A 56,912-nucleotide genomic window follows, 5' to 3' on the forward strand; every position below is an offset into this window, starting at 1 on the left:
GCCTGCGCCGGGGCGACGTTTTCGCGAAGGAAGCAGGCCCTAGAAGAAGCGCTCGATCACGCTGCGCGCCAGTCGCGCCGGCCGGTGGGTTTCGGCATCGAGGCAGCACCAGCTCGACTTCACCTCGGCCAGCACCTCCTCGCCGCGGCGGATCACCGTCTCGTAAAAGGCGCGCGCGCCCTGCACCTTCTCGAGGATCACCGTCGCGATCACCTCGTCGTCGAGAAAGGCGGGCTTGCGATAGGTGATCTCGTGGCGCAGCGCGACCCACAGATGCTGGGCCACCGCCTCGGCCGGAGCGAGCTTCTGCCAGTGGCTGATCACGGCCTCTTGGACCCACTTCAGATAACTGGCGTTGTTCACATGGCCCATGAAATCGATGTCATCTGCATCGACGGCGATGGGAAAGGCGTGCGGTACGGCCGGCATGGTCGATCGCATAGCATGAAAGGGGGTCTGTGCTAACATCAATGTCAGCGAAGTGCCGCTCGCGCGTGCCGGGTGCATAGGATCGGCCGCGCGCGTTGCGCGGTCATCGGCGCGATCCTGCTGGCCGGCTGCAACCGGCACCAGTCCGCGCTCGCCCCCTTCGGCGTCGAGGCGGACCAGGTCCGCACTCTCACCATCGTCCTGCTGATCGGCGCAGTCATCATCGCTGGCGGCGTCGCGCTGCTGATGCAGCATGCGATCCGCACGCCGGGCGGTCGGCTGACTCTGCCGCAGGGCATGCGGCTGGTGCTGTGGCTCGGCGCGATCGGCCCGACGATCCTGCTCTTCACCCTGCTCGCCGCGTCGCTGCCGCTGATGCGCCCCGCCCCGGTCGGCGCGGCCGACCTGCGCATCGGGGTGGAGGGCGAGCAATTCTGGTGGCGCGTTACCTACCGCCCGCCCGGCCAGCCGCCGGTGGTCACCGCCAACGAGATCCGCGTGCCGGTCGGCCGCACCGTCGAGTTCAAGCTGTCGGGCGGCGACATCGTCCACAGCTTCTGGATCCCCGGCCTCGCGGGCAAGATGGACATGATCCCCGGCCGCACCAACACGCTGGTCGCCCGGCCCGAAAAGCCGGGGCGCTATCGCGGCGTCTGCACCGAGTTCTGCGGGCTGAGCCATGCGCTGATGGCGTTCGACGTGGTCGCGATGGAGCCGGCCGCCTTCGACGCCTGGCTCGCCGGCCAGCGCCGCCCCGCGCCTGCGCCCGCCACCGGGCCGGCCAGGCGCGGCGCGCAGCTGTTCGCCGCCAATGGCTGCACCGGTTGCCATGCGATCGCCGGCACCGATGCCGCCAGCATGATCGGGCCCGATCTCAGCCATATCGGCAGCCGCACCGCGATCGGCGCCGGCACGCTGCCGATGACCCGCGCGGCGCTCACCCGCTTCATCCGCAACGCGCCCGGCGTGAAGCCCGGGGTGCGGATGCCCGCCTATACCCATCTGTCCGACGCCGACGCGCAGGCGATCGCCGCCTATCTGGAAGGCCTGAAATGATCCCGCCCGCCGCCCTGCCCGCCGGTCCCGCGGCCGAGGATCGCACCGACCAGAACGATCCCGCCGTCCGCGCCGCGCAGGAGGACCGGCTGCGCGCGGTGTGGCAGCCGCCCTCGGGGCTGTTCCTGCGCTGGACCGATGTGAACAACAACCGGGTCGGCGTGTGGTACACGCTGACCGCCTTCGGCTTCGTGCTGTTCGCGGGCGTGCTGGCGCTCATCATGCGCACCCAGCTGGCGGTGCCGGAGAACGACCTCGTCTCCGCCAACAGCTTCAACCAGCTGTTCACGCTCCACGGCTCGATGATGATGTTCCTCTTCGCCGTGCCGATGTTCGAGGCGGTGTCGATCATCCTCCTGCCGCAGCTGCTCGGCGCGCGCGACCTGCCCTTTCCGCGCCTGTCGGCCTTCGGCTACTGGTCGTTCCTGATCGGCGGGGTGTTCGTTTCCGGCTCGATCTTCTTCGACGCCGCGCCCGATGGCGGCTGGTTCATGTACCCGCCGCTGACCACCCGCACCGACCTGTCGGGGCTGGGCGCGGACATTTGGATGCTCGGCCTGTCCTTCATCGAGGTGTCGTCGGTCGCCGCCGCGGTCGAGCTGATCGTCGGCGTGCTCAAATGCCGCCCGCCGGGGATGCGGCTCAACCTGATGCCGCTCTATGCCTGGTACATATTGGTCGTGGCGGTGATGATCCTCTTCGCCTTCCCGCCGCTGATCGCGGGCGACCTGTTGTTCGAGATGGAGCGGCTGCTCGGCTGGCCCTTCTTCGACGCGGCCAAGGGCGGCGATCCGCTCCTCTGGCAGCACCTGTTCTGGATCTTCGGCCACCCGGAAGTCTATATCGTCTTCCTGCCCTCGATCGCGCTGTTCGCGATGCTGATCCCCACCTTCGCGCAGCGCCACCTGCTCGGCTATCCGTGGATCGTGCTGGCTGCGGTCGGCACCGCCTTCCTGTCGTTCGGCCTGTGGGTCCACCACATGTTCGCGACCGGCCTGCCCAAGATCAGCCTCGCCTTCTTCTCCGCCGCCTCCGAAGCCGTCGCCATCCCCACCGGCGTGCAGGTCTTCGCCTTCATCGCGACGCTCTGGGCGGGCAAGGTGAAATGGTCGACCCCGCTTCTCTACGCGGTCGGCAGCCTCGCCATCTTCACCATCGGCGGGCTGACCGGGGTGATGGTCGCGGTCGCGCCGTTCGACTGGCAGGCGCACGACACCTATTTCATCGTCGCGCATCTGCATTACGTGCTGATCGGCGGCACGCTGCTGCCGCTGTTCGGCGGTCTCTACTATTACTGGCCGCTCATCACCGGCAAGCGCCTGTCCGACCGGCTCGGCCGCACCGCCTTCTGGATCCTGTTCACCGGCGCCAACCTCGCCTTCTTCCCGATGCACTTCTCGGGACTGGACGGGATGCCGCGTCGCGTCTTCACCTATCCGGCGGAGCTCGGCATCGGCGGGCTCAACCTCGCCTCAACGATCGGCGCCTATCTGTTCGCGAGCGGCGTGGCGCTGATCTGCTTGGACCTCGCCCGCTCGCCCTGGCGGCAGAAGGCGCCGCGCAACCCGTGGAATGCCGGCACGCTCGAATGGCTCGCCCATCCGGAGGACGAGAACTGGGGCATCCGCTCGGTTCCCCTCATCGAATCGCGCTATCCGATCTGGGATCAGCCCGGCTTCGTCGAAAAGGTCGACCAAGGTCGCTTCTTCCTCCCCGATGCCGAGGAGGGCCGGCGCGAGACGATCATCACCTCGGTGATCGACGCCCGGCCGATCGCGGTCGCGCGGCTCGGCACGCCCAGCGTCGTGCCGATGATCACCGCCGTCGCGCTCGGCAGCGTCTTCATCCTCACCACCTATCACCTCTACACCGTCGCGCTGGTCGGCGCGGTGGCGACGCTCGCCTGCGTCCTCTACTGGCTGTGGACCGGCACCGCCGAGATCCCCGAAAAGCGCGAGAAGCCGATCGGCCACGGGCTGACGGTGCCGCTCTATCTGTCGGGTCCCTCGGCGCCGGGCTGGTGGGCGATGTTCATCACCATGCTCGCGGACGCGACCGCCTTTTCGGGCCTCGTCTTCGGCTATTACTTCTTCTGGACCGTTCATCCGGAGTTCCCGCCCGCGGCCCTGCCCGACCCGGGAGTGCAATGGCCGATGATCGCGCTGGGGCTGACCGCGGTCAGCTGGGCGCTGACGATCGGCGCGCGGGAGGTACATGCGCGCGGACAGGTCGCCGCGACCCGGCTGATGCTCGCGCTGGGCATCGCCGCGACGCTCGCCAGCATCCCCGCCGGTCTGGCCGGACCGTGGCTGGCGGGCATGGACCCGGCCCAGCACTCCTATCCGGCGATCGTCTGGACGCTGGCGATCTGGACGGTCGCCCATGCGGGCGTCGGCGCGATCTGTCAGTCCTACACGCTCGCGCGCAGCCTGGCGGGCCGGATGACCCCCGAATATGACGCCGAGATCCGGAACATCTCCGTCTTCCTGCACTTCCTCCTGTTCACCGCCCTCGTCACCTATGCGACGATCGGCCTGTTTCCGGAGGCATCGGCATGAAGGAGAGGCTGACCGAGCGCATCCGCTCGCTGCGCGTCTCGCTCTGGACGCTGATCGTCCCGCCCTCGGTCTGGGCGGCGCATTTCCTCTTCTCCTATCTCTGGGCGGCGCTCAACTGCGCCAAGGTCGGGCAGTTCGCCCGCTTCCCCACGCTGTTCGCGGTGGGCACGGTGCTGGCGCTGCTCGTCATCCTCGCCGCCGGCGCGATCGCCTATGTCCAGCAGGCGACGCCGGGCGACGAGCCGCCGCACGAGTCGGGCACCCGCGTCGACCGGCTGCGCTTCATCGCCAAATCGACTCTGCTGCTGGCGGGCCTCAGCTTCGTCGGCGTGATCTTCACCGCGACCCCGGTCGTGTTCCTGACGGACTGCCGATGAAGCGCCCCGCGCTCCTCGCCGGCCTCGCCCTCTTCCCCGCCGGCTGGGCGGCGGCGGCGATGGGCGGGATGACCGGGCATATGGCCGGGCACATGCTCGCCGTCGCGGTCGCCGCGCCGCTCGTCGCCTGGGGGCTGGAAGGCGGTGCGCTCGACCCCGCCCGCCGCCTGCCCCGGCTCGCCCGGCCGATGCCCGCGATGCTGGTCGAGCTGGCGGTGGTGTGGGGCTGGCACCTTCCCGCCGCCCGCGCGCTCGCCGATGCCGGCGGCGCGTGGCTGGTGGTGGAGCAGGCGATGTTCCTCGCCGCCGGCCTCCTCCTGTGGTCCTCGGTCCTCGCCACGGGACCCGACAGGCGCGCGAGCGGGGTGGGCGCGCTGCTCCTTACCTCGATGCACATGACCCTGCTCGGCGCGCTGATCGGCCTCGCGCCCAGACCGCTCTATGCGCACGGCCATGGCATGGAGGACCAGCAACTGGGCGGCGTGGTGATGCTGATGGTCGGCGCAGCGAGCTATCTGATCGGCGGCCTCGCGATGCTCGCGACGCTGCTTCGCGACGGGGAGGCGCGCGCATGACGATCCGCATCACCTGGAAACGTGCGATCCTGACCCTGTTCGGCCTGTTCGCCGCGGGCATGCTCTATGCCTGGTCGGGACTGTTCAATGTCGCCGCCTCCAGCGGCCACTGGCCGATCACCGACTGGTTCCTCCACTGGGTCATGCGCAACTCGGTCAAGACGCGCAGCGCCTTCGATTCGCCCAAGGACGCGCGCGCCGATCAGGACCTGGTCAGCGCCGCCGGCCATTTCGCCGGCGCCTGCGCCGCCTGCCACGGCACGCCCGGCCGCCGCCCCTCGCCGGTGATGCAGGCCGCGACCCCGCCCGCGCCCGATCTCGCGGTCAACGCGAAACAATGGACCGATCGCCAGCTCTACTGGATCCTCGACCATGGCGTGAAGTTCAGCGGCATGCCCGCCTGGCCCGCGCGCGACCGGCCCGACGAGATCCGCCGCATGGTCGCCTTCGTCCGCGCGTTGCCGACCATGTCGGTCGCGCGCTATGACGCGCTGGTCGGCGCGGCGGCGGGCGCGGGCACCACCGGCCCGCGCGGGGTGCAGGACGGCGTGCTGGCGGGCTGCGCCGGCTGCCACGGCGCCGACGGACAGGGTCGCGGCCAGCCCGACATCCCGATCCTCGGCGGCCAGCGCCCCGCCTATCTGCTCGCCAGCCTGCAGGGCTATGCCACCGGCCGCCGCCACAGCGCGGTGATGGGCAATGCCGCCGCCGCGCTCCGCCCCGAGGAGATGCGCCGCCTCGCCGCGCACTTCGCGGCGATGCCCGGTCTCGGCAGTACCGCTCCCGCCAATATCCCCGCCGCCCGCCTGATCGTCGAGCGCGGCCTGCCCGACCGGCAGCTGCCCGCCTGCGCCAGCTGCCACACCTCGTCCAAGCCCTATCCGGTCCTCGCCGGCCAGCGCGCCAGCTACATCGCCCAGCGCCTGCGCCAGTGGCGGGGGGAGAAGGAGGTGGTCGACGCGCGCAAGGATCAGGCGGTGATGCCCGTCATCGCCCGCCGCATCCCGGAGGAGATGATCGACCCGCTCGCCCGCTATCTCGCTGGCACGCGCTAGCGCGGGTCGGTCATCGGCCCTATCTCCCCCCGATGGAGAGAAGGATATGAGCGTCGCCTTCCGCCGCGAGAGCGACGAGGAACATCGGGAACCGCGGTTCGAGCTGCCGATCCCGCCCGGCCCCAATCTGGTCACCGCCGCCGGCCCCGCGCTAATCGCCGCCCGCGTCGCGGAGCTGGAGGCGGCGGTCGACGCTGCGCCGGAGGCGGAGCGCGAGGCGCTCGCCCGCCAGCTGCGCTACTGGCACACCCGCGCCGCTACCGCAGAGGTCGTGGCGCTGCCGCAGGACCCGGACGAGGTCGGCATCGGCAGCCGCGTCACCTTCCGCCTCGGCGGCACCGAGCGAACCATCACCATCACCGGCCATGACGAGGCGGATGCGGAGGCCCGCATCGACTATGCCGCCCCGCTCGCCCGCGCGCTGATCGGCACCGGCCCCGGCGACACTGCCGACTTCCAGGGCCGCGCCGACGCGATCACCGTCCTTTCCGTGGAGAATCGCTGATGGCCGAGAAGTTCGAACGCCACCGCCAGCCCTGGAAGCCCGACGAGATCCAGAAGCTGCACCAGCTCGCCAGGAAGGGCATGGCGCTCAAGGCGATCGCCAAGGTCCTGACCCGCAGCGAGGAATCGGTGAAGCAGCGGGCCAAGGAAGACGGCCTGTCGATCGCCAAGCTCCACTAAAAGATCCTCCCCGCTCCGCGGGGAGGGGGACCATGGCCGAAGGCCATGGTGGAGAGGCGGCGCCCCGGGCGTGACGGCCGTTACCGTCATGCCGGGCTCGTCCCGGCATCCAACGCTCCACAAATGCTTCCGCCGGACACCGCAATTCTGTCCACCCCGGCGAAGGCCGGGGTCCAGTTGGGCAACAGGAATTGCAGCTCGCGACACTCCACCCACCTGGACCCCGGCCTTCGCCGGGGTGGACGGTAAAGGGAGGCTGCGGCTCGTCTTATACCGTGGAAAGCATTCAGCTTTGCCAATGTCCGTTCGCCCTGAGCCCAGTCGAAGGGCAGCTCTCCACAAGGTGCTTCGACTGCGCGCAGCACGAACGGGGTGTCAGAGCTGATCGAAACCAGTCCCAGGTCGGTCGTCCCTGTCCTCTCCACAGGATTTCGCGTACCCCGCCCCGAACCATGACCCACGACGCGATCATCCTCGGCGCAGGCGCCGCCGGCCTGATGTGCGCGGGCGTCGCGGGGCAGCGCGGCCGGCGCGTGCTGTTGGTCGACCATAATCCGCATCCGGGCGCGAAGATCGTCATCTCGGGCGGCGGCCGCTGCAACTTCACCAATACTCACACCGCGCCCGACCGCTACATATCCGCCAACCCGCATTTCGCCCGCTCGGCCCTCGGTCGCTTCACTCCCGCCGACTTCCTCGCCCTGGTCGAGGCCTATGGCATCGCCTGGCACGAGAAGACGCTCGGCCAGCTCTTCTGCGACGGCAGCGCGCGGCAGATCGTCGCGATGCTGATGGCGGAGTGCGAGAAGGGCGCGGTCGACCTCGCCTTCGGTGCGGGCGGCGAGGTGGAGCATGACGGCACCGCCTTCACCCTCGCAGTGCCCGGCCGCACCGTCCGCGCGCCCCGCCTCGTCCTCGCCACCGGCGGCCCGTCCATCCCCAAGCTCGGCGCGACCGACTATGCCTTCCGCCTCGCCCGCCGCTTCGGCCTCAAGCTGGTCGAGCCGCGCCCCGCGCTCGTCCCCTTGACGCTCGGCCCCGACGAGGCGCTGTTCCGCGAACTGTCGGGCGTCGCGACCGAGGTGATCGCGCACCCGCCCGCCGGCCCCGGCTTCCGCGAGGCGGCGCTCTTCACCCATCGCGGCCTGTCCGGCCCCGCCATCCTTCAGGCCTCCTCCTACTGGCGGCATGGCGACGCGGTGGCGATCGACTTCGCCCCCGGCCGCGGCGCCGACTGGCTGCTCGCCGCCAAGCGCGCCCAGCCGCGCGCGACACTGCGCCGCGTCCTCGACCTGCCCGATCGCCTTGCCGAGGCGCTGGCGGCGCGACTCGGCCTGTCGGGCGATCTCGGCAACCTGCCCGACAAGGCGCTGCGGACGGCGCAGGAGCGGCTGTCCCGCTGGTCCTTCCGCCCCAGCGGCACCGAGGGCCATGCCAAGGCGGAGGTGACGGTCGGCGGCGTCAGCACGGCCGAACTGTCCCAGAAGACCTTCGAAGCGCGGAAAGTTCCGGGCCTCCACGTCATCGGCGAGGCGGTCGACGTGACCGGCTGGCTGGGCGGATACAATTTCCAGTGGGCCTGGGCGAGCGGTTGGGCTACGGGGCAGGCAATCTGACATAAGCCGCCCGCTCTGCCGCCCCGACTGGCGGCGGGCCCGCGCCGTTCCCATTTAGGTTTCTCCATGCTGCCCGACACGCTTCCTCCTTCGCTCGCCGAGGCGCTCGCCGCCCGCGGTTACGACACGCTCACTCCCGTCCAGTCCTCGGTCATCGCCGAGGAGGCGGTGGGCCGCGACCTGCTCGTCTCCGCCCAGACCGGCTCGGGCAAGACGGTGGCGTTCGGCCTTGCCATGGCCGACCAGCTGCTTGCCGACGGCAGGCTGCCCGCCCCCGGCAAGCCGCTCGCGCTGGTGATCGCGCCCACGCGCGAGCTGGCGCTCCAGGTCAGCCGCGAGCTCGCCTGGCTCTATGCCGGCGCGCGCGTGACGACCTGTGTCGGCGGCATGGATGCGGTGCGCGAGCGGCGCGCGCTCCATTCGGGCGCGCACATCGTCGTCGGCACGCCGGGCCGCCTCCGCGACCATCTCGAACGCGGCGCGCTCGACCTCTCCGCGCTCGCCGTCGCCGTGCTCGACGAGGCGGACGAGATGCTCGACATGGGCTTCCGCGAGGATCTGGAGCAGCTGCTCGACGCGACCGCCGACGGTCGCCGCACGCTCCTATTCTCAGCCACCCTGCCCCGCCCGATCGTCGCGCTCGCCAAGGCCTATCAGCGCGACGCGCTCCGCATCTCCACGGTCAGCGAGACGCGCGGCCATGGCGACATCGACTATCAGGCGGTCGCCGTCTCGCCCTCCGACATCGAGCATGCGGTGGTGAACCTCCTCCGCTTCCACGAGGCGGAGACCGCGATCCTGTTCTGCGCGACGCGCGACAATGTCCGCCACCTCCACGCGAGCCTCGTCGAGCGCGGCTTCGCCGCCGTCGCCCTGTCGGGCGAACATTCGCAGTCGGAGCGCAACCATGCGCTCCAGGCGCTGCGCGACGGCCGCGCCCGGGTCTGCGTCGCGACCGACGTCGCCGCGCGCGGCATCGACCTGCCGGGCCTCAGCCTCGTCGTCCATGTCGAGCTGCCGCGCGATGCGGAGACGCTCCAGCACCGCTCGGGTCGTACCGGTCGCGCCGGGCGCAAGGGCACGGCGGTGCTCGTCGTTCCCTATCCGCGCCGCCGCCGCGTCGAATCGATGCTCCGCATGGCCCGGATCGCGGTCGAGTGGCGGCCGGTCCCCTCCGCCGAGGAGATCCGCACTGCCGATCGCGAGCGGCTGCTCGCCCGCATCAACGAGCCGGTCGAGCTCGACGAGGACGATCGCGCGCTCGGCGCCCGCCTGCTCGAGACGAAGGAGCCGGCCGAGATCGCCGCCTTGCTCGTCCGCGCCATGCGCGCCGGCATGCCCGCGCCCGAGGAGCTGAGCGAGGCCGAACCCGCGCGCCGCGAGCCGGTCCGCCGCGACGGATTCGACGATGTCGTCTGGTTCCGCCTCGACATCGGTCGCCGCCAGAATGCCGATCCGCGCTGGCTGCTGCCGCTGATCTGCCGCCGCGGCCATGTGACCCGCGACGAGATCGGGGCGATCCGCATCGGTCCGGCCGAGACCTTCGTCCAGATCCCGCGCGCCGTCGCCGGCAAATTCGCCTCCGCCGTGCAGCGCACCGCCGCGGCCGAGAATGACGAGAGCGGCGTGACCATCACCCCCTCCAACGGCCCGCCGGCCCAGGATGCCGGCCGCGGCGCGCCCCGCCGGGCCCATGGCGGTGGTGGCGGCGGGGGTCGGCCGAGCGGCCGTCCCAACGCCCCGCGCGCCAGCTACAGTGCCCGCCCGACCAAGCCCCGCCGCCCGTCCTGACGGGCGCATGGGCGGTGGACGTCATTGTCCTTGCCGCCCGGTACGGATAGGCGAAGCGCGGCATCAGGAGGGGTTGGCGGATGGCATCGGGCGATACGTCGGGAATTTCGGGGGGACACGGGCTGATCGTCGGCATCGGCGGCACCACCCTGCCCGGCTCCTCGACCGAGCGCGCACTCGCCGCGGTGCTCGGCGCGGTTGCGGGCCATGGCTATGCCACCCGCCTGTTCGACGGCGCCGCACTCGCCCGCCTGCCACTCTACGTGCCCGGCGCGCATGACCGCACGCCCGAAGAGGCCGAGTTCGTCGCCGCCATCCGCGCCGCCCGCGCCGTAGTGATCGCCTCGCCCGGCTATCACGGCTCGATCTCCGGCCTCGTCAAGAACGCGCTCGATCTGATCGAGGAGACCGCGCGCGACCAGCGGCCCTATCTGTCCGGCATGCCGGTCGGGCTGATCGCCACCGCCTATGGCTGGCAGGCGACCGGCAGCACCATCGCCGCCCTTCGCTCGATCGCCCACGCGCTGCGCGGCTGGCCCACCCCCTTCGCCGCCGCGATCAACAGCCGCTCCACCCGCTTCGAGGCGGACGGCAGCTGCGACGACGCGGCGGTGACCCACCAGCTCGCGATCATCGCCGACCAGATCGTCGGCTTCCTCCAGCCGGGCACCACCGCCGTCCGTTGACCGCCGGCCACAGCTGTGGCATCGCCCCCGCACACCGTCGCGCGGGTGTAGCTCAATGGTAGAGCAGAAGCTTCCCAAGCTTACGACGAGGGTTCGATTCCCTTCACCCGCTCCACATTCGCGCCGAACCCACAGAAATCCGCCATCGCGTGCGTCCGGCCGCGCCTGCGAGGCACCGGGCTGTAGCACCAAGCGGTGCACCAGCCTATGAACGTCCCCTCGCATCACAGGCTCGCGTCGGCACGCCGCCGGGGATCGAGTGTGGCAACGACCAGCTATTTGTGCCGACGCGGGGCGCGGTATCACTACCGCCGCAGGGTTTACCTCCGGAATCTGGTTAGCCGTCCTATAACCATCGCATTGGGGACCGCTGACCCTGCCGAGGCACGTCGCCTCGCCGCATGTTTGTCGGTCCGGTGGGAGACGACGAGCGTGATGATCCAGCAGATGGAGCGCGGCTACATGACCGCGAGCGAGGCGGTGGCGGTATTCCGACACGGCCTCAACGATGAGCTCGGCGTAGCGGCCGCGGCGCGATACGACGCGCAAGCCGGCGTGGATCACCGCACCAGCCGCATCTTTGCGGCCACGTATCGTATCGCCGCGCGTCTGGCCGCAGGTGCCGACGACCTTCCCGTCGCGCTGCTCGAAGAGCATACACCGGACTTCTCCGAGCAGGATCGGCGCGCCGTCGTTCTGATGTTGAAGTCCTGCGCTCCCCACCGGGTGAGCGGCAAAATGGCGCACGACGTACTGAGGAACCTTGGCGCGCCGCTTAGCGACAGGGTCGTCGGTGACGCAGGTGTGCAGCTGCTGTTGGGGCGGGCCGAAGCACAGGCGCGCATGGCGCTGAGCGACCACCCGGAGGTGGTAGCCGGCGGTGATCCTGTGTCGGCGCTGCTGGACGACACGCTGGTCACCCGCATCCGCACGGCGGCGAGCTCGCCGGCGCGCGACGTGTCGGAAATCACGACACCGTTTCTCATGACCGACACCCGCCGTCTGACCGACGTCGTCGACGATACGATCGCCGACATCCAGGCGTCCGGCGACTGGAACGAGGATGTCGCGCAGCGCGGTCGTGTGATCCGCGGCTTCGCGTGGATCACCGGAAACAAGCGCCTGTGCGACTACGGTCCCGGGGATGCGCGGCTGTTCGCGGCGACGCTGCGGAAGCTGCCGACCGAATTCCGCTGGGGCACCTTCGAGAAGGGCAACATGAGCCGCCCCTTCGACGAGGTTATGGCGGAGGTGGAGAAGAAGGGCGGCACCAGGCGCGACGACCGCACGGTCAACCGCGATCTGACGACGCTCAGCCGCTTCGGTCGCGAGCTGATGAAGACGGCGTGGAAGCCGCGCTACGGCAAGGACCCGGTGGTCGACTTCGCTGGGTTCGCCAGTGCCACGCCGGTCGACAATCCCGACGATCCGGACCGCATGCCCTGGACCGACGCGCACCTGCGTGCTTTGTTCTCATCGACGATCTACACCGGCGGTGGCGGATGCGGGCGCCGGCTCAAGCCCGATCCCGATCCCGTTCGTCTGGCACGATGCGGCCTATTGGGTGCCGCTGCTGCTGTCCTACGGCATCCTTTCGCGCGAAGAAGCATGCGGGGTCGAGTGCGAGGACTTCGTGTTCGACGTGGAAACCCCGTTCGTGGCAATCGTGGAGAACATGACCAAGAGCAAGGACGGCACCCGCCCGTCCGGCCTGAAGCGTCCGTCGCGACGGCGCATGGTGCCGCTGCATCCCGAGCTTCTTCGCCTCAACCTGCGCGGCTATATCGAGGCGGTGGAGGCGGCGGGACACGTCGGAGCCTTCCCCGAACTCTATCAGGAAGGCCTGACCAACGTCGGCGGCAAGCGCTTCTACGCGTCCGCAGGACGATATCAGCTCGACCACGTGGACGGGGTTCTTCCTCTGCCCCGCACGTCGGATGGCAAGCGTGCCGACCTCCACTCGCTCCGGACAACGGGCGGCAGCGCACTGGAGGCGTCGGAGACGAAGCAGCTCGTCGTCGACGACATCATGGGGCACGCACGGGAGGGGACCGGCCCGCGCAAATACTCCAAGGCCTGGTTCATGAAGGGGGGCGCTGCCATCCTCGCCCGGCGACTGGAAGTCATGGTCGCGGCACTGACGGTCGTCACCGACCACCTGCAGCCCGCACCTGTCCGCCTGCTCGCGGTATCGGAGCGGTCGCGCACCGGCTCTGCCGTGGGTTGTGCATCAAGGAAGAAGGCCTGATGCCAATGCGCCTGGTCACTACGGTCGAAGAAGTTGAAAGGTTGTTTGGCGAGAGACGGCCTCGCTCCTATACTAAACCCCGTGACCGATAATCCCGCCTTGTCCGACGAGGAGGCTGCCGCGATGGCGGCCATTGAAGGTATCTCGGTCTGGGAGATGATCGGCGAACTGCTCGCGGTGGCGGCATGCTCTGTCGAGTGGCAGATCCGGCGCCGTCTTGGCGGCCCGGGTGCGATCCGGCGCTTGGCGTCGGTGGTCGCCGCGTTCCTCGCGGTTATCGTCGCGCTGGTGGTGCGGCAATGCGCCGTCTCCACGCGAAGCTTGGCGACCGTCACGGGATCGCGAACCCTCCGGCACCTTCGCCGCCCGCCGCAGGGCTGGGCCGCACCGTAACCGCCTTCGTTGGCTAACCGCACCCGGCCGCCGCATGGCGACCGCGCGCTGACGACGATGAGCGGCCGGATACCATCCGCAACACCATGAACCTTCGACACCTGCGATATCGCAGGTGTCGAAGGTCTCGCAGGATGGCCCGGCTCGCGAGCAGCGAGTTCGGCAACATGAAGAAGAGCAGTGACTGGGTCCGGCAGCCGGGCCTCGACAAGAAGCTCGACCATCTGGTCGAGGAGCGCGGGTGCACGCCCGCGGAACTGGTCCCCTACGATGCCGCGAAGGCGCTCGACATCAAGCCCAGCGGCGAGTTCTACAGGAAGGTGCGCGACTGGAAGCAGCGGCGTGCCGCTGAGAACGACGCGCCGGTCATGGAGGTGCCGCCGCACGTCCAGGCGGAGTTCCGGGAGACGGTCGATCGTTTCGCGGCCGAAGCCATGAGCAGCTTCCTGCGCGCGGTGCGCGGCGTCGGCGGCGATCTCAATCGCGTAGCGACGCTCCGCATCACCGACGCCGAGCACCGCGCCGATGAGGCGCAGGCCGAGGTCAACGGCCTGCTCGACCACTGGACGGCCGCGGAAGCGCAGCGCGACGCGGCGCTGGCCAGGATCGCGGAACTCGAGCAGGCGCTGGCCGACGCGCGGCGCCGCGAGGAAGTCGCCACCGTGCGGCTGGAGGAGCGAGATGCGCTGCTCAGGGCGCTGAGGCCGGGGACGTCGGACAACGGTTCGGCGGCGATCATGCCGTCTGTGCCAGTTGCGGACCGTGCGTCCGTTGGCGACGACGACAACCGTCAGGTCGGCGATGTCGCTATCGACGCCAGCAGCGCGTCGGCAGGCCAGTCGGTCGCCGATGTCGACGCCGATGGTCCGGAGCAGCCGCCGGTCATCTACACCGACCACCCTGAAGGAGGTCAGGTGGAGATGCCGCTCGTTACGAACGACGACGCCGGTCAGGCGGACGTCGGCGGTGACAGCCGCGGCTGATCCGCAAAACCCGCCCCGTCGTCGCTATGGCGGCGGGGCGGTTTTCCGCTGCCCTTCTTTCCCTTCGACTTTCCCGCGGACGGGAAAGCCACGGCCCGCAGCGTTTCAGCGCAGGGCCGTTTCGGGGGTTCAGGGGTGCTCCCCTGACATGCCTTTTTTCGAGCATCGAAAAAAGAAGAGCATGTTCTTCTTTTTCTGCCGCGCGTGGGTGCGGCCCTCTGAGGAACCATGAAAAACGAAGTGGCCGGCGTCGCCGGTGCCGCCCGAATCAAAAACGTTGACCGCGCCGGATTGGCCCGGGCCGAGAAACACGGCAAGCGTCTCGACCAGACGGGTCAGTCCCGCGCCGTGAACGACGAGCCCCCCAATACCACGACCGGGCTGAATCTGCGGGCGCTGTTCGACCGACACATCGAGGGGGCGTTCGTCCCCAAGGCGAAGTCGTCGGCGATGCACCTGCTGATCCAGTTTCCGGTCGATCTGGTGGATGGTGCCGATGCCGATTACATGCTGCATCATGCGCGCGCCTTCCGGCAAGACGCTCGTCGCGAACCTAGCGATCATCAAGGAGCTGCTGCTCCGCGAGCCGGCGAACCTGCTCGGCCCACTCGCCCTCTATATCGTGCCGTCCCGCGCGCTCGCCGGCGAAGTCGAGGCGAAGCTCTCCGCGGAGCTGCGCGGACATGCGATCGTCACGGGACTCTATGGCGGATCCGACTGGGGGATCACCGACTACTGGCTCACCAGCGAGCAGCCTGTGGTCCTGATCGTGACCGTCGAGAAGGCGGACGCGCTCCTGCGATACTTGGGGCCGCTCGTCACAGGGCGCATGGCGCTGCTCGTCGTGGACGAGGCGCACCAGGTCGTTCCCGAAGCTGGCGAGTCGACCAACGTGAGCTTCTCCGAGCACAGCAACCGGGCGTTACGGCTGGAAGCGCTGGTATCCCGGATCCTGTCGGAGCGTCCCGAGGTAGTGCGTATTGCGCTGACAGCGGTCGCCGGTGGGGCGGCGGGCCCGGTAGCTAAGTGGATCGAGGGACGCCGCGGGGCGGAGGCGGTCGGCGTCCGCTACCGCAGCACCCGACAGGTGATCGGGGTCCTGGAGGCGTCGCCCGGCAGCTCAGGGCGCATCCTGCTGGACCTCATGAACGGACGGCCGCTCTATCTCCGCGGCGAGGAGGATCCCGTCTTCCTGCCACTGCGCTACGCGCCCATGCCCGACCTCAGAGCGACGTGGCGCGACAGCCTGAACCGTTTCAACTGCCTCAACGTCCTATGGACCGCGCTGCACCTCGCCGAGGAGGACCAGCGGATCCTCATCTCGGTCGCGCAGGAACCCGAGCGGACCATGCGCTGGTATAAGGAGGCACTCGAGCTGCCCGCCTGGAGCGCGGTCGTCGGTTTCGAAGCTCCGGATGGCCATCTGGGCGAGCGCTTCGAAGAGGCGCGTGCCGCCTGCCGCGACTATTGCGGCGACGACTCCTTCGAACTCTTCCTCTTGGAGCGAGGCATAGCGACCAACCATGGCCAGATGCCGCAGAGGCTTCGGCGGCTAATGGTCGAGATGATCGAGCGGCGGATCTGCCCGATCACGGTCGCCACCGCGACGCTGACGGAGGGAGTCAACCTCCCGTTCGACCTCATCTTTCTGACGTCGTTGAAGCGTCGCTCGTGGGACCCCGTAGCCGAGGCGCCGATCGTCGCGCCGTTCTCGTCGGCCGAGTTCCGCAACCTCGCCGGCCGTGCGGGCCGCCCCGGCGCGTCTCGCGGCATCGAGGGCATGACGCTCATCGCCCTTCCAACCGCGGTCGCGACTAGGGCAGCCGGAAAGCTGCGCGAGCAGAACCGCCAGATGCGCGACCGCGCGCGCGACTACGACGACATGCGGCAGACGCTGATCAGAGAGGAGCGCGACGCGGACGCCGTCGACGGGCCGCTGGCGCTGCTGCTCGAACGGATCTGGGATCAGGCGAGCCGGCTCCTGGGCATCCAGCCGGACGCATTCATCGATTGGCTCGAGCGAACCGCGCCCGCCGAGGTCAGCGACAGGGCGGGGACCGGCGCGAGCGATGGGCGGGCGAGGCTCGGCGACGCCATGGACGAACTCGACGGTGTGCTGCTGACGGCTATCGAGGAGGCGGCGCGGATCGCGGAGGCCGCTATGACCCGGGCCCAGGCCGAGGAGCTGCTCGCCGGCCTCTGGTCCCGCAGCTTCACCAGCGTCGCGGCCGAGCGGGAGGCCTGGCTGGAGGCCGCCTTCGTCCGTCGCGGCGCGGGTGTGGTCGACCACCTCTATCCCGATTCAAACGAGCGACGTCGACTCTACCACTACGGCTTCACTCCGCTGATCGGCAGGCGCTTCGAGGCCGTCGCCGGACGGATACGCGAGCTGATCGAGGCGGCGGCAGGCTACGGGGACGCGGATGCGCAGGCGCGCATCGACGTTTTTGAGGAGATCGGCTCGCTGCTCCAAGGGGACCGCGGTTTCGGCTTCCGGGTTCGGCAGACGGCGGGTGATCAGGCGCTGCTCGACGATTGGGCCGATGTGCTCGCATGGTGGATGAACGAACCACACGTCCGGGCGCCTGCACCCGAGGACCTGCGCTCCTGGCAACGCTTTGTGGGTGACAACCTTGATTTCCGCCTCGGCGTGGCGATTGGCGCCGTGGTCGCGCAGGCCTGGTCGGACGGCGCGGCTGACGCCTACGCCATCCCGAGCCTGGCCGAATGGAAGGCGACCACCGGGTTGCCGTGGTTCGGCTTCTGGGCGCGCGAGCTGCTCCGGATCGGCACACATGACCCATTCGTCGCCTTCTGCATCGCGCAAGGCCTCGCGCCGACGCGCGAATCGGCCACTGCCCGACGCGCCGAGTTCGACGCGTGGCTGGCGGATGAGCTGGACGCGCCTGACGCCGAGAGCAGGATCGATCCACAGCTATTCCTAGCCTGGCAGCAGAGCCTGCCGCGCGCGGCGCGCGCAGAACCGGCACCGCGTGTTGTCGCAGCGAGACTCACCGGCACCGATGGCCGGCGGGGGCGCTACTCGGTCATACCCGTAGTGAGCCAGGGTGAGACCCGTTGGCTCGATCCGGCAGGCTTCGAGCTCGCCGTCACGCCGGAACGCGAGCGGGGGCACTCGAACCGCGCACGGAGCCACTTCGAGTTGCAGGTCGCCGAGGGCGCCTCGACTGTCCAGCGCGTATTCAAACCGACATGATAGTAGGCGACAAGGGTCTCGATGGACGGCGACCAACCCTCGCATACTATTCAAACGTGAGCCATCTAAGCCTCAAAAGCGGTCGTGCCGCATCCTGCCAGACCTCGCCATTACCATCGATGCGTGCACTTGATCGTGTCACCCAGGTGTAGCACACCTTGAATTGGACGAACCAAGAACCGCGGTTTTCTGCGGGTATCAGTGCGCCCGAAATGTGGAGCAGATTCCCTTCACCCGCTCCAGCGGCCACCACGTCCCGACATCACCCATCGCAGGCCCGGCGCCTTTCGGCACCGGACGGCGCCCCCGTCTACCAGCGCTTGGAGAGATTGACCGCCACGATCCGCCCGAGCGCGCTCGAATAGGTGGGGTCGTAGCCGTTGGTCAGGTCCGCATAGGGCGGGTCGCGGTCGAACAGGTTGCGGACGTTGACGCCGATGCGCAGATCGCGCGAAAAGCTGCCGACCTCGCCGGCGAAGGTATAGCTGAGGTCAAGGTCGATCGTGTCATAGGCGCCGATCCGGTCCACCAGCGTGCTGTTGATGTTCCGATAGGCGCCGACATGGTTCCAGTTGACGAAGGCCGCCGCCCCGTCCTGCCGCCAGCCCAGGCTGCCACGCAGCTGGAACTCGACCGGAAAGCCGAGCTGGTTCTTGCTCTCCAGCAGCACGCCGCCCGCCTCGCCGGTCTTGTAGGTGAGGAAATAGGTGCCGTTCGCGCCGAGGGTGAAGGTGCCGAGCCGGGCCGTCTCCAGCGCATAGCTTGCCTGCAGGTCGATGCCCTCGGCCTGGACGACGCCGACATTGGTGCGCCGGGCATCGACCAGCGCCAGGGCGGGATTGGAGAAGTCCAGCGCCGGCGCGGCGGTGAAGCCGCTGTTCTGGAAGGTCTGGCGCAGCGTCTGGAAGGCGGCGGTACCCGCCAGGCCGACAAAGGCCGAATAGCGGGCCGGATTGTTCAGATAGAGGAACAGCCGCCCGAACCCGTCGACGATCTGGTTGCGATAGTCGATGTTGAAATAGGTCCCGCTCACCCGCAGCCCGGGCAGGCCGCGCGGCGCGAGGTCGGCCCCCGCGCTCCACGTCGTCGCGGTCTCGGGCTTGAGCCCCGGATTGCCCCCGGCGAGCAGCGCGGCATAGACCAGCGTGCCGTTCGCCAGCGGCGCCGGGAACTGGTAGATGCCCGCCCCGCTCGACAGCGCGTCGTTCTCCGACAGGCCGGGCGCGCGGAACGATTTGCCGTAGCTGCCGCGGACCGTCAGCCCGGCGACCGGGCTCCAGTTGGCGCCGAACTTGGGGTTGGTGGTCGAGCCGAAGTCGCTGTACTTCTCGTAGCGGACCGCGCCGGTCAGCTCGAGCCGGTAGAGACCCGGCAGGGCGTTGGCCGCGCCGAACACCGGCACCACCAGCTCGCCATAGACCGCCTTCACCGTGCGGCTGTTGCTCGACCCGGACTGGACCGGCTGGCCGTTGACCGGGCTGCTGCTGATGAAGGTGCCGTCGAGCCGCTCCTCGCGATATTCGCCGCCCGCCGCGATCCGCACGTCGCCGCCCGGCAACGTGAAGAGCGGGCCGTCGACCGTGCCCTCGATCGTCTTGAGCGTGCTCTCCCCGGTCACGGTGAAACGGCCGCTCGTCACCAGCCCGATCGTCGCCGCATTGTTGGCGCCGGTGCCGGAGAAGAGGTTGAGCGCGGTCTGCGGAGTGGTATCGGCCAGCGTCTGGTTGAGATAGAAGTTGTTGACCTGCTGCCGGTCGGTCAGGTCGCGGCCCTGGCCGTAGGAGCCCGACAGCTGTGCGCGGAACCGGCCGATCCGCGCCTCGCCGCCGACGATCCCCTGATAGGTCTGCGTCTCGATCGTCGTCCGTCCGAACGGTCGATCCTGGAGGATGCCGGAAAAGGCCACCGCGGTCCCCGCGGCGATGCCGGTGGGCCGGAAGGGATTGGTCGCGGGGATGGCGACCGCGTTGAAGGTGAAGGGTTCGAACTGTTCCGAATTGCGGGCGCTGTAGAAGGCCTGGGCGAAGAGCTTCACCCCCTCGCCGAAGCGCTGCTCGGCATAGCCGAACAGGCTGGTCCGCTCGCTCTCGGGCAGCAGATAGGCGAGCTTGGCGCTGTCGCAGACATTCTGGCCGGCGCTCAGCCCGCCCAGCGTCAGCCCCGTGCCGCTGCCCGCGGGCACGCGATAGTCGGTGCCGCCGATGGTCAGCGTGCCCGGCGCGGCGCAGTTGGTCGTCAGGCCGTTGGCGCCGCCGAAGCGGCGACGGTCGCTCGACACGAAGTCCCGGTCCGCTCCGGTCAGCGCCGCATTCCACAGATGGTCGACCGCGAACACGGCATGGCCGCTGCTCCAGCCGCCCCCCACGGCGGCGCCCGCCTGATAGTCCCAATAGCTGTTCGCCGCGCCGACGCGGAAGCTCACTTCCGCACCGCGCAGCGTCTTGCGCGGGATCAGGTTGACCACCCCGGCGACCGCGTCGGATCCGTAGATCGCCGAGGCGCCGTCCGCCACCACCTCGATCCGCTCGATCGCCAACGGCGGCAGGAAGGACGGGTCGACGAGCTGGCCCTGCGTGCCCTGGGTCGGCACGCGGTGCCCGTCGACGATGGTCAGCGTCGCCGTCGGGCCGATGCCGCGCAAATTGGGCGCGCTCGCCCGGCTGATGTTCGACGGTGCGGCGGCGCCCGACGCGCCCTCGGCATTGATCCCGATCGCCGCGATCTGCGGAACCTGGCGCAACAGGTCGGCGGTCGTCGTCGCGCCCGAGGCCTGGATGTCGGCGCGGGTCACCGCGATCACGCTCGATCCGACCGGGGCGGTGCCGCGGATGCGCGAGCCGGTGACGACGATGTCGGCCGTCTCGCCGTCGCCCGCGGCGGGATCGGCGGCGGCGTCCGCCGGCGGGGCCGGGCCGGTGACGGGCTCGGCCACCTGCGCCGCGGCGGGCAGCGCCATGGCGAGAGCGAGCACGCCGCTCGCCACACGGGTGGCGAGCATCGTCTTGGCAGGCAGGTTCCGGTCGGCCACGGTCATTCTCCCATTGTGGGCCTGCGCGTCTTGTGCGCGCTGGCGAAGCGGTACGATTGTCGTTCGATGGACAGGTCGGTCAGTCGGGGGCCGGGGCGGCCGGCCGGGCGCGGCGCGCCGCCTGCCAGCGCGGCGCCAGCGAGAGCAGCACGATCGATCCGATCAGCAGCGCCGCCCCGAACAGATCGGCCCCGCTCGGCGGCCGCATGCCCCAGCCGGCGGCCAGGATCAGCGATGCGGCGACGCCCGCCACCAGGCTCGACGCGCGCTCGAGCGGCACGCAATAGGCATTCTCGCGCGGGTCGAGCAGGATGATCACCGAGAAGACCGAGACGATCGTCATGGTCAGCGCGACGAACACCAGCCAGACCATGCTCGGATCGGTCCAGATGCCGACGAAGCCGAAGCGCAGCTCGTCCGCCTGGTCCCCCAGCCCCGCCGCCGACAGCGCCGCGAGGATGGCGATCGAGAGCGGCAGCGCGAAGATCTTCTCCTCGACGAAATAGCGCCGCACGTCCGCCGGATCGCCGGTCTTGCCGACCGCCGTCATCACCGACAGGCGGATGAAGTAGCCGAGCGTGTAGAGGATCACCGCCAGCATCGCGAGCGGCGGCAGCGCGAAGCCGCCGCGGCTGTAGAGCGTGGTGGTCAGCGCCAGCCCGACGATCCCGATCGCCGCCCAGCTCCACCACCGCACCCGCCGCCCGAACAGCAGGTCGATCAGCGGCGCGATCAGCAGCACGTCGCCGCGCATCAGCAGCTGGATGAAGGGAATGCTTACCCCTTCGAACGTGTAGGACAGCGGCACGGTGAAGATGATGAAGGCCGTGCCGATCCCCGACAGCAGGGTGAAGCGCGTCGGCACGGGGATCCGCCGGCCGAGCAGCCGCACGCCATGCGCCTCGCGATGCCAGCCCGACCACCAGATGAAGACATAGGTCATGACGAGGTTGAGGATCAGCGTCGCCGGCAGCGTCTCCAGCCCGGTCATCGGCCGGCCCAGCGCGGGATTGGGCAGCCGCGTAAGCAGCGCGGTGACCACGATGTTCGGCAGATAGGCAAGGAAATAGAGGAGGATGTACCCCTCGATCGGCATCCGGCGGCTGCCCATCGTCACGCGTCCTGCTCGAAGCGGATCGGCACGCTGAGCGCGCCGATTTCGGGAAACCGCGTCGGCAGGGGCTCGCCGGAGAGGGCGAAGCCCGGCGCCGCCGAGAGGAGCTCGTCGAGGGCGACGGTGAGCTCCAGCCGCGCCAGCCCGGCGCCGACGCACATGTGCGGCCCCCGCCCGAAGGCGAGCGACGCGGCCATGTTGGGCCGGTCGAGCCGGAACTCGTCGGGCCGCTCGAACACCGCCTCGTCGCGGTTGGCGGACGCATAGACCAGCGCGATCGGCTCGCCCGCCGGGATGTCGCGCCCGCCGATGCACACGTCGCTCAGCGCGGTGCGGGCGAAGCCGCGATAGGGCGTGTAGAGACGCAGGAACTCGTCCACCGCCGCCGGCACCAGGCTGCGGTCGGCGCGCAGCCGCGACTGCAGCGCGCGGTCGCGCGACAGGTGCACCGCCATCGCGCCGATCACGACGCTGGGCGCGATGAGACCGACCACCAGCACCTGGCGGATCGTGCCGACGATCATCTCCTCGGGCAGCGGCGCGCCGTCGACGCGGACGGCGAGCAGCGCGCTCGTCGCGTCCGTCTCGGGTGCGAGCGGATCGGCGCGGCGGGCGCGGACCACGTCGCACGCCACCTCGTAGAGCGCGGCGCTGGCCACGCGCGTGCCTTCGACGTCGTTCGACTGGACGGCGATATTGTAGCGGCGCCCCACCTCGGCGAGGTCGACGACCGCCGCCTCGGACAGGTTCATCCAGTGGCCGAACACCGCGACCGGCATGTGCGCCGAGAAGTCCGCGCACACGTCGCCGCCGCCCCGCGCCCGCATCGTCGCGAGCAGGTCGCGGCAGATCCGGCGGATGACGGGCTCCAGCGCCGCGACGCGGCGGTCCGACAGCAGCGGCGCCAGCGCCCGGCGATAGGGCGTGTGTTCGGGCGGATCGAGGTGCAGCGGCGGCCGCCGCCCGGTGAACGCCACCTTGGGCACGACATTCTGCCGCGAGGTGACGAAGTTCTGCCAGTCGGTGGCGACCGCGGCGACGTCGGCATGCTTCATCAGCGCCCAGAAGCCGCCCCAGGCATCGCTGTGCGCGACCGGACATTCGGCGCGCAGGCGGCGATACTCGTCATGCGGGCTGTCGAAGGTTTCCGGCATGAGGGGATCGAAATCGCTGGACATGGGAGCTATGATATCCAGCATGAAAACGCTTGCAAGCGTGATTTTTGCTGACGACACAGGATGATGATGAGCAAGCGCCAGCCCAGGATCGAGGAAGTCAGCAGAATTGCTGGGGTTTCTGCGTCCACCGTCTCCCGCTTTTTCAACAATCCGGGCGTCGTCGCCGATGAAACCGCACGCAGGATCCGCGAGGCGATCGACCAGGTCGGTTACGTGCCCAACCTCAATGCCGGATCCCTGGCCTCGAGCCGGTCGCGAATCATCGCGGTGCTGGTCCCCGACATCGCCCAGTCGATCTTCAACGACACCGTCGAGGCGATGATCGAGGAGCTGACCGCGCACGGCAACAGCGTGATGATCTCGCTGACCGGGTCGGACAACAGCCTGCTCGACCGCCAGATCGATGCCGCCCTCTCGCGCCGGGTCGACGCGATCATCCTGACCGGCGTCGTCACCGACGCCGCGACGCGGGCGCGGCTCAAGAACCATGCCACCGCCGTCATCGAGACCTGGGCCTTGCCGGACGATCCGATCCAGATCGCGATCGGCTTCTCGCATTTCGCCGTGGGCGAGGCCACGGCGCGCTTCGTGCGGGAGCGCGGCTATCGTCGCCCGCACCTCGTCGTCCCGCAATCGTCGCGCGCGATCGAACGTGCCAACGGTTTCACGGCCGCCTGGACCGCCCGGGGCGACGAGGCGCCGACGGCGCAGCCCGTCTCCAGCCCGAGCCATTTCGGCCAGGGCCGCCTCGCCTTTCGCGGGCTCGCGGACATGGACCCGCGCCCCGACGTCGTCGTCTGCGGCTCGGACTGGATCGCCCAGGGGCTGATCGTCGAGGCGAATGCGGCGGGAATCCGCGTCCCGGATACGCTTGCCGTCATGGGCTTCGGCAATCTGCGCCTGGCCGGAGACATGCGCCCGACCATCACCTCGATCGACATCGACGGCCATCAGATCGCGCGCGAGACGATCCGGGCGCTCCAGCGCAAGGCCGCGGGCGAGGTGCTGCCGCCGCGATTGCCGGTCGACTTCCGCATCATCGCCCGCGAAAGCGCCTGAGCCGGCTTATGAAAGCGCTTGCATGACCCGGGAGGTCGTGGCACCCCGCTGCCAACGATAAGGGAGGCTGCCATGAAGACTCGTTCGGCCGTATTGAGCGCGGCCCTGCTGTGCGCCGTCGCCGGGGCGCAGACCGCACCGCCGCCGGGCAACCCGCCGCCTCCGACCGAGAATCCGGCCGCGATGTTCGAGGCGTTCAGCAAGGTGCCCGACACCGCCGGATCCGGGCCCTATCCCGCGATCAAGGCCGAGGATCCGGCCTTTCCGGGCCATACCGTCTACCGGCCCCGCGACATCGCCGCGCTGAAGGGGCGCAAGCTGCCGGTCCTGCTCTGGGGCAATGGCGGCTGCTCGAACGACGGCGCCTCGGCGCGGCTCTTCCTGTCGGAGATCGCCTCGCACGGCTATCTGGTCGTCGCCGCGGGCACGATCCGCAGCGGCCCCGGCATTCCCTATCGCCCCGAGCCGCAGGTCGCGCCGCCGCCGGGCAAGGTGATCCCGCAGATCAAGACCCAGGCGCAGGAGGTCGCGCAGGGCCTCGACCTCGCGATCCGCGCGGGTCGCGATCGTCGCCATCCGCTCTACGGCCATGTCGATGCCGCCCGCGTCGCGGTGTCGGGGCATAGCTGCGGTGGGCTTCAGGCGCTGCAGGTCGCCGGCGACCCGCGGATCAGGACCGTCATCGTCCAGAACAGCGGCATCTTCGCCGACGGCACCAACCCGATCGCCGGCATGACGGTGGACAAGAGCCTGCTGAAGACGCTCCACACGCCGATCCTCTACATCCTCGGCGGACCCCAGGACGTGGCGCATCCCAACGGCACCGACGATTTCGCCCGCATCGATACGGTGCCGGCGGTGCTCGTCGACCTGCCGGTCGGCCATGGCGGCACCTTCATGCAGCCCAATGGCGGCCGGGCGGCGCAGATCACCCTGGCCTGGCTCGACTGGCAGCTCGGCGGTGACCGGCGCGCGGCCGCGATGTTCACCGGCGCCGACTGCGGCCTGTGCCGGCAGGAGGGCGTGCGCATCGAACGCAAGCGCCTTGGATAGGCGGCGCATCGCCGCCGCCGGCGCGGCGCTGCTCCTCGCACTGGCTCCGCCGGCGCAGGCGCAGGCGCCGGTCGAGACCGTGCGATTATATCCCGGCACGGCGCCGGGTTCGGACGATTGGCGAAGGCCGGAAAGCGCGACGCCGACCGCCGACGGCACCGTCTACGCGAATGTCCGCGATCCCGAACTGCTCGTCTACCTGCCGCCGGCGCGGATCGCGAACGGCCGGGCGGTCGTCATCCTGCCCGGCGGGGGCCTGCGCGTGCTCGGGATCGACCGCGACATGCGCGCGACCATCGCCCGGCTCAATGCCGCGGGGATCGCCGCCTTCATCCTCAAATATCGCGTGCTCCAGACCGAGCGGCCGCCCGCCCCGCCGCCGGCGTCCGCTGCGGCGCCGGCCCGCTGGCCGGACTATCCGCCGCTCGCGATCCGCAACGCCAACGCCAATCCCGCCTCCGGCGACGCCCGGCTCGGCGAGGTGCTGCGCTTCGCCGTCGACGACACCCGCCGCGCCTTCGCGCTGATCCGGCAGAATCGTGCGCGCTGGCGGGTCGATCCCGCGCAGATCGGCATGATGGGCACCTCGGCGGGCGGCGGGGTCGCGATCGGGACGCTGCTCGCACGCGATCCCGCGGCGCGGCCGAGCTTCATCGCCTCGATCTTCGGGCCGGCGCTTCAGGACGTGACCGTCGCCCCCGACGCGCCGCCGCTCTTCATCGTCACCGAAACGGGTCACGGCCCGGTGACGGACGGGCTCGACGCCCTGTTCGGCATGTGGCGGGCGGCGAAGCGGCCGGTCGAGTTCCACGTCTTCGACATCGCGCCCGGCCAGCTCGGCACGCATCTGTGGCTCGACCGTTTCATGGACTGGATGGTCGAGCAACGGCTGCGCCCGGCCGATCCGCGGCGGCGCTGAGCCACCGGATCGTCGCCCTTCCCGCCGGCGGATCGGCCGGCGGCCGGGCCGCTCCTGGTCACGAACGGTTCCGAATGACGTAGGCTTGTCAGTGGGTTATGCTGCGCGCATGCAGCAGACGAGCACCGGTCGATCGGAAGCCGAGCAGCCACGTCGCGAATCGGGATCGCGAAGCGGCGACGCGCAGATCCTCGCCGCGACCGAGGGTCTCGTCACCGCGACCTCGCTCGCCGAGGTGATCGACGTCCTGCGCCAGTCTGCCCGCACCGCCGTCGGCGCCGACGGTATCGCCGTCGTCCTGAAGGAGGGAGACCGCTGCCTCTATGTCGCCGAGGACGCGGTCTCGCCGCTGTGGCAGGGACAGAGCTTACCCGCGGACGCATGCGTGTCCGGCTGGGCGATGCGGCATGGACGGACGGTCGTGATCGACGATGTCCGGCGCGATCCGCGGGTTCCCCAGCACGCCTATGCGGCGACCTTCGTGCGCAGTCTCGTCATGGTGCCGATCGGCCGGCCCGAGCCGATCGCGGCGCTCGGCGCCTATTGGTCCGGCATCGGCACGCACGACCCGGAGACGGTGGAGCGGCTCGAGAGCCTCGCGCGCCTCGCCACCATCGCCGTCGAGAATGCGCGCCTGGCCCAGGCCCGCGACCGGGCATCGGCTCTTGGCGCGGCGCAGTCGCGCATCCTGGCGCTGGCGGTCGAGGACGCGCCGCTCCACACCACGCTCGCGGCGATCGTGGGGGAGGTGGAGACGCTCTCGGCCGCGGGCGTCGTCGGATCGATCCTGCTGCTGGACGCGGACGGCCGGCACTTGCGCCTCGGGGCGGGACAGGGTCTGCCCGCCGCCTTTGCCCGGGCGATCGACGGCGTCGCGATCGGCCCCGCGGACGACCCGGCGGCCGGTGCGCTGGCCGCCGCCCTGTGTCCGCCGGAACCCGTCTTCGTCGGCGACATCGCGACCGGGCCCTGGGCCGCCGACATCCGCGACCCGGCACTGGCCGGGGGACTGCGCGCCTGCTGGACGCTGCCGATCCGGTCGGGCCATGGCGACGTGCTCGGCGCCTTCGCGATGTACCATCGGGAGCCGCGGGCGCCCGCCCCTGCCGACCTGGAGATCGCCGGCTTCGTGGCGCGCACCGCCGGCCTAGTGATCGCGAGGACCCGGGCGGAGGCCGTCATGCGGGAAAGCGAGGCGCGCTACCGGCAGATCGTCGAGGGGGCCGAGGACTTCGCCATCGTGACCCTCGATCCGGCCGGCACGATCACGGGCTGGAACGCGGGCGCCGCCCGACTCGTCGGCTATGACGCCGCGGAAGTGCTCGGCCGGACCGGCGCGGTGATCTTCACGCCGGAGGACCGGCTGGCGGGCGCGCCGGAAGACGAGAGGCAGCGGGCCGCCTCGGTGGGGCGCGCCGTCAACGAGCGCTGGCACGTGCGCAAGGACGAATCCCGCTTCTGGGGTTCGGGCCTGACGATGCCGCTGACCGGCGACAACACGGGCTTCGTGAAGATCTTCCGGGATCGCACGAGCGAGCACGAGGCGGAGGCCGCACTGCGCGACAGCGAGGCCCGGCTGCGCTTCATCGGCGAACTGGACGAGCGGCTCTTCGGCGCGGCGAATGCGTCGGAAGCGATGCTCGCGGCGACCGGGCTTCTGGGCCGGAAGCTGGATGTGTCGCGCTGCGCCTATGCCGACGTCGATGCCGATACGGACCGCTTCTGGATCCGGGACGACTATGTCGCGCCGGGGATCGCCAGCTCCGCGGGCGCCTACAACCTCGACCTGTTCGGCGATCGCGCCGCGACCGATATGCGGGGCGGACGGGTCCTGGTGGTCCGCGACGTGGTCGGCGAGCTGACGCCCGACCAGGGCCGCGAGATGTTCCAGGCGATCGGCATCGGCGCGATCATCTGCTGCCCGCTCGTCAAGGAGGGCCGCCTCGCCGCGATGATGGCGGTCCACCAGGATCGGGCGCGCGATTGGACGCCGAACGAGATCGCGCTGGTCCGCGACGTGGTCGAGCGCTGCTGGGCCCATGTCGAGCGCGTCGGCGCGGAGGCCCGGCTGCGCGAGAGCGAGGAGCGGCTGCGCCTGGCCGTCGACAATGCCGATGTCGGCTTCTGGGATGTGGACGTCGTCAACGACCGGTTGATCTGGCCGCCGCGGACCAAGGGCATGTTCGGGATATCGCCCGACGTTCCGGTGACGATGCAGGACTTCTACGACGGGCTCCATCCGGACGATCGGAAGGCGACCACCGCGCAGTTCCTCGCCGCCGCCGATCCGCATCGCCGCGCCCTCTACGATGTGGAATATCGCACGATCGGCAAGGAGGACGGCGTCGAGCGCTGGGTCGCGGCCAAGGGCAGAGGCGTGTTCGACGCGGCGGGTCGCTGCCTTCGCGTCGCGGGGACGGTGGTGGAGATCACCGCACGCCGGCGTGCCGAAGAGGCGCTGCGCGAGCTCAACGCCACGCTGGAGGCGCGGATCACGCAAGCCGTGGCCGAACGCGAGCTCGCGCAGGAGGCGCTGCTCCAGAGCCAGAAGATGGAGGCGATGGGCCAGCTGACGGGCGGCGTGGCGCATGACTTCAACAATCTGCTGACGCCGATCGTCGGATCGCTCGACATGCTCCAGCGCAAGGGGCTTGGCGGGGAACGCGAGCAGCGGCTGATCGCCGGCGCGATGCAATCGGCCGAGCGGGCCAAGACCCTCGTCCAGCGCCTGCTTGCGTTTGCGCGGCGCCAGCCGCTGCAGGCGGTGGCCGTCGACGTGGCGAAGCTCGTCCAGGGCATGGGGGAACTGGTCGAGAGCACGACCGGGCCGCAGATCAGGGTCGTCGTCGAGACCGCGGACCAGCTGCCCCATGCCAGGGCCGATCCCAACCAGCTCGAGATGGCGTTGCTCAACCTGTCGGTCAACGCGCGCGACGCGATGCCGGACGGCGGCACGCTCCGGATCTCGGCGACCGCGGAGGCGGTGTCCGCCGGCCATTGGTCGCGGCTCGCGCCCGGACGCTATGTGCGCCTGTCGGTCGCGGACACCGGGACGGGGATGGACCGCAAGACGCTGGCACGGGCGATCGAGCCCTTCTTCTCGACCAAGGGGATCGGCAAGGGGACGGGGCTCGGCCTGTCGATGGTCCACGGGCTGGCCTCGCAGTCCGGCGGCACGCTGACCATCCAGAGCCGCCTCGGCATGGGCACGAACATCGACCTGTGGCTGCCCGTATGCACGGACGGAGCCGAAGGGCTGCCGGCGCCGTCGCACCCGGCGGCCCAGCCCCTGCTGCGCGGCAGGGCCCTGCTGGTCGACGACGAGGAACTGGTCCGGGTCAGCACCGCCGACATCCTCGCCGATCTCGGCTATGACGTGGTCGAGGCGGGATCGGCCGAGGCGGCCGTCCGGCTGCTCGAGGACGAGGCCGCCTTCGACGTGGTGGTCACGGACCACCTCATGCCCGGCATGACCGGCACCGACCTGGCCCGCCATGCCCAGGAGCGATGGCCCGGGCTGCCCGTCCTGCTGGTCTCGGGCTATGCCGAGCTCGATGGCGTGGACAGCGGCCTGCCGAGATTGACCAAGCCTTTCCGCAAGGACGAGCTCGCCGCGGCGCTGGCCGCCGCGACCGCGCTGAGCGTGCCCAGGACGGGGGCGGGATCGTGATCGCGAAGGGACCGGCGCTCGTGGTCTAGCGCCCCCGGGGGTCGACGCGCACCCCGTCACTGGCATCCGCGCCGCGGCTTCTGCTACACGCCCGCGGATGACCGCCGCCAACCCGCTCGCCGACACGCTCTCGCTGCCCCGCTTCGCCGAGATCACGCCCGACGCCATATCCCCCGCCCTCGACGCAGCGATCGCCCGTCACGCCGAGGCGGTCGCGGCCGTCGTCGCGGCGCGGCCGAACCGCTTCGCCGAGGCCTGGCTGCCGCTCGAGCGTGCCGATACCGCGCTCGACTCGCTCTGGTCGACCGTCTCGCACCTGCACGGGGTCGCCGACACGCCCGCGCTGCGCGAGGCCCATGCCGCGGGGCAGGCGCGGCTGGTCGAGCATGGCATGAAGGTCGCGCAGAACCGCGACCTGTACGAGGTGCTGGTCGCCCTCTCCGCCGACCCGGACTTCGCCGGCCTGGCGGAGGCGGATCGCGTCGCCGTGGAACGGGCGATCCGCGATTTCACCCTGTCCGGCGTCGCGCTCGACGAGGCGGCGCGCGCCCGCTTCAGCGCCGTCTCGGTCGAGCTGTCACAGCTGTCGACCGAATTCGGCAGCGCGGTGCTCGATGCGACCGACGCCTGGACGCACCACGTCACCGACGAGGCCGAGCTGGCCGGCATCGCACCGGCGGACCGCGCGATGTTCGCTGCCGCCGCAGAAACGCGCGGGCTGGAGGGCTGGGTCGTCACGCTGCAACAGCCCAGCGTCAACGCTGTGCTGACCTTCGCGGAGGACCGCGACCTGCGCTTCGCCGTCTACCAGGCATACGGCACCCGCGCCTCCGACCAGGGGCCGCAGGCGGGCCAGTTCGACAATGGCCCGCGCATCGCCCGCATCCTCGAACTGCGGCGCGAGGCGGCCCGCCTGCTCGGCTTCACCGATCCCGTCGCCCGCTCGCTCGCGACCAAGATGGCGCCCGATCCGGGCGAGGTGCTCGCCTTCCTGCGCGATCTCGGCCGCCGCGCGCGCCCTGCCGCCGAACGCGACCTTGCCGAACTGCGCGCCTTCGCTGCCGAGACGCTGGGGATCGCCGATCTCCAGCCCTGGGATGTCGGCTTCGCCGCCAACCGCCTGCGCCAGGCGCGCTATGCGGTCGACGAGCAGGAGGTGCGCGCGCACTTCCCGGTCGAACGCGTGCTGGCGGGCTGGCAGACGCTGCTCTCGCGCCTGTTCGGCATCCGCCTCCGCCCGCGCGACGACGTGCCGCTCTGGCATGACGATGCGCGCTTCTACGACGTGGTCGACGAGGGCGGCACGGTGTTCGCCGGCCTCTATGTCGATCTCCACGCCCGCGCCGGCAAGCGCGGCGGGGCGTGGATGGCGCCCGCCCGCCCGCGGCTGCGCGACGGGGAGACCCGGACGCTGCCGGTCGCCTATCTCGTCTGCAACTTCGCGCCCGAGACCGCGGAGGGCCCGTCGCTCCTCGGCCATAACGACGTCGTGACCCTGCTCCACGAGACGGGCCACTGCCTCCATCACCTCTTCACCCGCGTCGACCGGCCGAGCATCGCCGGCATCAACGGCGTCGAGTGGGATGCGGTCGAGCTGCCGAGCCAGCTGATGGAGGACTTCGCCTGGGACCGCGAGGTGCTGACCGCCATGTCGGGCCATCACCGCACCGGCGCGCCGCTGCCGCCCGCGCTGTTCGAACGGATGGTCGCCGCCCGCCGCTTCCAGTCGGGTCTGTTCGTCGTCCGCCAGGTCGAGTTCGCGCTGTTCGACCTGCTCCTCCATCTCGGCACCATGGGATCCGACCCGATGGAGGTGATCGGGGCGGTGCGCGACGAGGTGGCGGTGATCCGCCCGCCCGAATGGCACCGCTTCCCCCACGCCTTCAGCCATATCTTCGCGGGCGGCTATGCCGCGGGCTACTACAGCTATCTCTGGGCCGAGGTGCTCGCCGCCGACGGTTTCCAGCGCTTCGCCGAGGCGGGGCTGGTCGATCGCGCCACCGGCGACGGCTTCCGCGCGGAGGTGCTGGCACGCGGCGCGACCCGGCCGGCGGCGGAGAGCTTCCGCGCCTTTCGCGGGCGCGACGCCGATCCCGAGGCGATGCTCGTCCGCCACGGGCTGCTGTGACCCGGGAGGAGGCGCGCCGCTGGTCGGCGGAGGCGGTGCGCCGGATCGAGGCGGACTATAACCGCTCCGCCGACACGCATCTGATCCGCCTCGACCTGCCGCGCTATCCGGGCATCACCCTCTATCTCAAGGACGAGAGCAGCCACCCGACCGGCAGCCTCAAGCACCGGCTCGCCCGCTCGCTCTTCCTCTACGCGCTGTGCAACGAGTGGATCGGGCCGCAGACCACGGTGATCGAATCCTCCTCGGGCTCGACCGCGGTCAGCGAGGCCTATTTCGCGCGGATGCTGGGGCTGCGCTTCATCGCCGTCGTCCCCGCCACCACCGCCGCGCCCAAGCTCGACGCGATCCGCTTCCATGGCGGCGAGATCCACATGGTCGACGATCCGCGCAGCGTGTACGACGTGTCGCACCGGCTCGCCGCGGAGACGGGCGGCCATTATCTCGACCAGTTCACCTATGCGGAGCGCGCGACCGACTGGCGCGGCAACAACAATATCGCCGAATCGATCTTCGCGCAGATGGCGCTGGAAGAGCGCGCGGTGCCCGACTGGATCGTCTGCGGCGCGGGTACCGGCGGCACCTCGGCGACGATCGGCCGCTTCATCCGCTATCGCCGTCATGCGACCCGGCTGTGCGTAGCCGATCCGGTCGATTCGATCTTCCACCGCCATTTCGCCGACCGCGCCGAGACGCTGCTGCCCGAAGGCGTGTGCACCCGGATCGAGGGGATCGGCCGCCCGCGCGTCGAGCCCAGCTTCATTCCCGGCGTGATCGACCGGATGATCGCGGTGGACGACGCCGACAGCATCGGCGCGATGCGCGCGCTGTCGGACGTGCTGGGCCGCCGCGTCGGCGGCTCCACCGGCACCAACATCCGCGCCTGCCGGATGCTCGTAGCGGAAATGGCGGCCGCCGGAATCGGCGGCAGCGTCGTCACCCTGCTGTGCGACGGCGGCGACCGCTATGGCTGCACCTATTATGACGACGCCTGGCTGGCGCGGCACGGCCTGGACTGGCGTACGGGCGCGGCGGAGGTGCGGGCGTTCCTCGGCTGACCTCGCCAGCGCGAGGGTCTCTGGCGCCGAGTCCGGCGAGGCTGCATCGGCCAGTGTGAGTGTGAGTGTGACGGTGTCGGCGACGGATCGTCGCTGGAGCGGGCGAAGGGATTCGAACCCTCGACCCCAACCTTGGCAAGGTTGTGCTCTACCCCTGAGCTACGCCCGCTCTGGCGTCATGGCCGGGCGGACCCGGCGGGTGAGGCGCGGCCATTAGCAGCGGGTGTCGGGGGCTGCAAGCGCCCTTGTGCCGCAATTGCATATTTTTCGGCATGGCGGTCGGCCCTCCGGAACATTACTGGAACGCAGATGCCCGACTCGGCCGCCACGCTCGCCACGCCGCGCCGTATCGCCGCCGCCCGGCCGTCCGCCCTGCCCGGCCCGGCCCGCGCCCGCTCGCGGCCGGGTGCACCCGGCGCGGGGCTCGCGGACGGCGCGACGGGCGCGGCGCCGGGCGCGCGGCGTGCGCGCCGGTATCTGGCGCTGGTCTTCCCCTGGCTGCCGATCGAGCGGCTGCGCGGCACCCGGCCGCATCTGTTCGTCGCTCCCGACGCGCCGCCGGTCGTGCTGGTCGAGCGCATGGGGCGGGCCGCGCGGATCGCCGCCTGCGATCCCGCCGCCGTCCGGGCGGGTGTGTCGCCCGGGATGACGCTGGCCGCAGCGCAGGCGCGACTTCCCGGCTGCGTCGCGTACGATCATGATCCCGCGGCGGATTGCGACTGGCTCGATCGGCTGGCCGATGCCTGCTGCCGCTATACGCCGCGGGTCGCCGCCGAGCCGCCCGATGCGCTGCTGCTCGACATCGCCGACACGGCCGAGGCGCGCGCGGCGGAGCAGGAGCTGGCTGATGACATCGAGCGGCGCCTGGCGCGGCGCGGCATCGCGGTGCGGCTGGCGTTCGGCGACACTCCCGCCATCGCCGCGGCGCTCGCACGCCATGCTGGCGCTCCCGCCCCCGACGAGCGCGGCGCCGTCCGCCGCCTTCCGCTCGCGGCGCTCGGGCTCGACGCCGAAGCGACGGAGGGACTCGCTCAGGCCGGGCACCGGACGGTCGGCGAGCTCCTGGCTCTTCCCGCCGCCGCCGTCGCCGCCCGCTTTGGTCGAGAGGCGGCCGCCGCGGTCCGCCGGCTGGCGGAGGAAGCCGGCCCTCCGATCCGACCGCGCACGCCCATCGCCGCCCTCACGGTCGAGCGGCACCTGACCCGGCCCGCCGCACGCGCAGCCGATGCCCTCGCCGCCCTCGCACTGCTAACGGACGAAGCGGCAGCCGACCTCACCGCGCGCGGGCAGGGCGGCCGTCGCTGGGACGCGTCCTTCTACCGGACCGACGGCACGCTCGACCGGCTGCGGGTGAAGACCGACCGCCCGACCCGCGACGGCGTAGCGCTGCTGGGGCTGTTCCGGGCGCAGCGCGGCGGCCTCGCCGAGGCGCCGGATGACGGCGCCGGCGTCGACCTCCTCCGCCTCGACGTGTCGCTGGTCGAGCGCCTCGATGCCGGCGAACTGCGGCTGGAGGGCGGCAGCACCGCCGCCCCGGCCCCCGCCCTGCCGCGGCCGGCACCGATCCGTCGACGCCGCGCCGGTCGTCGCGACGATCCGGGACAGGTGCAGGTCCCGCTCCTGCTCGCCGACGCCCCGCCGCCAGCCCGCATCGCCGCGCCCGGCGAGGCGGCCGCACCGCCCCGGCCGATCCACCTGTTCGACCCGCCGGAACCGATCGTCGCCGTTTCGCCCTCAGGCGAAGCGGATCTGCCGCCGGGCCGCTTCCGCTGGCGCGGCGTCCTCCATCATGTCGCCCGCGTCGAGGGGCCGGAGCGGATCGCCGACGATCGCCGGCCGGGCGGCCGGAGCGCGCCCGCCCCGCGCGACTATTACCGGGTGGAGGACCGGCGCGGCCGTCGCCTCTGGCTCTTCCGTCAGGCTCTGGCGGAGCCGGCGGGCGAGGCGCGCTGGTACGTCCACGGCCTGTTCGCCTGACCGCCGCGCCGCGCCCACTGTCGCTCCCGATCCCGCGGGACTTCCATTGGCCGCTATTCCGCCCCACATAGCGGCCGACCTGATGCAACGGGAGCAGCACTTGGCCACCTTGGGAATGTCGCCTGCCGAGAAGGATGCGGTCGCCGCCTTCCGCCGCGACGTCGTCGAGCCGTCGATGACGCAGCTCGTCATCATCGATTTCTGGGCCGAATGGTGCGGACCGTGCAAGGCGCTGGGCCCGGTCCTTGAAAAGGTCGCGGCCGCCTATGCCGACAAGGGTGTCGTGCTGGCGAAGATCGATACCGACAAGAACCAGTTCATCGCGGCGCAATTCCAGATCCGCTCGATCCCGACCGTCTATGCGATGTTCCAGGGGCAGCTGGTGGCGGACCTCACCTCCGCGCGCACCGAAAGCCAGCTGCGCACCATGATCGACCAGCTGCTCCGCCAGCTGCCGATCCAGTCCGAGGCGACCGACCAGCAGGCCGAGCTGGAGCCGCTGATCGCGATGGGCGAGGAGGTGCTGGCCGAGGGCGACCACGAACGCGCCCTGTCGATCTTCGGCCAGCTGGCGGAGATGGCGCCCGAACATCCCGCCGTGCTGTCCGGCCACATCCGCGCGCTCGTCGCCGCGGGGCTGCACGACGAGGCGCAGGCGGCGATCGACGCATTGCCGGCCGATCTGGCCGATCCGGGGATCGACCGGGCGAAGGCGGCCCTCGCCCTGGCGCAGGCCGCTCCCGCCGTCGACGATCTCGCTCCGCTCGCGGCGAAGGTGCAGGCCGCGCCCGACGATCACCAGGCGCGCTTCGACCTCGCCAATGCGCAGATGGCCGCGGGACAGCGCGACGCCGCCGCCGACAACCTCCTCCACATCGTCGCCGCCGACCGCGAGTGGAACGAGGGCGCCGCGCGGCATCAGCTGCTCAAGCTGTTCGAGGTGGTCGGCCTCACCGATCCCTGGGTGTCGGCGCAGCGCCGCCGCCTGTCCGCGATCCTGTTCGGATGAGCCAGCCCACCCGCCTCTCGATCTTCCCGCTGCCGGGGGCCCTGCTCTTCCCGGCGATGCACCTGCCGCTCCACATCTTCGAGCCGCGCTACCGGGCGCTGGTGTCGGACGCGATGGCGCGCGACCGGCGCATCGGGATGATCCAGCCGGCGGGTCCGGGCGAGCCGCCCGCGCTCTACGATATCGGCTGCGTCGGCCGCATCGCCGAGGTGGAGGCGCTCGACGACGGCCGCTACAATCTGGTGCTGGAGGGAGTGTCGCTGTTCCGCATCCTGCGCGAGCTCGACGTCGCCACCCCCTTCCGACAGGTCGAGGCGGAGCTGCTGCCCACGCCCGAGGACGAGGTGCTGTCGCTCGGCCGTCGTGCCTCGCTCGAGCAGGAGGCACGCCGCTTCGCCGATCTCCAGGGCTATGCGGTCGACTGGCGCGCGGTCGGCCGGCTCGACGATACCAGCCTCGTCAACGGCATCGCCCAGATCGCCCCGTTCGACGTCGCCGCCAAGCAGGCGCTGCTCGAGGCCCCCGATATCGAGACGCGGGCGGAACTCGCCATCCAGCTGATGCAGTTCTTCGGCCGGCACGACGGCGGCGACCGCGTGACCCTGCAATGAGGGCACCGCTCGATCCCTGGCTCCTCGAGCGCCTCGTCTGCCCGGTCACGCGCACGCCGCTGCGCTATGACGAGGCGGCCGGCGAACTCCTCTCCGACGACGCCGGGCTCGCCTATCCGGTCCGCGACGGCGTGCCCGTGATGCTCCCGGAGGAAGCGCGGCGGCTGGATCTGTCCGGAGACGCGCTCCCATCCGAGTGAATGAGCCGCGATCGTCGTCGCCCCAGCGCAGGCTGAGGCCTCAAGCGGCTCCTGCCTTGCGCCATGGCCGAAAGATCCCAGCCTGCGCCGGGATGTCGAAGGGCTTATAGCGGGATGACGAGACGTTGACCCGTTCGTGCTGAGCGAAGTCGAAGCACCGGCTCGGTCTCAGGCCCTGCGACTGCGCTCAGGGCGAACGGCCGCCCCCTCACCCCCGCTTGCGATAGGCGTGGTGGATATTCGTCATCCAGCCCGTCTCGACCCGCCCCACACCGCGCGCGGCGCGGGCGGCGTCGAGGTCGATCGGCTCCTCGAAATGGATGCCGGCCAGACGATCCTTGACCCACACGACCTCGGCCTCGATCGCGTCGAGCCGGCCCATGTCGAGCATCAGCCGCTGGCCCACCGCCAGTTCGCCCTCGTGATCGACACAGGCGCCGGTCAGCGACAGGTTGCGCACCCGGCGGGTGACGGCGCGGCCATCCGCCGGCCGAATGTCCGCCCGGATGATCACGCTGCTGCGCTTCGCACGTTCGGAAGGAACCAGGTCACTCATAACCGCCTCAGATCACATCAAAGCGGTAAATAACTCCTAAACCTGCGCCCGTTTCGCGCTAGATCGCAAGGCCCTGGAGCAGCCGTGGCAGCGTGCCGCTCTCGCCGCGCGCCTCGGCCATGAACCGCTCCTTGAGCGGCCCGATCGCATCGACCGCGGAGATGCCGAATCGCCGGACCGCGCTCGCCGTCCGGCCGGGTATGCCGAACAGCCGGGTCAGCACGTCGGTCGTTCCCGCCACCAGCGTGGTGTCGACCCCGCGCCACCGCTCGTAGCGCGCGAGGAGCTGCGCATCGCCGAGGTCCAGCCCCAGCCGCCGACCCTCGACCAGCACCTCCGCCAGCGTCGCCACATCGCGCAGGCCGAGGTTCAGCCCCTGTCCGGCGATCGGATGGATGCCGTGCGCCGCATCGCCGACCAGCGCCAGCCGCTCGCCGGTGATCCTGGCCGCATGGTGGAAGCCGAGCGGATAGGATGCGCGCGGGCTCGCCGCCGACAGCGCCCCCAGAAAGCCGCCCATCCGCTTCTCCGCCTCGGCGAGGAAGGCGCGGTCGGACAGTTTCACCAGCCCCGGCCCATGCTCCGCCTTCACCGACCAGACGATCGCCGAACGATGCCCGATCTCGTCGTCCGGCAGCGGCAGCAGCGCGAAGGGCCCGGCCGGGTAGAAGATCTCGTACGCCACATTGTCGTGCGGCCGCTCGTGGTGGAAGGCGCCGACGATCGCTTCATGGTCGTAGCTCCACCGCGCCACCCGGATGCCCGCCGCCTCGCGGGTCGGCGAGTTGCGCCCCTCGGCCGCGATCAGCAGCGGCGCTCGCACCGTCGTTCCGTCGCTCAGCGACGCGGTCACCCCCGCCGCATTGCGGATCACCGCCGTCGCGCGCGTCTGCATGCGCAGGTCGATCCCCGCCGCCTCCGTCGCGGCGGCGAACAGCGCCCGCCGCAGCGCGCGATTCTCGTGCATCACGCCGAGGCTGCCGTCCTCGGCATCCGGCACGAAGTCGAGCGCGCCTGGCTTCAGCCCGTCGCTCACCCGGATCCGCTCGATCGGGCAGCCCTGGTCGACGATCCGCGCGCCGAGGCCGATCGCCTCGAGCATCCGGCCGCTCGCGCTGGCGATCGCCGAGGCGCGCCCGTCGAACCCCGGCGCCAGCGTCACCGCCGGATCGGCCGGATCGACCACCACCGCGCTGAGCCCATGCGCGTCGAGCGCCAGCGCCAGCGTCGTCCCGACCAGTCCTCCGCCCAGGATGACGACGTCCGCCGATGCGGTGGCGGAAGCAGGGCTGCGGGGCGCGTCGGCGGTCATGCACCGTATCTAGGCCCCGCCCGCGCCGCTGCCAACCGGCGCGCAGCTTGACGGGACGCGAACAAAAGCCGATCATCCGCGCACGATTTCAGGCATTTTCGGGGACGATCATGGCGAGCCAGGCGCAGCCGGCCTTGTGGCGCGAGACGGTGAAGGCCGGCGCGGTGCGCAGCGGCGCGGTGCTGGTCGCGGCGCTGCTGTTCGGCGCGACGCTGCTGCTCGCGCTGGCGCTCGCGAGCTATCACCCCGGCGATCCGGCGATCAACACCGCCTCGGGCGGGGCTCCCGCCAATCTGCTCGGCTTTCCCGGCGCCTGGGTGTCGGACCTGCTGCTCACCCTGCTCGGCCCCGTGGTCGCGCTGATCCTGCCGATCGGCCCGGTCGTCGCGCTGCGGCTGTGGCGCGACCAGCCGACCGGGCGCTGGGGCCGCATGCTCGCCGGGGCGGCGCTCGGCGCGGCGCTGATGGCCACCGCGCTCGCCTTCATCTCGACCTCGGCGGTGCTGGCGCTGCCGGCGGGCTGGGGCGGGCTCACCGGCATGGCGGTCGCGGGCGGCGTGCAGGGCCTGCTCGCGCTGACCGGCCAGCCCCTGGCCGAGCTGTGGGGCGCGCGCGCGGCGGGGCTGGTCGCGGGCGTCGCGGGCGTGATCGTCTGGAGCCGCTCGCTCGACATCGCGCTCGCCGCCCCGCGCTGGCCGCGCCGCCGCCGCGCACGCATCGCCGGCGATGCCGACGACGCGGACGACCTGCCCTTCGCCTATGACGACGCGGAGGACGACTATGAGGAGGCCGATGCGGCGGAGGCGGCGCGCCTCGCCCGCCGCGCCGTGCCGCCGCGCGCCCTCGCCGAGCCCGATCCGCGGCCCGCCCCGGTCATCGCCGACCGGCAGGTCGCCCCCGCGCCCGCGCCACCCAAGCGCCAGACCTCGCTCGACCTGCGCGACAGCTATACGCTGCCCGGGCTCGACCTGCTCGTCCCCGCCCCTCCGTCCAATGCCGGACCGGTCGACAAGGCCGCGCTGGAGCGCAACGCCCGCCTGCTCGAAAACGTGCTCGACGACTTCAAGGTGCAGGGCGCGATCACCGAGGTGCGGCCCGGCCCGGTCGTGACCATGTACGAGCTGGAGCCCGCCCCCGGCATCAAGGCCAGCCGCGTCATCGCGCTCGCCGACGATATCGCCCGCAACATGAGCGCGGTGTCGGCGCGCGTCGCGGTGATCCCCGGCCGCAACGTGATCGGCATCGAACTGCCCAACGCCCGGCGCGAATCGGTGTCGCTGCACGAGCTGGTCGCCAGCCAGTCCTTCGAGGACCAGACCGCGCAGCTGCCGATCATCCTCGGCAAGAACATCGCCGGCGATCCGGTGATCACCGATCTGGCCCCCATGCCCCACCTGCTCGTCGCCGGTACCACCGGCTCCGGCAAGTCGGTGGGGCTCAACTGCATGATCCTGTCGCTGCTCTACCGACTCACGCCGGATCAGTGCCGGATGATCATGATCGATCCCAAGATGCTCGAACTGTCGATGTACGACGACATTCCGCATCTCCTCTCCCCCGTCGTCACCGACCCCGCCAAGGCGGTGCGCGCGCTCAAATGGGCGGTGGAGACGATGGAGGATCGCTATCGCCAGATGTCGTCGGTCGGCGTGCGCAGCCTGGCGGGCTTCAACGACAAGGTGCGCGCCGCCAAGGCGAAGGGCCAGCCGCTCGGCCGCAAGGTGCAGACCGGCTATCATCCCGACACCGGCCAGCCCGTCTATGAGGAAGAGCAGCTCGACTACGAGCCGCTGCCCCAGATCGTCGTCATCGTCGACGAACTCGCCGACCTGATGATGACCGCGGGCAAGGAAGTCGAATTCCTGATCCAGCGCCTGGCGCAGAAGGCGCGCGCGGCGGGCATCCACCTGATCATGGCGACGCAGCGCCCCTCCGTCGACGTCATCACCGGCGTGATCAAGGCGAACCTGCCGACCCGCATCAGCTTCCACGTGACCAGCAAGATCGACAGCCGCACCATCCTGGGCGAACAGGGCGCCGAGCAGCTGCTGGGCAAGGGCGACATGCTCTACATGCCTGGCGGCAAGGGCATCGTGCGCGTCCACGGCCCCTTCACCAGCGACGACGAGGTGCATCGCGTCGCCGATCACTGGCGCGCGCAGGGCCAGCCCGACTATATCTCCTCGGTCACCGAGGAGCCGGCCGAAGCCTATGAGCTCGAAGGCGCGCCGACCGGCGAGGACAGCCCCGAGGACCAGCAGTACCGGGCCGCGATCCAGCTGGTGTGCGAGAGCCGCAAGGCCTCGACCAGCTGGCTCCAGCGCCAGCTGCGCATCGGCTACAACTCCGCCGCGCGCCTGATCGAGCGGATGGAAAAGGACGGCATCGTCGGCCGCCCCGACCATGTCGGCCGCCGCGAGGTGCTGCGCGACGCGGAAGGGCATGCGATCTAATAGGCAGAGGCCGCGGGTGATGCGACCGCGGAGAAAAGGTTCACGCGGAGGACGCGGAGGTGTTGCGCTTGGCGCCGTCGTAGCCCCTCTTCTTTGGGGAACATTGAACGCGCCGACACCCCGGCCCGCTCCGGTTAACACCGCGACGGCGAGACCCCTGCAAAACTCTTCCTTCCACTCCGGCGGAGGCCGGGGTCCAGATGGGGGACGGTAGTAAGCTATTGCAAAGCTTCACCCAGCTGGACCCCGGCCTCCGCCGGGGTGGCTAAGGCGTGCTGATGGCTCGGGCTTTCGCAAAGGTCTCACGTTGGCGGGGATGAAAGAAGCTTATGGAGCGCTGACACCGTCGCAAATCCCGCTTTCACCTTGCAGATGACCAAGGATCGCGCCCCTCTGCGACCAGGGATGCAGCAAGCCCGGGACGAAACACCACCGCGCCTCCGCGCCTCCGCGCGAACATAATCGTCTTCGCCGACCCGCCACGGCACGTTAGCAGCCACCCGCCCCATGCATCCTCCCCGCGCGCCGCGGGTTCAGCGGGGGTTCAACGCCGCGGCGGCAGCGCCGGCGCCATGGAGTTTCGCATGATCCGTTCCGCCCCGATCGCCCTTCTCGCCGCCGTGGCCGCGCCCATGCCGGCGGGCGCGCAGCAGGCCGATCTCGCCTCGGTCCAGCGCTTCCTGCAATCGGTGACGACGATGACCGCCGATTTCTCGCAGGCCGACCGCAACGGGCGGGTGCTGACGGGCACGCTCAGCTGGAAGCAGCCGGGCAAGATCCGCTTCCAGTACCAGAAGGACGTGCCGCTGCTGATCGTTGCCGAGGGTGGCGCGCTGACCTTTGTCGATTATTCGGTCAGGCAGGTGCAGCGCTGGCCGATCCGCAACTCGCCGCTCGGCGTGCTGCTCGATCCGCGCCGCGATCTCGCGCAGTTCGCCAGGGTCGTGCCGGGCGGCGACCCGCGGCTCGTCTCGGTCGAGGCGCGCGACCCGAAGCATCCCGAATATGGCCGCATCACCCTGGTCTTCGCCCGCGATGCCGGCGGGCCCGCGGGGCTGACGCTGCAGGGCTGGGTCGCGCTCGACAGCCAGAACAACCGCACCACCGTGAAGCTTTCGAATCAGCGGTACGGCGGAACGATTGCGGACAATGCGTTCAAATGGGTTGATCCACGTCGCACTGTTGGTCGCAGATAACAATTTCATTCATCTAGCCGACAGGTTCGGTACGCTAGAGCATCACTCGCGGATGTGGGGCGTTCGGGATTTTCCCCCCTGTTGCCCGAACCGGTACCACTTCCCGCCTGCGTGACGAACGCTAGGTCGGCCCTCGCTCCATGCCCCCGGAGCGGGGGCCTTTCTTTATATGGGCATGGCCGGCGGGTCGGCCTGCCGGACCCGTCCGACGCGGGTTCTTCGACTGCCTGTCACGGCAGGCGCTCAGGACATTCTCCGCCCGCAGCGCGCCCGTGATCCCGCTTCACCCGCGGCGTAGCGCCGGGTAAGAGCCTCTTCGTGAAGATCGTATCCTGGAACATCAATTCCGTCCGCTTCCGGATGGAGATCGTCGAACGCTTCCTGGCAGAGGCCGCGCCGGACATCGTGTGCCTCCAGGAGACCAAGGTGGTCGACGAGGACTTCCCGCATGCGCCGTTCCGTGCGCTCGGCTACGATCACGTCCTGATCCACGGCCAGCGCATGCATCACGGCGTCGCGATCGTCAGCCGCGTGCCGCTGGTCGAGGACGACCGGCTCGACTGGCAGGCGAATCAGGAGGCGCGGCACATCGGCGTGCGGCTGCCCAACGGCGTCCGGCTGGAGAATGTCTACGTCCCCGCCGGCGGCGACCTGCCCGATCGCGCGCTCAACCCCAAATTCGGGCAGAAGCTCGATTTCCTCGAACGGATGACCGACTGGTCGGCGGGGCTGACCGTCCCGACGATCCTGACCGGCGACTTCAACATCGCGCCGCTGCCCGACGATGTGTGGAGCCACAAGCAGCTGCTCGGCACGGTCAGCCATACCCCGGTCGAGGTCGAGGCGCTCGACCGGCTCAAGGCGTCGAACGCCTGGGTCGATCTCGGCCGCCACTTCCACCCCGCGCCCGCGCGGCTGCACACCTGGTGGAGCTATCGCGCGAAGGACTGGGCGGCGACCGATCGCGGGCGGCGGCTCGACCATATGTGGGCGACCGCCGACGTCGCCGCGCAGGCGACGGCGCATCATGTGTTCGAGGACTGCCGCAACTGGCTCAAGCCCTCCGACCACATCCCGATCATGACCGAATTCGCATGGTAGACGCCTCCCCCCGCGCCGCGGCGAAGGCGATCGACGCGATGCGCCGCGGCTGGCCGATTGCGATCCAGGCAGAGGGCGAGGATGCGCTGCCGCTGCTGGCGGTCGAGACGGCCGACCCGGCCGCGCTCGACGCCTTCGCACCGGCCGGCCGCTATTCCGTGCTGATCTCCAGCGGGCGGGCGGCTACGCTCAAGCTCACCAACCAGCTGGCCGCGGCCGATCCCGAGCGCCCCGTGGTCGTCGCGCCGGCGCCCTGGCTCGACTTCGATACCGCGCGTGCGCTCGCCGACCCTGCGCTCGACCTCGCGACCCCCCTCAAGGGGCCCTTCCGCACCGAGAAGATCGATCGGCCGAATGCCGCACTGGCCGCGATCCGGCTGGCGCGGATCGCCGGGCTGCTCCCCGCCTTCGTCCTCGACGGCATCGATCCCGAAGTGACGATCGCGCCCGAGGCGATCGCCCGGCATCAGGACGCCCGCGCCTTCCGGCTCGCCACCCGCGCCCGCCTGCCGGTCGAGGGCGCGGAGGATGCGGAGATCGTCGCCTTCCGCTCGCCCGATTCGGCGGACGAGCATGTCGCGCTGCTGATCGGCCAGCCCGACGGCCGCCCGCCGCTGGTGCGGCTGCACAGCGAATGCCTGACCGGCGACGTGCTCGGCAGCCTGAAATGCGACTGCGGCCCCCAGCTGCGCGCCGCGATCGCGGCGATCCGCGCGCATGGCTGGGGCATCCTCCTCTATCTGCGGCAGGAGGGGCGCGGCATCGGGCTGGTCAACAAGCTGCGCGCCTATCGGCTGCAGGACCAGGGTTACGACACGGTCGACGCCAATACCCGGCTGGGCTTCGCGGTCGATGCGCGCGAGTTCGGCGTGGCGGCGCGGATGCTGGCGCTGCTCGGCCAGCGGCAGGTGCGGCTGCTGACCAACAATCCGGCCAAGGTCGCCGGGCTGGAGGCGGCGGGAATCGCGGTCGCCGAACGCGTCCCGCACCGGCTGCCGGCGAACCCGCACAACGAACGCTATCTCGCGACGAAGCGGGACCGGACGGGGCATCAGTTATAGATTTTGGTCGGCAGGGATGGATCCGGCGGAATGTTTCACGTGGAACATTCGTGGAACGATAATCTCGAACCGTCCGCTCAGTCTGTTAGGACCGAAGTTGGAGCATCAGGCGCTCACCTCGCCCGTTCGCCCTGAGCTTGTCGAAGGGCTGCTTTCCCCTTCAACTGCACGTTTGTGGCGGATAGAAGAACAGTGCTTCGACAAGCTCAGCACGAACGGCGGGGAATGGCCGGTCGCGCTGCTACGGTGAACGCCGCCGGGAGTGTTTCACGTGGAACATTCGCGGAACGATAATCTCGAACCGCCCGCTCAGTCTGTCAGGACCGAAGTTGGAGCATCCGGCGCTCACCTCGCCCGTTCGCCCTGAGCTTGTCGAAGAGCTGCTTTCCCCTCAAAACGCACGTTTGTGGCACAGAGCAACGCAGTGCTTCGATACGCCCAGCACGAACGGAAGTGCGGGCGCTCCGCCTCGCTCCAACGAATGTTCCACGTGGAACATTGGTCGAACATCGTCACCCGGCCGAGACGGTCGCCCAGGCGGCGGCGATCTCGCCGAGATTGTCGGCCGCCTCGCGGAACGGCGCGGGGTCGCTGCCGATCGAGGCGTCGACGATCGCACGGCGGGCGCCGGCATAGATGCGCGACAGCGTCTTCGAGACCTCGCCGCCATTCTCGTAGTCGAGCCCCGCCTCCAGCGCGAACAGGATCGCCGTCGCGCGCGTCACGCGCTCGCTCTTGACCCGGTACTGGCCCTGTTCGGTCGCGCTCGCCGCCGCGCGCAGCGCCGCGACCAGCTCGGTATAGAGAAGCTGGACGAGCTGCGGCCCGGTCCTCGCCTGGCTGGTGCGCCCGGCCGCGTCGATCTCGCGGTATGTCGCCCAGGGGTCGCGCAGGAGGGTGGAAGCATAGGCCATCAGTTGTTGCTCTGCGTCCAGACCTTGACCTGCTGCTCCATGAAGGCCTGCGTCGCCTTATAGGCGGCGACGCGCGCATCCATGCCGGCGAACTGCCGGGTCAGCCGGTCGGTCATCGCCGCGGCATCGTCGGTCGCCTTGGTCTTCTGCTTGGTCAGATCGGCCTGCTGATTGGTGTAGCGGGTGGTCGCCGCGCCGAGGCCATAGGTCTTGTCGGCAGCGGCGTCGGAGATCTTCTTCAGCGCCTGGGACAGTCCGCCATTGCCCGCCGCGTCGACGGCGAACATCGCCTCGACTCCGCCCGGGTTGGAGATCAGCAGGTTGGCGAGCTTCTTCTTGTCGAGCGCCAGCGTGCCGTCGCGATTGGTGCTGACACCCAGATCCGACAGTGTCTGCGGCGACCCATCGGTGGTGCTGACGATCTTGGTGAGGGTCAGCTGTCCCAGCGCGCGGTCGAGAGCCTTGGCGGCGCTGTCGTTGGCGAGCGAGCCGGTCTTTGGGTCGATCTCGGTTTTGACGATATTCTTCAACTCATTGAAGGTCGTCACGAAGTCGTCGACCGCCGCCGAAAGGCCCGCGATCGGCGGCGTTGCGCCGAGCGTCACGGTAGTGCCCGGCTGCGCGCTCGCCAGCGTCAGATCGACGCCCGGCAACAGGTCGGTGATGATGTTCGTCGGGCGCTTGAAGGTCGCGCCGTCGACCGTCACCTCGGCATCGCGCGCCTTGGTGCCCACGGTCATTCCGGTCGTGGAAGGTCCGACCGACAGCGTCGACAGGCTCGCCGGATCGCCGGGGTTGGTGCCGGGCGCGCTGGTGTCGGTATCCGCCCCCTCGATTTCGAACGCGGCGTCCGCGCCGGTCGTCCCCTTGATCGTCAGGCGCACGCCGTTGCCGTCTTTGACGAGTTGGGTCTGGAGGCCGGTGGCGTTCTTGATCGACAGCGCGATCTGGTCGATCTTCACGCCGTCGCCGATGGTGATCGGAATGGTTTGCGCGGCGTTGAGCGTGGTCACGCCGTTGACCGTCTCGTAGCTGCCGATCTTCACGGTCAGCGTGCCGCCGCGATAGGTCTGATCGGTCGCGATCGCGGCGGTGCTGGTCGCAGCCTGGGCGCTGGCGAGCTTCTCGACGGTGATCTGGGCTGACAGGCCCTTTGCCGTGCCGCCCTTCTTAACCGCCAGCGTCGCGATCTGGCTGTTCGAGCTGGTCGGCTGCGTCGTCAGCGAGCCGCCGGCAATCAGCGCATTCAGCGCGTCGCTGAACCCCTTGATCGAGGATTGCAGCTTCGACACGCTCGAGATCTGCGCGGTCAGCGTGTCCGACTGCTTGGTCAGCCGGTCGTTGGTCGGCGTGAACTGCGCCGCGACCAGCGACGTCACCAGCGCCTTGGTGTCGATGCCCGAGCCGGTGCCGAGCGTCTTGGTGATCGATTCGTTGATCGTCGTCATCGCCGGTCCCTTGCCCTGCCTCGTTGAACGGCCGCGTAGCCGGGAATTTTAGGATGTTTTCTGCCCGTTCTCGTCGAAGCGCGCGGTCGGCGGCACCTCGACCGGCGGCTGGCGGCCACCGGCGGCGACGTTGACGCCGAAGACGAAGGCCAGCACCGCGGCGATCGGAATATAGAGGTCGTCGCGCACCTCCTGCCCCTCGCGGCTGGTGTAATAGACGGCGCGGGCGAGCTGCGGATATTCCAGCACGGGAACAGACACTTCGGCGGCGATCTCGCGGATCGCCAACGCGGTCGCGCCGCGGCCCTTGGCGACCACCACCGGCACCTGGTCCTTGCCGCGGTCGTAGCGGAGCGCGACGGCGAAATGGGTCGGGTTGGTCAGCACGACATGCGCCTCCGCCACCGCCTTGCGCGTGCCGCCCGACAGGATCTCGCGCATCTTGGCGCGCTGATGCCCCTTCGCTTCGGGATTGCCCTCGCTCTCCTTGTGCTCGTCCTTCACCTCCTGCTTGGTCATGCGCATCTGCGACAGGCGGCGGATGATCTGGATCGGGATGTCGATCCCGGCGATCGCCACCAGCCCCAGCGCCATGACGAGGAGGATGCCGGTGAAGGTGCCGCCGACCGTCTGGAGCGCGGCGTCGAGGTTCGACTGGGTCAGCCCCAGCGTGGAGCGCGAGGCGCGCCACAGCATCCAGCCGCCGACGCTGCCGAGCAGCACGACCTTGAGCAGCGACTTGGCCAGCTCGATCCAGCCGTTCATCCCGAAGATGCGCTTCAGGCCGGAGGCGGGATTGATGCGGCTCATCTTGGGCGCCATCAGGCTGCCGTTGAAGCCGAACGTGCCCAGCACCGCGCCCGAGACGAGCGCGGAGACGAGGCTGATCGCGAGCAGCGAGCCGATCGGCAGGGCCAGCCGCCACCCCGCCTGCGCCAGCGGCCGCCAGGGGGAGAAATCCTCCACATCGGCGCGGCCGAACTGGAAACTCGCCGCCATCACCTCGCGACAGGCGGACAGCAGGGTCGGCCCCATGAACAGCACCCAGGCGACGCCCGCCAGCACGACCAATGCGGTGGCGAGGTCCTTGGAGCGCAGCACATTGCCGTCGTCGACGGCCTGTTGCTTGCGCTTGGCTGTTGGGGCTTCTGTCTTTTCGCCGCCTTCCGACATGATGCTATCCCAGCACCATGGCCTGGACCGCGCCCAGGCTCTCGCGGATGATGACGAGCATATAGTCGCCCATCGCCGGGAAGGCGATGGCGAGCGCGATCACGCCGACCGCCAGGCTGGCGGGCAGGCCGACCGCGAACAGGTTGAGCGCGGGCGCGGCGCGGCTCATCATGCCGACGACGATGTTGAGGCAGAGCAGCAGGAAGCCGACCGGCAGCGCGAGGAGCAGGCCCGCCAGAACGGCGTAGCCGCCGAAGAAGGCGATGGCCTTGAGCTGCTCCGGCCCCATCCAGGCCGCGCCCGGCGGCAGCGCGTCGTAGCTTTTGAGCAGCATGTCGACGAGGACGAGATGCCCGTCGACCGACAGGAAGAGCAGGGTCAGCATCACCGAGAAGAACTGGCCGAGCGCCGGGGTCGAGCGGCCGTTCTGCGGGTCGATCGAGGAGGCGAACCCGATCCCCATCGCCCCGCCGATCACTTCGCTGGCGATCAGCGGCGCGGCGAAGGCGGTCTGGAGGATGAAGCCCATGGCCAGCCCCACCAGCGCCTCGGCGGCGATCGACAGGAAGGTCGCGAGCGCGAAGACGTTGGGCGGCGGGGTGATGCTGTGCGACGACAGGACGAGGATGCCGATCGCGCCCGTCAGCGACACGCGCACGGTCAGCGGCAGCGACACGCCGCCGAATACCGGCGCCGCGGAAAAGGCCGCGCCGACCCGGACCATGACGAAGATCAGCGCCCAAATCTGGGGTTCGATGGCCAATCCAAGCCCGAGCATCAATCCCTCTCCCGCCGGGAGAGGGAGGGAGCCGCGCAGCGGCGGAAGGGTGAGGGTGAGGGGCACGCCGCCCTCACCCTTCCCACTGCCTGCGGCAGCGGGCCCCTTCCCTCTCCCGATGGGAGAGGGTTGTTCATTTGACGAGGTCCGGGATGCGCTCGAACATCCCGATGGTGAAGTCGCTGAGCAGGCCGAGGATCAGGCTGCCGAAGATCAGGATCGAGAAGGCGACCACCACCAGCTTGGGGACGAAGGTCAGCGTCTGCTCGTTGATCGAGGTCGCGGCCTGGATCATGCCGAGGATCAGGCCCGCGAGCAGCGCCGGCACCAGGATCGGCGCCGAGGCGAGGGCGAGCACCCACATCGTCTGGTTGGCGACCGTGAGGAAGTAATCGGCGTCCATCTTGTCATCCCCGGTCCTGCACGGACCCTTGTTCATCGTGCCACCCCGGCGAAGGCCGGGGTCCAGTTGGATCGGCTTCGGCGATCAGAGCGCGGCGTCCCCCATCTGGACCCCGGCCTTCGCCGGGGTGGACGGGAGGTGACACGCCCCCACCTCCTCCAATCCGTCTACGTCGCGAACGAGTTCGCGAGGCTGCCCATGGTCAGCGCCCAGCCATCGACCAGCACGAACAGCAGGAGCTTGAAGGGCAGCGAGATGATCGTCGGCGACAGCATCGCCATGCCCAGGCTCATCAGCACCGTCGCGACGACGAGGTCGATGACGATGAAGGGCAGGAAGATCAGGAAGCCGATCTGGAACGCCGTCTTGAGCTCGGAGGTGATGAAGGCGGGCAGCAGCACCGAAAAGGGAATGTCCTTGGGGCTGGCGAAGGGGCCGGCCTTGGCCATGTCGGCGAACATCGTCACGTCCTTGACCCGCGTCTGCTTGGTCATGAAGTCGTGGAGCGGCGCGCCGGCGGTGGCGATCATCTGCGTGCCCGCCAGCTGGCCGGCGGCATAGGGCTGGATCGCGGTGGTGTTGATCTGGTTGATCGTCGGCGCCATGACGAACAGCGACAGGAACAGCGACAGGCCGATCAGCACCTGGTTGGGCGGGGTCTGCTGGAGGCCCATCGCCTGGCGCAGCACCGCGAGGACGATGATGATCCGGGTGAAGCTGGTCATCATCAACAGGATGCCCGGCAGGATCGTCAGCAGCCCCATGATGATGAGGACCTGCAGCGACAGCGACAGCGGGGCCGACTGGCCCTGCGCCTGACCGCCGAGCTGACCGAGCGCGCGGTCGACCGCGTCGCCGACGCCCGGCACCGGCGCGCCGGGGGCGCCGAGCGGCGCCGCCTGCGCAAAGGCCGGCATGGCGACGACGCAGGCGAGGAGCAGCGCGAGCGCGACCCAGAGCAGCGTGGTCAGCGGCGAGCGGGCGGGGCGCGCCTCGGCGCGCAGCGCGCGGACGAGCGCGGGGCCATGGCCGCGACGGGTGACCGAAACGCTCATGCCCGGTCCATCCCGCCCTCGACCTTGTCGACGAGCGTCACGCCGCCACGGCCGACCGAGACGAGCAGCCGCCGCCCCTCGAAATCGAGGACCGCGAGGCGCAGGCCCGGCGAGATCATCATCGTCTCCTTGACGGAGACGAGGCGGGTCGAGGGCTTGCCGGGGATGCGGCTCTCGAGCCGGCGCCAGAGATAGAGGCAGCCGATCATCAGCCCGCACACCAGCGGCAGGAGGATGACGAGCTTCAGGATATAGGACCAGAGCATGGGAGGATCAGCCGCGCTTCTCGGGGGAGACCAGCTCGGTCATGCGCACGCCGAAACGCTCGCCGACCGTCACGACCTCGCCGCGGCCGATCAGCGTGCCGTTGACGAACACGTCGAGCAGTTCGCCGGCCTGGCGGTCGAGCTCGATCACGCTGCCCTCGCCCAGGGCGAGCAGTTCGCGCAGCGTCAGGCTGGTCGAGCCGATCTCGACCGTCAGCTTGACGTCAACGTCCTGGAGCAGGCGGAAATTGGCCGCGACCCCGCCCGGGACGGCGGCGTCCACCGGAAAACCGCCGGTCATGTCGTTCATGCGTTCAGTCCTTCATCGGGGTCTGCGAGAGAGGTGAGACGGATCGCGGCGCGACCGTTGGAGGTGCCGACGGTGCCGCAGCCCAGCCGGTCGTGGCCGACCATCACCGGCACGTCGGGGGCGATGGTGATCGGGATCACGTCGCCGGCCTTGAGGTTCATCAGCAGGCTGAGCGGCACCACCGGCTCGGCGAGCACCGAACGGACCGGGAAGCGCACGCCCATCGTCGCGCGGGTCAGCGCGTTGCGCCACGCCGGATCGGGCTCCGCCTTGTCGAGCACCTTGCCGGTCAGCGTCGCGCCGTGCGGCTTCAGCGCCTGCACCGGATAGAGCATGTCGACGAACATCGGGCGGCCGGGCGTGTCGATGCCGACCCGCGTCACGATCACCGCATCCTCGCCGTCGATATCGGCGGCCATTTCGGGCCGGCCGGGGGTGAAGCTCATCCGGGTCAGCGGCTCCCAGGCGGTGCCGAGCGCCTTGGCGATCTGCGTCGCGACGCGCACCGCCATCGCCTCGGCGGCGGGCGAGAACTCGGCCGGCGGCAGCAGCGGCACCTGGCCCGACCCGCCGAAGAACAGGTCGAGCATCTCCAGGAGGAAGCGCCCGTCGAGCATCAGCCAGGCCTGGTTGGTGCCGGGCGACATCGCCAGCGGCAGCCAGGCAGTCAACAGGTCGCCGCGCTCGGCCCGGTAATCGGCGAAGCGCTGGACGCTGAGCGGTTCGGAGAAGGAGCGCACCTCGCGGCGCAGCAGCTGCTCCCACACCGGCCGCAGCCCCCGCGCGAGCCGCGCGGTGAGATGCTGCAAGGTATTGAGATCGCCGAAGGGATTGAGCTTCGACGCGCCCAGCACCGCCGGCTCGACCGGGTCTCCCGACGAGGCGCGGGCTTCAGTGATTGGCGCGGCGTTAACCATGCCTCACTGAACAACGAAACTGGTAAAGTAAACGTTACTGATCCCGCCGAATCCCTCTTTCTGCTGGAGGGTATCGTTGATCGCCTTGACCAGCCGCTTCTGGAGCGCGCGCTTGCCGTCGGAGGTGAAGACCGCCTCCTCGGTGGTGTCGCTGAGGGTCATCAGGATCGCCGAGCGGACCGCGATGTCGTTGGTCTTGAGGTTGTTGATGACCTTGTCGTCGAACGGGGTCGAGACGGCGACGCCGACCTGGACGAAATGCACCGAGTCCTGGAGGTTCGCGGTGAAGTCCTTGTCCATCGCGTAATAGTTGGAGGCGTAGACCTCGCCGCCGCGGCCGGCGGGCGTCGGCAGGCCGACGACCTCGTCGCCGCCCTCGGCTTCGCCATGACCCTCGCCGCCGCCGCCGTGGCCGCCCTCGCCCTCGCCGCCCTCGCCGGCGCGCTTCTGCTCGCTCTTGGGGACGAGCTTGGGCTTGTTGGGGTCGGCATGCTCCTCCTCGCCGGCCTTGGCACCATGGCCGCCGCCGCCGATCATGCCGGACTGCGAGGCATAGACGCCCGCGCCGACGCCGCCGCCGACGAGCACGATCAGCGCCACCGCGCCGATCAGGATCTTCTTCAGCCCGCCCTTCTTCTTGGGCGCGGCCTCTTCGTCGGGCTTCTTGTCGTCACTCATCGGTCAGGTCCTTCGAACATCAGGCGATACGGTCGTCATCATCGGCCTGGGCCGCGATGGCGTGCTGGTCCGCCCGGACGGGGCGGAGCGGTGTCTCGGGGCGCGGCTGGGGCTGACGGCCCTGGCCCTGCGCGCCCGACTGGAACGCGGCGGCCTGGTGCTGCGCCATGTTCGCCGCATTGCCGCCGCTGCCGGACGCGCCGGCATCGACGCTGGTCTGGCCCAGCCTCAGCCCGCGCGCCTCGGCCGCCTCCGCCAACCGCGGCTGCGCCTCTGCGAGAAGCGTGCGGGTCTGCGCCTGTTCGGCGGCGAAGTGGACGTGGATGGTGTCGCCCTCGCGCTTCACCGCCACGTCGATCGCGCCGAGCGCGTCGGGGATCAGCCGGATGCGCGTGTCGTTGGCGTCGGCGGCATCGCGCAGCGCCTCGATCCGCTCGACCATGGCATGCGGCCAGCGCGGCTGGGACAGGTCGAGCGGCGCCTGATGCCCGGCATCGGTCCGGATCGGCGCGGCGAGCCCGGTGGCGGTCGCCTGCAGGGTGACGGTGTCGGCAGCCGGCGCGGTGGCACGGCGGTCCTGATCGTCCGCCGCGGCGATCGCGGGCGCGAAGACGCGGCCGGCGGGGGCGGGAGCGGCAGGCAGCTGTGGCGGCAGCGGCGCGGCAGGAATGGCCGCCGCGGCGGCGGGCGCGGTGCGGGTCGAACTGTCCGTCGCGGGAAGCGGGTCGGCGGCCGTGATGGGTGCGGCCGGGGCCGGACGTGCGGCGGCGGGTTCGACCGCGACGAACCGCCACGGGGTCAGCGCGGGCGCCATGGTCTCAGCCGGAGCGGCGACGTCCGGCATCGCCTGTGGCACGGCGGCGAGGGTAGCGGGCGCGGGCGATGCCGCTGTGCGGATCGGTCGTGCAATGGAGGCCGATCCGGGCGCGGCAGGCGCGACGGCGCTTCGCACCGCCTGCGGGATCGCAGCGGCGACGCGCGCCGCCTCTGGCTGCGCTGCCGTCACGACGGGCGCGGAAGCGGCTGGCGCGACGGGCGCGGGAGTGGCTGGCGCGACGGTGTCGATGGCGACGCGGGCCGCGGCGGAGGGCGCGGCCGGTGCGGACGGGCCGGGTGACCCGGACTCTCGCGACGCCGGCGTCGGGAGGATCGATGCCTCGACCCGGCGATCGGCTGCGGCCGGCATGGCGGCGGCTGGCTCCGGCCGTTCGGGTGCCGCGGTGACGGGCTTAGACGACGGCGGCAGCACAGCGACGTCCGGCCCGGGCGTCGGGATCTGCGGCAAGTCGGCCGCGACATCCTGCACGGGCCGCCCCCGCGACGTGGCTGGCTTCGGCGACGGCGCCGGAGCCATGACCATTTTCTCCGCCGCCGTTGCGGGAGCGCGGGGCGTGTTGATCGTGGCGGCCTCGACCGGACGTGCGGGCGCAGGATCCGGCATGTCGGGCGCGCGCATGCCGGCAGGGTCGGCCGGTACCGGAATGGCGCGCGCATCGGCGACGATGGGAGCCGCCGTCGGCACCGGCCCGGCGTCCCGCGCGGGCGCAGGCGCTTTGGACGGGACGGCCGTCCGGACCGGCGACGCGGCCTTTCCGCCCTTCGCCACGCGCGGGGCGGCGGGCACGACGGGTTCCTCGCTCTCGGCCTTTGGCGATGCCGGGTCACGGGTCGGCTTCTCGGTCGAGGCGAGGCGATCGGGCAGAAGCGGCGGTGCGGAGTCGGCCGGCATGGCCGCGGCCTGCGGCGTATCGGTCGCGGGCCGATCGTCCTCGGCCGGCAACGCATCCTCTTCGGGATCGGGGTCGGAGCGCAGAGCAGCCTTTGGCGGCGTGCGCGTCGGCACCGGCACGGCGAGCGGAACGGCGGCAGCTTCGGGCCGGGGCAGCGCTGGCTGGGCGGGCGCTTCGTCCTCGATCGGCAGAATATCGGGCAGCGGCAGGTCGACGATCAGTCGGGCCTGCGGGGCCGCCGGACTGGCCGGCGCAGCCGCCGCCACCTTCAGGAAGCGGGGATCGACCGGCAAGGGTGCGGCCGGAGCGGCACTATCCGGCAATGCCGCGCCGGAGGCGGCAAGGTCTTGCCGGTCGGTCCCGGCCTGGCCGGGCAGGATCGGGATCAGCGGCGCGGGGGTGGCCGGTACCGCCTGCACCACCGTCGCGACGAGATCGGCACCCGCCCCGCCCTCGGCATCGGGCAGGGCGAAAGACGCTGAACCACCGGCGTAATCGCCCGCAGGCAGGCCGCCCGCAGGGGCGACGCCGCGCGGGGGGGCGATCATGGGCAGGGAGGCGGTCAGGCTAATCATGCGCGCGGTCGCTCTGGGCTTTCCGGTCGTGATACTCAGCCGTCACTCAGCAAGGATCGTGCCGTTTCTTCGCCTGGGGCGGCGCATTCTGCAGATCGCGCGCCTCGCGATAGAGCGCCTCGCGCCGGGCGCGGTCGATCAGCTTCTCCACCGCGCTCTGGTCGCGATGCGCGGCGCGGCTGGTCTCGCCGGCGCGCAACATGCGCTGCTCGGCCTGTTCGACGCGGAAGGCGGCGGCATCGGCCGAGCGGTGGAGCCGCTCGCGGAACAGCGCGGTGCCGGCCATGCCATAGCCGCCGGTCGAGGCGGGCGCGGGCGCCACCGCCTCGACCAGCGCGGCGATGCGGCGGGTCATCTCGGTCTCGCTCGCCAGCGCGGCGGCGGCGCGGACCTCGTCGGCGCGGGCGAGGTTGAGCTGCGCGGTGCGGACGCGGTGGATGCGCTGGAGCGTGCGCGCGTCCATCAGCCGTCGCCGAACACGCCGGTCAGCTCGGTCGCGGCGGTCTCCAGCCCGACGACCTCGTCATAATCCTGGCGGACATAGTCCATGATCGCGGGATGATAGGCGATGGCCGCGTCGATCGCGGGATCGGCACCGGCGCGATAGGCGCCCATCAGCACCAGGTCGCGATTCTCCTCATAGGTCGCCAGATGGCGGCGCAGCACGCGCGCCGCCTGGACGTGCGGGCGCGAGACGATGTCGGTCATCACGCGGCTGACCGAGGGACCGACGTCGATCGCGGGATAGACGCCGCGCTCGGCCAGCGCGCGGCTGAGCACGATATGGCCGTCGAGGATCGAGCGGGCCGAATCGACGACCGGATCGTTGCCGTCGTCGCCATCGGCGAGCACGGTGTAGATGGCGGTGATCGAACCGGTGCCGTTGGCGTCGGCGCCGGCGCGCTCGATCAGGTTGGGCAGCATCGCGATCGCGGACGGCGGATAGCCGCGCGCGGAGGCGGGCTCGCCCAGCGCCAGCCCGATCTCGCGCCCCGCATGGGCGACGCGGGTCAGCGAATCCATGATCAGCAGGACCTTCTTGCCCTCGGCGCGGAAAGCCTCGGCGATCGCGGTGGCGCGCAGCGCGCCGCGGATGCGGAGCACCGGCGAATGGTTGGCGGGCACGGCGACCACGACCGAGCGGGCGCGCGCCTCGCCGGCGACCTTGGTCTCGAGGAAGTCGGCGACCTCGCGGCTGCGCTCGCCGATCAGGCCGATGACGATGACGTCGGCCTTGGCGGCGCGGACCATCATCCCGAGCAGCACCGATTTGCCGACGCCCGAGCCGGCCATGATGCCGACGCGCTGGCCCTGGCCGATGGTCAGCAGGCCGTTGATCGCGCGCACCCCGACGTCGAGCGGGCGCAGCACCCGGCCGCGGTCGAGCGGCGACTGGAGCTTGCCGGCGAGCGGCCAGCGCCCGGCGCCGCGGATCGGCCCCAGCCCGTCGATCGGGCGTCCGGCGCCGTCGACGACGCGACCGAGCATCGCCGCGCCCACCTCCGCCTCGCCCGGCGGGCCGATCGGGCGCACGGGGGCGCGGGGCAGCAGCGCCGCGGGGCCGCCGAGGTTCATGAGCAGCGTGCGCTCGCCCCTGAAGCCGATCACCTCCGCCTCCACCGTGTCGCCGACGCGGCAGACGGTGCCGACCGGCAGCTTGAGGCCCACCGCCTCCATCAGCAGCCCGTCATAGGAGGCGAGCCGGCCCGACACGGTCGGGGTCGGGCGGAAATCGGCGTTGGCGAGGGTGCCGAGATAGTCGGCGGTGAAGCGGTTCAGCATGGTCGCGGGTCAGGCCGCCGCGGCATCGACGGCGATGTCCACGATCGGCAGGGGTACCCGGTCGATCGCGGCGGCGAGCTGTTCGAGCCACATGGCCGGGCCGTCCTCGACCACGGTCGAGGCGCTCTCGAGCACGAAGCTGCCGCGCGCGACGGTCTCGTCGCCGACCGGGAAGATGGTGGCGGGCAGGCGATCCTTGAGCAGGGCGACATCCTCCGGATGGACGCGCAGCATCGCCGACTCGGCGGCGTCGGCGAGCATGTCGGCAGCCACCTCGATCCGCTGGACCAGCCGGTCGGCGGCGACGCCGACATCGCCGACGATGCGGGTGACGAGCATCAGCACGGTCTGGCGCAGCTGCGCGGCCATCGCCTCGCGGTCGAGCCGGCCGGTGCCGAGCTGGCTGGCGATCCCGTCGAGCAGCGCGGCATTGCGCGCCTGCTCGGCCTCGGCGACGGCGCGCGCGGCGGCCATCCCCTCGGCATAGCCGGCGGCATGCGCCGCCTCGACCGGGTCGATATAGGGGCTGGTG

General features: G+C 70.5%; 49 protein-coding genes, 2 tRNA genes and 1 pseudogene (1 of these 52 only partly in view). 30 read left to right on the forward strand and 22 right to left on the reverse strand.

Features of this window, described 5'->3' with window-relative positions:
- Positions 1–39 precede the first annotated feature (39 nt).
- A complete protein-coding gene (locus IEX18_RS05580; protein WP_188657658.1) occupies positions 40–429 on the reverse strand; it encodes an acyl-CoA thioesterase in 390 nt (129 codons plus the stop codon).
- A 72-nt stretch (positions 430–501) separates the two neighbouring features.
- On the opposite strand from IEX18_RS05580, the gene IEX18_RS05585 reads away from it, so the two are divergent.
- From IEX18_RS05585 to IEX18_RS05650, 15 genes and pseudogenes are all read left to right on the forward strand, one after another.
- Positions 502–1,485, forward strand: a complete 984-nt coding sequence (locus tag IEX18_RS05585) for a cytochrome c oxidase subunit II (RefSeq protein WP_229664384.1) — start codon at positions 502–504, stop codon at positions 1,483–1,485.
- The gene (gene ctaD, locus IEX18_RS05590) at positions 1,482–4,043 is read left to right on the forward strand and encodes a cytochrome c oxidase subunit I (protein ID WP_188657659.1); all 2,562 of its coding nucleotides are present in this window, start codon (positions 1,482–1,484) and stop codon (positions 4,041–4,043) included. The genes IEX18_RS05585 and ctaD overlap by 4 nt, the downstream gene beginning before the upstream one ends.
- Positions 4,040–4,420 carry a hypothetical protein gene (locus IEX18_RS05595; RefSeq protein ID WP_188657660.1) on the forward strand — a complete coding sequence of 127 codons (381 nt, stop codon included), beginning with the start codon at positions 4,040–4,042 and terminating at the stop codon, positions 4,418–4,420. Before ctaD ends, IEX18_RS05595 begins: the two co-directional genes overlap by 4 nt.
- Positions 4,417–4,995 (forward strand): cytochrome c oxidase assembly protein, encoded by a 579-nt coding sequence (locus tag IEX18_RS05600; protein WP_188657661.1) that lies wholly within the window; start codon positions 4,417–4,419, stop codon positions 4,993–4,995. The genes IEX18_RS05595 and IEX18_RS05600 overlap by 4 nt, the downstream gene beginning before the upstream one ends.
- Positions 4,992–6,050, forward strand: a complete 1,059-nt coding sequence (locus tag IEX18_RS05605; RefSeq protein WP_188657662.1) for a c-type cytochrome — start codon at positions 4,992–4,994, stop codon at positions 6,048–6,050. The genes IEX18_RS05600 and IEX18_RS05605 overlap by 4 nt, the downstream gene beginning before the upstream one ends.
- Before the next feature lie 46 nt (positions 6,051–6,096).
- Positions 6,097–6,555: a GreA/GreB family elongation factor gene (locus tag IEX18_RS05610; RefSeq protein ID WP_188657663.1), complete on the forward strand. Its 459-nt coding sequence runs from the start codon at positions 6,097–6,099 to the stop codon at positions 6,553–6,555.
- Positions 6,555–6,734, forward strand: a complete 180-nt coding sequence (locus IEX18_RS05615) for a hypothetical protein (RefSeq protein ID WP_188657664.1) — start codon at positions 6,555–6,557, stop codon at positions 6,732–6,734. The genes IEX18_RS05610 and IEX18_RS05615 overlap by 1 nt, the downstream gene beginning before the upstream one ends.
- Positions 6,735–7,186: 452 nt before the next feature.
- On the forward strand, positions 7,187–8,350 hold the full coding sequence (locus tag IEX18_RS05620; RefSeq protein WP_188657665.1) for a BaiN/RdsA family NAD(P)/FAD-dependent oxidoreductase: 1,164 nt from the start codon (positions 7,187–7,189) through the stop codon (positions 8,348–8,350).
- Between the two features lie 66 nt (positions 8,351–8,416).
- Entirely contained in the window at positions 8,417–10,141 is a 1,725-nt protein-coding gene (locus IEX18_RS05625) for a DEAD/DEAH box helicase (protein ID WP_188657666.1), read from the forward strand.
- A gap of 80 nt (positions 10,142–10,221) precedes the next feature.
- Positions 10,222–10,827, forward strand: a complete 606-nt coding sequence (locus IEX18_RS05630; RefSeq protein ID WP_188657667.1) for an NADPH-dependent FMN reductase — start codon at positions 10,222–10,224, stop codon at positions 10,825–10,827.
- A gap of 41 nt (positions 10,828–10,868) precedes the next feature.
- Positions 10,869–10,942, forward strand: a tRNA-Gly gene (locus IEX18_RS05635).
- Between the two features lie 92 nt (positions 10,943–11,034).
- Positions 11,035–11,241, forward strand: a pseudogene (locus IEX18_RS18845) (DUF6538 domain-containing protein); the annotation flags it as partial.
- A gap of 1,081 nt (positions 11,242–12,322) precedes the next feature.
- On the forward strand, positions 12,323–13,075 hold the full coding sequence (locus IEX18_RS05640) for a site-specific integrase (RefSeq protein ID WP_188657668.1): 753 nt from the start codon (positions 12,323–12,325) through the stop codon (positions 13,073–13,075).
- Positions 13,076–13,156: 81 nt separating this feature from the next.
- Entirely contained in the window at positions 13,157–13,468 is a 312-nt protein-coding gene (locus IEX18_RS05645; protein WP_188657669.1) for a hypothetical protein, read from the forward strand.
- A gap of 134 nt (positions 13,469–13,602) precedes the next feature.
- Positions 13,603–14,451 (forward strand): nucleotide exchange factor GrpE, encoded by an 849-nt coding sequence (locus tag IEX18_RS05650; RefSeq protein WP_188657670.1) that lies wholly within the window; start codon positions 13,603–13,605, stop codon positions 14,449–14,451.
- A gap of 129 nt (positions 14,452–14,580) precedes the next feature.
- On the opposite strand, the gene IEX18_RS05655 is transcribed toward IEX18_RS05650, so the two are convergent.
- Entirely contained in the window at positions 14,581–14,970 is a 390-nt protein-coding gene (locus IEX18_RS05655) for a hypothetical protein (RefSeq protein ID WP_188657671.1), read from the reverse strand.
- Between IEX18_RS05655 and IEX18_RS05660 the strand changes: the two genes are divergently transcribed.
- Complete coding sequence (locus IEX18_RS05660) at positions 14,969–17,668, forward strand: DEAD/DEAH box helicase (RefSeq protein ID WP_229664385.1); 2,700 nt, start codon at positions 14,969–14,971, stop codon at positions 17,666–17,668. The genes IEX18_RS05655 and IEX18_RS05660 overlap by 2 nt on opposite strands.
- Before the next feature lie 310 nt (positions 17,669–17,978).
- Here IEX18_RS05660 and IEX18_RS05665 read toward each other — a convergent pair whose 3' ends face one another.
- From IEX18_RS05665 to IEX18_RS05675, 3 genes are all read right to left on the reverse strand, one after another.
- Positions 17,979–20,702: a TonB-dependent receptor gene (locus IEX18_RS05665; protein ID WP_188657672.1), complete on the reverse strand. Its 2,724-nt coding sequence runs from the start codon at positions 20,700–20,702 to the stop codon at positions 17,979–17,981.
- 73 nt (positions 20,703–20,775) lie between these two features.
- On the reverse strand, positions 20,776–21,807 hold the full coding sequence (locus tag IEX18_RS05670; protein WP_188657673.1) for a hypothetical protein: 1,032 nt from the start codon (positions 21,805–21,807) through the stop codon (positions 20,776–20,778).
- Positions 21,808–21,809: 2 nt separating this feature from the next.
- Positions 21,810–22,988 carry a cytochrome P450 gene (locus IEX18_RS05675; protein ID WP_188657674.1) on the reverse strand — a complete coding sequence of 393 codons (1,179 nt, stop codon included), beginning with the start codon at positions 22,986–22,988 and terminating at the stop codon, positions 21,810–21,812.
- A gap of 60 nt (positions 22,989–23,048) precedes the next feature.
- On the opposite strand from IEX18_RS05675, the gene IEX18_RS05680 reads away from it, so the two are divergent.
- The 6 genes from IEX18_RS05680 to IEX18_RS05705 all read left to right on the forward strand — a co-directional run bounded on the left by IEX18_RS05680 (position 23,049) and on the right by IEX18_RS05705 (position 32,875).
- Positions 23,049–24,047 carry a LacI family DNA-binding transcriptional regulator gene (locus IEX18_RS05680; RefSeq protein WP_188657675.1) on the forward strand — a complete coding sequence of 333 codons (999 nt, stop codon included), beginning with the start codon at positions 23,049–23,051 and terminating at the stop codon, positions 24,045–24,047.
- Positions 24,048–24,119: 72 nt separating this feature from the next.
- Entirely contained in the window at positions 24,120–25,100 is a 981-nt protein-coding gene (locus IEX18_RS05685) for an alpha/beta hydrolase (RefSeq protein WP_229664386.1), read from the forward strand.
- On the forward strand, positions 25,093–26,019 hold the full coding sequence (locus IEX18_RS05690) for an alpha/beta hydrolase (protein WP_188657676.1): 927 nt from the start codon (positions 25,093–25,095) through the stop codon (positions 26,017–26,019). Before IEX18_RS05685 ends, IEX18_RS05690 begins: the two co-directional genes overlap by 8 nt.
- 109 nt (positions 26,020–26,128) lie before the next feature.
- Positions 26,129–29,689, forward strand: a complete 3,561-nt coding sequence (locus tag IEX18_RS05695; protein WP_188657677.1) for a GAF domain-containing protein — start codon at positions 26,129–26,131, stop codon at positions 29,687–29,689.
- Between the two features lie 97 nt (positions 29,690–29,786).
- The gene (locus IEX18_RS05700) at positions 29,787–31,817 is read left to right on the forward strand and encodes a M3 family metallopeptidase (RefSeq protein WP_188657678.1); all 2,031 of its coding nucleotides are present in this window, start codon (positions 29,787–29,789) and stop codon (positions 31,815–31,817) included.
- Positions 31,814–32,875 (forward strand): PLP-dependent cysteine synthase family protein, encoded by a 1,062-nt coding sequence (locus tag IEX18_RS05705; protein ID WP_188657679.1) that lies wholly within the window; start codon positions 31,814–31,816, stop codon positions 32,873–32,875. The genes IEX18_RS05700 and IEX18_RS05705 overlap by 4 nt, the downstream gene beginning before the upstream one ends.
- A 94-nt stretch (positions 32,876–32,969) precedes the next feature.
- Here IEX18_RS05705 and IEX18_RS05710 read toward each other — a convergent pair.
- A tRNA-Gly gene (locus IEX18_RS05710) sits at positions 32,970–33,044 on the reverse strand.
- A gap of 140 nt (positions 33,045–33,184) precedes the next feature.
- Here IEX18_RS05710 and IEX18_RS05715 point away from each other — a divergent pair.
- From IEX18_RS05715 to IEX18_RS05730, 4 genes are all read left to right on the forward strand, one after another.
- Entirely contained in the window at positions 33,185–34,852 is a 1,668-nt protein-coding gene (locus IEX18_RS05715) for a Y-family DNA polymerase (RefSeq protein ID WP_188657680.1), read from the forward strand.
- A gap of 115 nt (positions 34,853–34,967) precedes the next feature.
- Entirely contained in the window at positions 34,968–35,861 is an 894-nt protein-coding gene (locus IEX18_RS05720; protein WP_188657872.1) for a tetratricopeptide repeat protein, read from the forward strand.
- Positions 35,858–36,472 carry an LON peptidase substrate-binding domain-containing protein gene (locus IEX18_RS05725; RefSeq protein ID WP_188657681.1) on the forward strand — a complete coding sequence of 205 codons (615 nt, stop codon included), beginning with the start codon at positions 35,858–35,860 and terminating at the stop codon, positions 36,470–36,472. The genes IEX18_RS05720 and IEX18_RS05725 overlap by 4 nt, the downstream gene beginning before the upstream one ends.
- Positions 36,469–36,672, forward strand: a complete 204-nt coding sequence (locus IEX18_RS05730) for a Trm112 family protein (protein WP_188657682.1) — start codon at positions 36,469–36,471, stop codon at positions 36,670–36,672. Before IEX18_RS05725 ends, IEX18_RS05730 begins: the two co-directional genes overlap by 4 nt.
- Positions 36,673–36,880: 208 nt before the next feature.
- Here IEX18_RS05730 and IEX18_RS05735 read toward each other — a convergent pair whose 3' ends face one another.
- Positions 36,881–37,228: a PilZ domain-containing protein gene (locus IEX18_RS05735; protein WP_188657683.1), complete on the reverse strand. Its 348-nt coding sequence runs from the start codon at positions 37,226–37,228 to the stop codon at positions 36,881–36,883.
- A gap of 58 nt (positions 37,229–37,286) precedes the next feature.
- Positions 37,287–38,540 (reverse strand): UbiH/UbiF/VisC/COQ6 family ubiquinone biosynthesis hydroxylase, encoded by a 1,254-nt coding sequence (locus IEX18_RS05740; protein WP_188657684.1) that lies wholly within the window; start codon positions 38,538–38,540, stop codon positions 37,287–37,289.
- A 110-nt stretch (positions 38,541–38,650) separates the two neighbouring features.
- Between IEX18_RS05740 and IEX18_RS05745 the strand changes: the two genes are divergently transcribed.
- The 4 genes from IEX18_RS05745 to ribA all read left to right on the forward strand — a co-directional run bounded on the left by IEX18_RS05745 (position 38,651) and on the right by ribA (position 44,351).
- Positions 38,651–40,993 (forward strand): FtsK/SpoIIIE family DNA translocase, encoded by a 2,343-nt coding sequence (locus tag IEX18_RS05745; protein ID WP_188657685.1) that lies wholly within the window; start codon positions 38,651–38,653, stop codon positions 40,991–40,993.
- A 584-nt stretch (positions 40,994–41,577) separates the two neighbouring features.
- Positions 41,578–42,189, forward strand: coding sequence for a LolA family protein (locus IEX18_RS05750; protein WP_188657686.1), 612 nt, complete (start codon positions 41,578–41,580; stop codon positions 42,187–42,189).
- Positions 42,190–42,507: 318 nt separating this feature from the next.
- Entirely contained in the window at positions 42,508–43,290 is a 783-nt protein-coding gene (locus tag IEX18_RS05755) for an exodeoxyribonuclease III (RefSeq protein ID WP_188657687.1), read from the forward strand.
- Complete coding sequence (gene ribA, locus IEX18_RS05760) at positions 43,284–44,351, forward strand: GTP cyclohydrolase II (protein WP_188657688.1); 1,068 nt, start codon at positions 43,284–43,286, stop codon at positions 44,349–44,351. Before IEX18_RS05755 ends, ribA begins: the two co-directional genes overlap by 7 nt.
- A 512-nt stretch (positions 44,352–44,863) precedes the next feature.
- Here ribA and IEX18_RS05765 read toward each other — a convergent pair.
- From IEX18_RS05765 to IEX18_RS05830, 14 genes are all read right to left on the reverse strand, one after another.
- Complete coding sequence (locus IEX18_RS05765; protein WP_188657689.1) at positions 44,864–45,265, reverse strand: flagellar export chaperone FliS; 402 nt, start codon at positions 45,263–45,265, stop codon at positions 44,864–44,866.
- Positions 45,265–46,713, reverse strand: a complete 1,449-nt coding sequence (gene fliD, locus IEX18_RS05770; RefSeq protein WP_188657690.1) for a flagellar filament capping protein FliD — start codon at positions 46,711–46,713, stop codon at positions 45,265–45,267. The genes IEX18_RS05765 and fliD overlap by 1 nt, the downstream gene beginning before the upstream one ends.
- Before the next feature lie 48 nt (positions 46,714–46,761).
- On the reverse strand, positions 46,762–47,886 hold the full coding sequence (locus IEX18_RS05775; RefSeq protein ID WP_188657691.1) for an EscU/YscU/HrcU family type III secretion system export apparatus switch protein: 1,125 nt from the start codon (positions 47,884–47,886) through the stop codon (positions 46,762–46,764).
- Between the two features lie 4 nt (positions 47,887–47,890).
- Positions 47,891–48,664 carry a flagellar biosynthetic protein FliR gene (gene fliR / locus IEX18_RS05780; RefSeq protein WP_188657692.1) on the reverse strand — a complete coding sequence of 258 codons (774 nt, stop codon included), beginning with the start codon at positions 48,662–48,664 and terminating at the stop codon, positions 47,891–47,893.
- Between the two features lie 133 nt (positions 48,665–48,797).
- Entirely contained in the window at positions 48,798–49,067 is a 270-nt protein-coding gene (gene fliQ, locus IEX18_RS05785) for a flagellar biosynthesis protein FliQ (protein WP_188657693.1), read from the reverse strand.
- Positions 49,068–49,234: 167 nt separating this feature from the next.
- Complete coding sequence (gene fliP / locus IEX18_RS05790) at positions 49,235–50,122, reverse strand: flagellar type III secretion system pore protein FliP (protein WP_188657694.1); 888 nt, start codon at positions 50,120–50,122, stop codon at positions 49,235–49,237.
- Positions 50,119–50,388: a flagellar biosynthetic protein FliO gene (locus IEX18_RS05795; protein WP_188657695.1), complete on the reverse strand. Its 270-nt coding sequence runs from the start codon at positions 50,386–50,388 to the stop codon at positions 50,119–50,121. Before IEX18_RS05795 ends, fliP begins: the two co-directional genes overlap by 4 nt.
- A gap of 7 nt (positions 50,389–50,395) precedes the next feature.
- Entirely contained in the window at positions 50,396–50,698 is a 303-nt protein-coding gene (gene fliN, locus IEX18_RS05800) for a flagellar motor switch protein FliN (protein ID WP_188657696.1), read from the reverse strand.
- Complete coding sequence (locus tag IEX18_RS05805) at positions 50,695–51,615, reverse strand: FliM/FliN family flagellar motor switch protein (RefSeq protein WP_188657697.1); 921 nt, start codon at positions 51,613–51,615, stop codon at positions 50,695–50,697. Before IEX18_RS05805 ends, fliN begins: the two co-directional genes overlap by 4 nt.
- A 3-nt stretch (positions 51,616–51,618) precedes the next feature.
- The gene (locus IEX18_RS05810) at positions 51,619–52,293 is read right to left on the reverse strand and encodes a flagellar basal body-associated FliL family protein (RefSeq protein WP_188657698.1); all 675 of its coding nucleotides are present in this window, start codon (positions 52,291–52,293) and stop codon (positions 51,619–51,621) included.
- 19 nt (positions 52,294–52,312) lie between these two features.
- On the reverse strand, positions 52,313–54,571 hold the full coding sequence (locus tag IEX18_RS05815) for a flagellar hook-length control protein FliK (RefSeq protein ID WP_188657699.1): 2,259 nt from the start codon (positions 54,569–54,571) through the stop codon (positions 52,313–52,315).
- 73 nt (positions 54,572–54,644) lie between these two features.
- Positions 54,645–55,061 carry a hypothetical protein gene (locus IEX18_RS05820; RefSeq protein WP_188657700.1) on the reverse strand — a complete coding sequence of 139 codons (417 nt, stop codon included), beginning with the start codon at positions 55,059–55,061 and terminating at the stop codon, positions 54,645–54,647.
- A complete protein-coding gene (locus IEX18_RS05825) occupies positions 55,061–56,380 on the reverse strand; it encodes a FliI/YscN family ATPase (protein ID WP_188657701.1) in 1,320 nt (439 codons plus the stop codon). Before IEX18_RS05825 ends, IEX18_RS05820 begins: the two co-directional genes overlap by 1 nt.
- 9 nt (positions 56,381–56,389) lie before the next feature.
- Positions 56,390–56,912, reverse strand: partial view of a FliH/SctL family protein gene (locus tag IEX18_RS05830; protein WP_188657702.1) — the 3' portion only. Its footprint extends 233 nt past the window's final position; only the last 523 of its 756 coding nucleotides appear in the window; its start codon lies beyond the right edge, outside the window — the gene reads right to left on this strand; it ends in the stop codon at positions 56,390–56,392.

The organism is Sphingomonas metalli, from assembly GCF_014641735.1.
Classification (GTDB): domain Bacteria; phylum Pseudomonadota; class Alphaproteobacteria; order Sphingomonadales; family Sphingomonadaceae; genus Sphingomonas; species Sphingomonas metalli.

Coding starts and splice junctions, on each gene's coding strand:
- IEX18_RS05580 (WP_188657658.1), bottom strand. CDS start 429: ATGCCGGCCGTACCGCACGCCTTTCCCATCGCCGTCGATGCAGATGAC.
- ctaD (WP_188657659.1), top strand. CDS start 1,482: ATGATCCCGCCCGCCGCCCTGCCCGCCGGTCCCGCGGCCGAGGATCGC.
- IEX18_RS05595 (WP_188657660.1), top strand. CDS start 4,040: ATGAAGGAGAGGCTGACCGAGCGCATCCGCTCGCTGCGCGTCTCGCTC.
- IEX18_RS05600 (WP_188657661.1), top strand. CDS start 4,417: ATGAAGCGCCCCGCGCTCCTCGCCGGCCTCGCCCTCTTCCCCGCCGGC.
- IEX18_RS05605 (WP_188657662.1), top strand. CDS start 4,992: ATGACGATCCGCATCACCTGGAAACGTGCGATCCTGACCCTGTTCGGC.
- IEX18_RS05610 (WP_188657663.1), top strand. CDS start 6,097: ATGAGCGTCGCCTTCCGCCGCGAGAGCGACGAGGAACATCGGGAACCG.
- IEX18_RS05615 (WP_188657664.1), top strand. CDS start 6,555: ATGGCCGAGAAGTTCGAACGCCACCGCCAGCCCTGGAAGCCCGACGAG.
- IEX18_RS05620 (WP_188657665.1), top strand. CDS start 7,187: ATGACCCACGACGCGATCATCCTCGGCGCAGGCGCCGCCGGCCTGATG.
- IEX18_RS05625 (WP_188657666.1), top strand. CDS start 8,417: ATGCTGCCCGACACGCTTCCTCCTTCGCTCGCCGAGGCGCTCGCCGCC.
- IEX18_RS05630 (WP_188657667.1), top strand. CDS start 10,222: ATGGCATCGGGCGATACGTCGGGAATTTCGGGGGGACACGGGCTGATC.
- IEX18_RS05650 (WP_188657670.1), top strand. CDS start 13,603: ATGGCCCGGCTCGCGAGCAGCGAGTTCGGCAACATGAAGAAGAGCAGT.
- IEX18_RS05660 (WP_229664385.1), top strand. CDS start 14,969: ATGCGCGCGCCTTCCGGCAAGACGCTCGTCGCGAACCTAGCGATCATC.
- IEX18_RS05655 (WP_188657671.1), bottom strand. CDS start 14,970: ATGATGCAGCATGTAATCGGCATCGGCACCATCCACCAGATCGACCGG.
- IEX18_RS05665 (WP_188657672.1), bottom strand. CDS start 20,702: ATGACCGTGGCCGACCGGAACCTGCCTGCCAAGACGATGCTCGCCACC.
- IEX18_RS05670 (WP_188657673.1), bottom strand. CDS start 21,807: ATGGGCAGCCGCCGGATGCCGATCGAGGGGTACATCCTCCTCTATTTC.
- IEX18_RS05675 (WP_188657674.1), bottom strand. CDS start 22,988: ATGTCCAGCGATTTCGATCCCCTCATGCCGGAAACCTTCGACAGCCCG.
- IEX18_RS05680 (WP_188657675.1), top strand. CDS start 23,049: ATGATGATGAGCAAGCGCCAGCCCAGGATCGAGGAAGTCAGCAGAATT.
- IEX18_RS05685 (WP_229664386.1), top strand. CDS start 24,120: ATGAAGACTCGTTCGGCCGTATTGAGCGCGGCCCTGCTGTGCGCCGTC.
- IEX18_RS05695 (WP_188657677.1), top strand. CDS start 26,129: ATGCAGCAGACGAGCACCGGTCGATCGGAAGCCGAGCAGCCACGTCGC.
- IEX18_RS05700 (WP_188657678.1), top strand. CDS start 29,787: ATGACCGCCGCCAACCCGCTCGCCGACACGCTCTCGCTGCCCCGCTTC.
- IEX18_RS05715 (WP_188657680.1), top strand. CDS start 33,185: ATGCCCGACTCGGCCGCCACGCTCGCCACGCCGCGCCGTATCGCCGCC.
- IEX18_RS05720 (WP_188657872.1), top strand. CDS start 34,968: ATGTCGCCTGCCGAGAAGGATGCGGTCGCCGCCTTCCGCCGCGACGTC.
- IEX18_RS05725 (WP_188657681.1), top strand. CDS start 35,858: ATGAGCCAGCCCACCCGCCTCTCGATCTTCCCGCTGCCGGGGGCCCTG.
- IEX18_RS05730 (WP_188657682.1), top strand. CDS start 36,469: ATGAGGGCACCGCTCGATCCCTGGCTCCTCGAGCGCCTCGTCTGCCCG.
- IEX18_RS05735 (WP_188657683.1), bottom strand. CDS start 37,228: ATGAGTGACCTGGTTCCTTCCGAACGTGCGAAGCGCAGCAGCGTGATC.
- IEX18_RS05740 (WP_188657684.1), bottom strand. CDS start 38,540: ATGACCGCCGACGCGCCCCGCAGCCCTGCTTCCGCCACCGCATCGGCG.
- IEX18_RS05745 (WP_188657685.1), top strand. CDS start 38,651: ATGGCGAGCCAGGCGCAGCCGGCCTTGTGGCGCGAGACGGTGAAGGCC.
- IEX18_RS05750 (WP_188657686.1), top strand. CDS start 41,578: ATGATCCGTTCCGCCCCGATCGCCCTTCTCGCCGCCGTGGCCGCGCCC.
- ribA (WP_188657688.1), top strand. CDS start 43,284: ATGGTAGACGCCTCCCCCCGCGCCGCGGCGAAGGCGATCGACGCGATG.
- IEX18_RS05765 (WP_188657689.1), bottom strand. CDS start 45,265: ATGGCCTATGCTTCCACCCTCCTGCGCGACCCCTGGGCGACATACCGC.
- fliD (WP_188657690.1), bottom strand. CDS start 46,713: ATGACGACGATCAACGAATCGATCACCAAGACGCTCGGCACCGGCTCG.
- IEX18_RS05775 (WP_188657691.1), bottom strand. CDS start 47,886: ATGTCGGAAGGCGGCGAAAAGACAGAAGCCCCAACAGCCAAGCGCAAG.
- fliR (WP_188657692.1), bottom strand. CDS start 48,664: ATGCTCGGGCTTGGATTGGCCATCGAACCCCAGATTTGGGCGCTGATC.
- fliQ (WP_188657693.1), bottom strand. CDS start 49,067: ATGGACGCCGATTACTTCCTCACGGTCGCCAACCAGACGATGTGGGTG.
- fliP (WP_188657694.1), bottom strand. CDS start 50,122: ATGAGCGTTTCGGTCACCCGTCGCGGCCATGGCCCCGCGCTCGTCCGC.
- IEX18_RS05795 (WP_188657695.1), bottom strand. CDS start 50,388: ATGCTCTGGTCCTATATCCTGAAGCTCGTCATCCTCCTGCCGCTGGTG.
- fliN (WP_188657696.1), bottom strand. CDS start 50,698: ATGAACGACATGACCGGCGGTTTTCCGGTGGACGCCGCCGTCCCGGGC.
- IEX18_RS05805 (WP_188657697.1), bottom strand. CDS start 51,615: ATGGTTAACGCCGCGCCAATCACTGAAGCCCGCGCCTCGTCGGGAGAC.
- IEX18_RS05810 (WP_188657698.1), bottom strand. CDS start 52,293: ATGAGTGACGACAAGAAGCCCGACGAAGAGGCCGCGCCCAAGAAGAAG.
- IEX18_RS05815 (WP_188657699.1), bottom strand. CDS start 54,571: ATGATCGCCCCCCCGCGCGGCGTCGCCCCTGCGGGCGGCCTGCCTGCG.
- IEX18_RS05820 (WP_188657700.1), bottom strand. CDS start 55,061: ATGGACGCGCGCACGCTCCAGCGCATCCACCGCGTCCGCACCGCGCAG.
- IEX18_RS05825 (WP_188657701.1), bottom strand. CDS start 56,380: ATGCTGAACCGCTTCACCGCCGACTATCTCGGCACCCTCGCCAACGCC.